This window comes from Shewanella halotolerans (genome assembly GCF_019457535.1).
GTDB lineage: Bacteria > Pseudomonadota > Gammaproteobacteria > Enterobacterales > Shewanellaceae > Shewanella > Shewanella halotolerans.
In genome coordinates, this window is sequence record NZ_CP080417.1 from 1497047 (window position 1) to 1554717 (window position 57671).

Annotated in this window: 45 protein-coding genes and 1 riboswitch (2 of these 46 running past the window's edge); of the genes, 25 read left to right on the forward strand and 20 right to left on the reverse strand. The window is 54.4% G+C overall.

Annotated features, from left to right (window positions below):
* Together dnaE and tilS are read left to right on the forward strand one after the other, a co-directional pair.
* Positions 1 to 1634, forward strand: the 3' portion of a protein-coding gene (dnaE, locus tag K0H81_RS06525) for a DNA polymerase III subunit alpha (protein ID WP_220060304.1). The gene continues 1840 nt to the left of window position 1, outside the view; the window shows 1634 of its 3474 coding nt (coding positions 1841-3474); its start codon lies beyond the left edge, outside the window; the stop codon is at positions 1632 to 1634.
* Positions 1635 to 3023: a tRNA lysidine(34) synthetase TilS gene (tilS, locus tag K0H81_RS06530; protein ID WP_220060305.1), complete on the forward strand. Its 1389-nt coding sequence runs from the start codon at positions 1635 to 1637 to the stop codon at positions 3021 to 3023. It abuts the gene before it with no gap.
* Between the two features lie 199 nt (positions 3024 to 3222).
* On the opposite strand, the gene dgcS is transcribed toward tilS, so the two are convergent.
* Positions 3223 to 4110 (reverse strand): diguanylate cyclase DgcS, encoded by an 888-nt coding sequence (gene dgcS, locus K0H81_RS06535; protein ID WP_011866415.1) that lies wholly within the window; start codon positions 4108 to 4110, stop codon positions 3223 to 3225.
* 258 nt (positions 4111 to 4368) lie between these two features.
* Between dgcS and K0H81_RS06540 the strand changes: the two genes are divergently transcribed.
* Positions 4369 to 6318, forward strand: a complete 1950-nt coding sequence (locus K0H81_RS06540; RefSeq protein WP_220060306.1) for a monovalent cation:proton antiporter family protein — start codon at positions 4369 to 4371, stop codon at positions 6316 to 6318.
* Between the two features lie 25 nt (positions 6319 to 6343).
* Entirely contained in the window at positions 6344 to 7066 is a 723-nt protein-coding gene (locus K0H81_RS06545) for an SGNH/GDSL hydrolase family protein (RefSeq protein ID WP_220060307.1), read from the forward strand.
* 20 nt (positions 7067 to 7086) lie between these two features.
* Here the strand turns inward: K0H81_RS06545 and K0H81_RS06550 are convergent, their stop codons facing one another.
* The gene (locus K0H81_RS06550; RefSeq protein WP_011866412.1) at positions 7087 to 8211 is read right to left on the reverse strand and encodes a patatin-like phospholipase family protein; all 1125 of its coding nucleotides are present in this window, start codon (positions 8209 to 8211) and stop codon (positions 7087 to 7089) included.
* A 527-nt stretch (positions 8212 to 8738) separates the two neighbouring features.
* Here K0H81_RS06550 and K0H81_RS06555 point away from each other — a divergent pair.
* Positions 8739 to 9407 carry a response regulator transcription factor gene (locus K0H81_RS06555; RefSeq protein WP_144200326.1) on the forward strand — a complete coding sequence of 223 codons (669 nt, stop codon included), beginning with the start codon at positions 8739 to 8741 and terminating at the stop codon, positions 9405 to 9407.
* A 72-nt stretch (positions 9408 to 9479) separates the two neighbouring features.
* Here the strand turns inward: K0H81_RS06555 and K0H81_RS06560 are convergent, their stop codons facing one another.
* Positions 9480 to 12974 carry a PAS-domain containing protein gene (locus K0H81_RS06560; RefSeq protein ID WP_220060308.1) on the reverse strand — a complete coding sequence of 1165 codons (3495 nt, stop codon included), beginning with the start codon at positions 12972 to 12974 and terminating at the stop codon, positions 9480 to 9482.
* A gap of 257 nt (positions 12975 to 13231) precedes the next feature.
* On the opposite strand from K0H81_RS06560, the gene K0H81_RS06565 reads away from it, so the two are divergent.
* The 10 genes from K0H81_RS06565 (at position 13232) to K0H81_RS06610 (ending at position 24962) form a co-directional block, all read left to right on the forward strand.
* On the forward strand, positions 13232 to 14272 hold the full coding sequence (locus K0H81_RS06565; protein ID WP_220060309.1) for a DcaP family trimeric outer membrane transporter: 1041 nt from the start codon (positions 13232 to 13234) through the stop codon (positions 14270 to 14272).
* Positions 14273 to 14391: 119 nt separating this feature from the next.
* Positions 14392 to 15189: an ABC transporter ATP-binding protein gene (locus K0H81_RS06570; protein WP_011866408.1), complete on the forward strand. Its 798-nt coding sequence runs from the start codon at positions 14392 to 14394 to the stop codon at positions 15187 to 15189.
* A complete protein-coding gene (locus tag K0H81_RS06575) occupies positions 15189 to 17156 on the forward strand; it encodes a long-chain fatty acid--CoA ligase (RefSeq protein ID WP_220060310.1) in 1968 nt (655 codons plus the stop codon). Before K0H81_RS06570 ends, K0H81_RS06575 begins: the two co-directional genes overlap by 1 nt.
* Positions 17153 to 18046, forward strand: coding sequence for a branched-chain amino acid ABC transporter permease (locus tag K0H81_RS06580; protein ID WP_144200331.1), 894 nt, complete (start codon positions 17153 to 17155; stop codon positions 18044 to 18046). The genes K0H81_RS06575 and K0H81_RS06580 overlap by 4 nt, the downstream gene beginning before the upstream one ends.
* 60 nt (positions 18047 to 18106) lie before the next feature.
* Positions 18107 to 19180: a branched-chain amino acid ABC transporter permease gene (locus K0H81_RS06585; RefSeq protein ID WP_144200333.1), complete on the forward strand. Its 1074-nt coding sequence runs from the start codon at positions 18107 to 18109 to the stop codon at positions 19178 to 19180.
* 123 nt (positions 19181 to 19303) lie between these two features.
* On the forward strand, positions 19304 to 20548 hold the full coding sequence (locus tag K0H81_RS06590) for an ABC transporter substrate-binding protein (protein WP_144200335.1): 1245 nt from the start codon (positions 19304 to 19306) through the stop codon (positions 20546 to 20548).
* A gap of 63 nt (positions 20549 to 20611) precedes the next feature.
* Positions 20612 to 21430 (forward strand): ABC transporter ATP-binding protein, encoded by an 819-nt coding sequence (locus K0H81_RS06595; protein WP_144200337.1) that lies wholly within the window; start codon positions 20612 to 20614, stop codon positions 21428 to 21430.
* Between the two features lie 9 nt (positions 21431 to 21439).
* Entirely contained in the window at positions 21440 to 22666 is a 1227-nt protein-coding gene (locus tag K0H81_RS06600; protein WP_220060311.1) for a phenylacetate--CoA ligase family protein, read from the forward strand.
* 574 nt (positions 22667 to 23240) lie between these two features.
* Positions 23241 to 23678, forward strand: coding sequence for a hypothetical protein (locus K0H81_RS06605; RefSeq protein WP_220060312.1), 438 nt, complete (start codon positions 23241 to 23243; stop codon positions 23676 to 23678).
* Positions 23679 to 23759: 81 nt separating this feature from the next.
* Complete coding sequence (locus tag K0H81_RS06610) at positions 23760 to 24962, forward strand: PDDEXK family nuclease (RefSeq protein WP_220060313.1); 1203 nt, start codon at positions 23760 to 23762, stop codon at positions 24960 to 24962.
* A 460-nt stretch (positions 24963 to 25422) separates the two neighbouring features.
* On the opposite strand, the gene K0H81_RS06615 is transcribed toward K0H81_RS06610, so the two are convergent.
* On the reverse strand, positions 25423 to 25758 hold the full coding sequence (locus K0H81_RS06615; protein ID WP_144200343.1) for a winged helix-turn-helix transcriptional regulator: 336 nt from the start codon (positions 25756 to 25758) through the stop codon (positions 25423 to 25425).
* Between the two features lie 158 nt (positions 25759 to 25916).
* On the opposite strand from K0H81_RS06615, the gene K0H81_RS06620 reads away from it, so the two are divergent.
* Together K0H81_RS06620 and K0H81_RS06625 are read left to right on the forward strand one after the other, a co-directional pair.
* A complete protein-coding gene (locus K0H81_RS06620; RefSeq protein WP_220060314.1) occupies positions 25917 to 26345 on the forward strand; it encodes a YybH family protein in 429 nt (142 codons plus the stop codon).
* A gap of 352 nt (positions 26346 to 26697) precedes the next feature.
* Entirely contained in the window at positions 26698 to 27426 is a 729-nt protein-coding gene (locus tag K0H81_RS06625) for a hypothetical protein (protein ID WP_220060315.1), read from the forward strand.
* A 93-nt stretch (positions 27427 to 27519) separates the two neighbouring features.
* On the opposite strand, the gene K0H81_RS06630 is transcribed toward K0H81_RS06625, so the two are convergent.
* Positions 27520 to 29229: a proline--tRNA ligase gene (locus tag K0H81_RS06630; RefSeq protein ID WP_220060316.1), complete on the reverse strand. Its 1710-nt coding sequence runs from the start codon at positions 29227 to 29229 to the stop codon at positions 27520 to 27522.
* A 528-nt stretch (positions 29230 to 29757) separates the two neighbouring features.
* On the opposite strand from K0H81_RS06630, the gene K0H81_RS06635 reads away from it, so the two are divergent.
* Positions 29758 to 30063, forward strand: coding sequence for a hypothetical protein (locus K0H81_RS06635; RefSeq protein WP_220060317.1), 306 nt, complete (start codon positions 29758 to 29760; stop codon positions 30061 to 30063).
* A gap of 104 nt (positions 30064 to 30167) precedes the next feature.
* A complete protein-coding gene (locus K0H81_RS06640; protein ID WP_220060318.1) occupies positions 30168 to 30440 on the forward strand; it encodes a hypothetical protein in 273 nt (90 codons plus the stop codon).
* 95 nt (positions 30441 to 30535) lie between these two features.
* Here the strand turns inward: K0H81_RS06640 and K0H81_RS06645 are convergent, their stop codons facing one another.
* Positions 30536 to 32260, reverse strand: a complete 1725-nt coding sequence (locus K0H81_RS06645) for an AMP-binding protein (RefSeq protein ID WP_220060319.1) — start codon at positions 32258 to 32260, stop codon at positions 30536 to 30538.
* Positions 32261 to 32474: 214 nt separating this feature from the next.
* Positions 32475 to 34028 carry a M28 family metallopeptidase gene (locus tag K0H81_RS06650; protein ID WP_258406448.1) on the reverse strand — a complete coding sequence of 518 codons (1554 nt, stop codon included), beginning with the start codon at positions 34026 to 34028 and terminating at the stop codon, positions 32475 to 32477.
* Between the two features lie 465 nt (positions 34029 to 34493).
* On the opposite strand from K0H81_RS06650, the gene K0H81_RS06655 reads away from it, so the two are divergent.
* Positions 34494 to 34715, forward strand: a complete 222-nt coding sequence (locus tag K0H81_RS06655; protein ID WP_220060321.1) for a hypothetical protein — start codon at positions 34494 to 34496, stop codon at positions 34713 to 34715.
* Positions 34716 to 34723: 8 nt separating this feature from the next.
* Here K0H81_RS06655 and K0H81_RS06660 read toward each other — a convergent pair whose 3' ends face one another.
* From K0H81_RS06660 to K0H81_RS06685, 6 genes are all read right to left on the reverse strand, one after another.
* Positions 34724 to 35353 carry an acyltransferase gene (locus K0H81_RS06660; protein ID WP_220060322.1) on the reverse strand — a complete coding sequence of 210 codons (630 nt, stop codon included), beginning with the start codon at positions 35351 to 35353 and terminating at the stop codon, positions 34724 to 34726.
* A 2-nt stretch (positions 35354 to 35355) separates the two neighbouring features.
* On the reverse strand, positions 35356 to 36093 hold the full coding sequence (gene tsaA / locus K0H81_RS06665) for a tRNA (N6-threonylcarbamoyladenosine(37)-N6)-methyltransferase TrmO (RefSeq protein WP_220060323.1): 738 nt from the start codon (positions 36091 to 36093) through the stop codon (positions 35356 to 35358).
* Positions 36094 to 36134: 41 nt separating this feature from the next.
* Positions 36135 to 36551 carry an Rcs stress response system protein RcsF gene (gene rcsF, locus K0H81_RS06670; RefSeq protein ID WP_220060324.1) on the reverse strand — a complete coding sequence of 139 codons (417 nt, stop codon included), beginning with the start codon at positions 36549 to 36551 and terminating at the stop codon, positions 36135 to 36137.
* Positions 36552 to 36628: 77 nt separating this feature from the next.
* Positions 36629 to 37897, reverse strand: coding sequence for an amidohydrolase family protein (locus K0H81_RS06675; protein ID WP_220060325.1), 1269 nt, complete (start codon positions 37895 to 37897; stop codon positions 36629 to 36631).
* Positions 37897 to 41064: an amidohydrolase family protein gene (locus K0H81_RS06680; RefSeq protein ID WP_220060326.1), complete on the reverse strand. Its 3168-nt coding sequence runs from the start codon at positions 41062 to 41064 to the stop codon at positions 37897 to 37899. Before K0H81_RS06680 ends, K0H81_RS06675 begins: the two co-directional genes overlap by 1 nt.
* A gap of 353 nt (positions 41065 to 41417) precedes the next feature.
* Entirely contained in the window at positions 41418 to 41810 is a 393-nt protein-coding gene (locus K0H81_RS06685) for an H-NS histone family protein (RefSeq protein ID WP_220060327.1), read from the reverse strand.
* Between the two features lie 312 nt (positions 41811 to 42122).
* Between K0H81_RS06685 and K0H81_RS06690 the strand changes: the two genes are divergently transcribed.
* The 3 genes from K0H81_RS06690 (at position 42123) to K0H81_RS06700 (ending at position 45804) form a co-directional block, all read left to right on the forward strand.
* Positions 42123 to 42872: an electron transfer flavoprotein subunit beta/FixA family protein gene (locus tag K0H81_RS06690; RefSeq protein ID WP_011866381.1), complete on the forward strand. Its 750-nt coding sequence runs from the start codon at positions 42123 to 42125 to the stop codon at positions 42870 to 42872.
* A complete protein-coding gene (locus K0H81_RS06695; protein WP_220060328.1) occupies positions 42873 to 43796 on the forward strand; it encodes an electron transfer flavoprotein subunit alpha/FixB family protein in 924 nt (307 codons plus the stop codon).
* Positions 43797 to 43943: 147 nt separating this feature from the next.
* A riboswitch (Lysine riboswitch) is annotated at positions 43944 to 44160 on the forward strand.
* Positions 44161 to 44238: 78 nt separating this feature from the next.
* On the forward strand, positions 44239 to 45804 hold the full coding sequence (locus K0H81_RS06700; protein WP_220060329.1) for a Na+/H+ antiporter NhaC family protein: 1566 nt from the start codon (positions 44239 to 44241) through the stop codon (positions 45802 to 45804).
* Between the two features lie 121 nt (positions 45805 to 45925).
* On the opposite strand, the gene K0H81_RS06705 is transcribed toward K0H81_RS06700, so the two are convergent.
* The 3 genes from K0H81_RS06705 to K0H81_RS06715 all read right to left on the reverse strand — a co-directional run bounded on the left by K0H81_RS06705 (position 45926) and on the right by K0H81_RS06715 (position 52126).
* On the reverse strand, positions 45926 to 48070 hold the full coding sequence (locus K0H81_RS06705) for a M3 family metallopeptidase (protein WP_220060330.1): 2145 nt from the start codon (positions 48068 to 48070) through the stop codon (positions 45926 to 45928).
* A 184-nt stretch (positions 48071 to 48254) separates the two neighbouring features.
* Complete coding sequence (locus tag K0H81_RS06710; RefSeq protein ID WP_144200769.1) at positions 48255 to 50309, reverse strand: multiheme c-type cytochrome; 2055 nt, start codon at positions 50307 to 50309, stop codon at positions 48255 to 48257.
* A 635-nt stretch (positions 50310 to 50944) separates the two neighbouring features.
* Positions 50945 to 52126: a transglutaminase domain-containing protein gene (locus K0H81_RS06715; protein ID WP_220060331.1), complete on the reverse strand. Its 1182-nt coding sequence runs from the start codon at positions 52124 to 52126 to the stop codon at positions 50945 to 50947.
* A 352-nt stretch (positions 52127 to 52478) separates the two neighbouring features.
* On the opposite strand from K0H81_RS06715, the gene K0H81_RS06720 reads away from it, so the two are divergent.
* Complete coding sequence (locus K0H81_RS06720; RefSeq protein WP_144200381.1) at positions 52479 to 53057, forward strand: thymidine kinase; 579 nt, start codon at positions 52479 to 52481, stop codon at positions 53055 to 53057.
* A gap of 146 nt (positions 53058 to 53203) precedes the next feature.
* Here K0H81_RS06720 and K0H81_RS06725 read toward each other — a convergent pair whose 3' ends face one another.
* A complete protein-coding gene (locus K0H81_RS06725) occupies positions 53204 to 54007 on the reverse strand; it encodes a transporter substrate-binding domain-containing protein (protein ID WP_220060332.1) in 804 nt (267 codons plus the stop codon).
* 386 nt (positions 54008 to 54393) lie between these two features.
* On the opposite strand from K0H81_RS06725, the gene K0H81_RS06730 reads away from it, so the two are divergent.
* A complete protein-coding gene (locus tag K0H81_RS06730; protein WP_220060333.1) occupies positions 54394 to 55968 on the forward strand; it encodes a methyl-accepting chemotaxis protein in 1575 nt (524 codons plus the stop codon).
* A gap of 93 nt (positions 55969 to 56061) precedes the next feature.
* Here K0H81_RS06730 and K0H81_RS06735 read toward each other — a convergent pair whose 3' ends face one another.
* The 3 genes in view from K0H81_RS06735 to K0H81_RS06745 are tightly spaced (at most 46 nt apart) and all read right to left on the reverse strand, a layout consistent with a single transcriptional unit that may run on beyond the window.
* Positions 56062 to 56718, reverse strand: coding sequence for a 3-oxoacid CoA-transferase subunit B (locus K0H81_RS06735; RefSeq protein ID WP_144200387.1), 657 nt, complete (start codon positions 56716 to 56718; stop codon positions 56062 to 56064).
* Positions 56719 to 56730: 12 nt separating this feature from the next.
* Positions 56731 to 57432, reverse strand: a complete 702-nt coding sequence (locus K0H81_RS06740; protein WP_144200389.1) for a CoA transferase subunit A — start codon at positions 57430 to 57432, stop codon at positions 56731 to 56733.
* Between the two features lie 46 nt (positions 57433 to 57478).
* A protein-coding gene (locus K0H81_RS06745) for a hydroxymethylglutaryl-CoA lyase (protein WP_220060334.1) crosses the window boundary here: on the reverse strand, positions 57479 to 57671 show its 3' end. Its footprint extends 713 nt past the window's final position; the window shows 193 of its 906 coding nt (coding positions 714-906); its start codon lies off the right edge, out of view; its stop codon occupies positions 57479 to 57481.

Here is a 57671-nt window from a genome sequence, read left to right on the forward strand (position 1 = left end):
GCGGCATGAAAGATCTGATTAAGCGCCTACAGCCTGACTGCTTCGAAGATATGATCGCACTGGTGGCCCTGTTCCGTCCCGGGCCGCTGCAATCGGGCATGGTAGATAACTTCATCGAGCGTAAGCACGGCCGTGAAGAGGTTTCTTATCCCGACCAGCAATGGCAACACGAGAGCCTCAAGCCGATTCTGGAGCCCACCTACGGCATTATTCTCTACCAGGAACAGGTGATGCAGATCGCCCAGGTGCTGGCGGGCTATACCCTGGGCGGCGCGGACATGCTGCGTCGTGCCATGGGTAAGAAGAAACCCGAGGAGATGGCCAAGCAGCGTAGCGTCTTCAAAGAAGGTGCGGTGAAGAACGGCGTCGACGGCGAGTTGGCGATGAAGATCTTCGACTTAGTGGAAAAGTTCGCCGGTTACGGCTTCAACAAGTCGCACTCGGCCGCCTACGCCCTGGTGTCCTACCAGACCCTCTGGCTCAAGACCCATTTCCCGGCGCAGTTTATGGCGGCGGTGATGTCGGCAGATATGGACAACACGGACAAGATCGTGACCCTGGTGGATGAGTGTGAGCGCATGGGCTTGCCGCTATTGCCGCCGGACGTCAACAAGGGCTTGTTCCGTTTCACCGTGGATGACGACCTCAACATCGTCTATGGCATCGGCGCCATCAAGGGCGTGGGTGAAGGTCCGGTGGAATCGATTCTTAAGGCGCGGGAGGATGGGCCATTCGTGGACCTGTTCGACTTCTGCGCCCGGGTCGATCTCAAGAAGCTTAACCGCAGAGTTATCGAGAAACTGATCTGCGCCGGCGCCCTGGATAACCTGGGGCCGCACCGTGCCGCCATGATGGCGACCCTGCCTGAGGCAATTCGCGCCGCCGATCAGCATGCCAAGGCCGAGGCGATTGGTCAGCACGACATGTTCGGCCTGCTCAATAGCGAGCCTGAAGATAACAAACAGCAGTTTGTGCAATGTACCCCCTGGCCCGATAAGGTGTGGCTCGAGGGCGAGCGAGAGACCTTAGGTCTGTATCTGACCGGTCACCCGATTAACCAATACCTCAAGGAGCTCAAGCACTACACCTCGGGCAGGCTCAAGGATGTGCATCCTACCGAGCGGGGCAAGACCACCAAGGCCGCCGGTCTCGTAGTGGCGACCCGTGTGATGATGACCAAACGCGGCTCCAAGATGGGTCTGGTCACTCTGGATGATAAGAGTGCTCGCCTGGAGGTGATGCTGTTTACCGAGGCCTTTGAGAAATTTGGTGAGCTGCTGGAAAAAGACAGAATCTTGATTGTCGAAGGGGAGGTGAGTTTCGATGACTTCTCCGGCGGCAATCGCATGACGGCCCGCAACATCATCGATATGGGTGAGGCGCGCAGTCACTTCGCCCACGCGGTCGAGGTGGATCTGGACGGCGCCAGTATCACGCCAGAGTGGCTCGGGCAGTTCCAGCAGGCGGTCGAGCCCTGGAAGGCAGGCAGTGTCCCCTTAGTGATCAACTATGCCCAGCCCACCGCCAAGGCCCAGTTCAGGCTGGGGGATGAGTGGCGGGTGAATCCGACCGACGAGCTGATGTTGGCGCTGGAAACGCTGACAGGCTCGGATAAGGTAAGGATCCTCTTCTAGATGGCGCCCGACAGCTTCTGTCCTACTGCCGCACTGACCCAGTTGCTGGCGCGTGTCGCACCTGAGCCTAGCACTAAGTTAGTGCTGGCATACAGTGGCGGTGTCGACTCGGAGGTGCTCGCCTATGGCCTGAGCCGATATGCCAAGCAGCATCCCGAGTTTAATTATCTCTTGGTGCATGTGCATCACGGTCTCAGCGCCAATGCTGATAGCTGGCAGAGCCATTGTGAGCGCCGCGCCCGCGAGTATGGCTTGCCGATCAGCGTAAAGCGGGTGACAGTGGCTAGCGGCGCCCGCATCAGTCTCGAGGCCGCAGCCCGTGAGGCGAGATACGATGCGCTGCGAAGCGAGTTAGCCCCCGGCGATATCCTGCTCACCGCCCACCATCAGGACGATCAGCTCGAGACGCTATTGTTGGCGCTCAAGCGCGGCCTTGGGCCCAAGGGGCTGGCGGCCATGGGAGAGGTGCAGGCCTTTACCTCTGATAACCCACTCCTCAGGCCGCTGCTGACAAGATCCCGCGCCCAGATAGAAGCCTTTGCCAAGGCCGAGGGGCTTAGCCATATCGAGGATGAGAGTAATAAGGACAGTCGTTTCGACCGCAACTTTTTGCGCAACGAGGTGCTGCCGATCCTCACGGCGCGCTGGCCAGCCTTTGCCGCCACCGCCAGTCGCAGCGCTCAATTGTGCGCCGAGCAGCAGGCGCTGATAGACGAGGAGGTGAGTCTTCGTTTACCTGCCATGCTGCTAAGTGTGCCCCATAGCCAGGCGGCCGTGTTGGATCTGAAAGCGTTAGCAGAGCAGCCAGGGCGCTGGCGTCCCCATCTGCTGCGGGGCTTTATCGAGCATCTCGGCTTCCCTTTACCCTCGGCGGCGCAGCTGGGGGATATTTTGGCGCAGCTTGAGGCTAAAGACGACGCTCAGGTGGCGATTCGCATCAAATCTATGGTGCTGAGACGTTTTCAACAGGCCCTCTATCTGGACTCTGCAGAGGTCATTCCTAGACATAACCAAGTGCTGCAAGGCCTGGATGAGGATGTGAGATCCCAAGGCTCGACGTTAAGCTGGCCAATCGACAGCCAAAGCCAGCTTGTGGCGAACTGGAGTCTGACGGGGCTTCGGCTACGTCTAGAAAAGGCAGACGAGATGACGCTTCGTTTTGGCGCCTCTGGTAGCGTGCGCTGTCATCCCCATGGTCGGGACAAGGGGCGGGAGCTTAAGAAGTTGTGGCAAGAGTTTGCCGTGCCGCCTTGGGAGCGAGGGCGTATTCCTCTTATCTTTTCGGGCGAGCAATTAGTTGCGGCTGTGGGACTCTGGGTGGATAAACGCTACCTGGCCGCTGAAGGCGAGGGCGGCTGGCAGTTCAGCCTTGTCGACGTTAATGGCTAACATCTAATACCAATCTTCCAATACCTAACATCTAATACCAATCTTCCAATACCTAACATCTAGGCGGCAGGATGGCGCTATCCTGCCGGGGAATTTTTTATCGCGACTTCTGTAGATCGGCGCATATAAATCGTCGCTAAACCTGTTCTAAATCCCTTTTAATCTCAGCTCAATATGGCTCTCTATTCAGGATGCCACTCTAATCGACGCGGTAGCAGCGACGTCCGGCCGCCTTGGCGCGGTAGAGGGCCTTGTCGGCCCGGAGGTACAGGGTCTCGGCGTCATTGCCAAGCTGCCACTGGGCAAGGCCCATGCTGGTCTGCACCTGAAACTTGGTTAGCAGGCTATCGCCTTCCATCATGGCGAGGATCCGCTCACACAGTACGCTGGCCGCCTGGGTATCGCCTTCGATCAGCAGGGTAAATTCGTCGCCGCCGATACGAAAGGCTTGGTCGCTGTCGCGAATCGCTTGCTCAAGTGTGTGACCGAATTGACTCAGCACCTCATCGCCCACCAGGTGGCCATACTTGTCATTCAGGCTCTTGAAGTTATCGAGATCCAGCACCACTAAGGTGATCGCATCCCCATGGCGCTGGGCGCGGGCCAGTACCTGCTTGAGGCTCTGCTCATAGTAGCGGCGGTTGCCCAGATGGGTGAGTGAGTCATGCATCGCCTGTTTTGCCATCTGCTGGTAGGCGATGGCGTTTACCAAAGGGCTCAGCAGCAGTGACTGCAACTGATACAGCAGCTCTGTCTGTGGCTTGATCAGTGGCGCCGACAGACGATAGGCGATGCTGATGCTCACCCCATCATGGCTAAGGTTTTGTTTTATTAGTAAACCTTGCTCACCGCCCCAGCTTAGCTGATACTCTTTATAGCACAGGGTGATCCCCAGCACTGGCAAGTGTTGTCCCATGAGTTTGCCGTAGCAGGCAAATACCGTCCGTGGATCTAGGCTCTCATGCAGCTGCTGCATGACGGTGACTAGATTAGGCGCACCGTTTGGCGCACCGACTGTATTGTGATGGTGATCTGGCTGATAGCGATATTCGTCAAACGAAAATTCTGTCGCTAAGGCAAAGTCCATAATCTTTACTCCACAATGTAACGGACCCGAGATAGGTTATATAAAGCAAAAAACGTGCCTAATACTAAATGATGGGTTTGTCTATATATGTCATTGAGTTAGTCTGGGGAAGGGGGGGCTTAGTCGGTGACAGTATTTTGACTCGGGCAGCAAACTTGACGCTAGCGATCGCGTCCAGGCACATTTGTGCACACAGTTTTGGGCATACAGTTTTGGGAAGAGCGTATTTGAGGGCAGGCAGAGGAGCGCGCAGCGGTAATGGAACACAGCATACTGATTAAGATCCTGTTGATGTTGATGATGGCCATAGTGGCGATCGCCCTCTTTAGGCGGGCGGGCCTGCCGGCTATCCTGGCCTATCTGATCACCGGGGTGATCAGCGGCCCTTCTGTGTTCAACTGGTTCACTCAGCAGCAGATCCACTCGGTGGCCGAGCTGGGGGTAGTACTGCTGATGTTCTCACTAGGTCTCGAATTCTCGCTGCCTAGACTCTGGGCCATGCGCCGCACCGTATTTGGTCTGGGTAGCGCTCAGGTGTTTGTCACCGCCGTTCTTACCATGTGCATCAGCATGCTGTTGGGGCTTAACCTGAGCGAGTCCATCGTGGTGGGCTCGGCCATCGCTCTCTCTTCTACCGCCATCGTACTCAAGTTGCTCAACGAGCGCGGCTGGCTCAGGCGGCGCCACGGCGAGCTGTCGGTGAGTGTCTTGCTGTTTCAGGATCTGGCCGTGGTGCCTCTGCTGATCCTCATGCCTCTGCTGGCCTCAGATGGTGAGATGCTGAGCTGGCACCAGATCTTGCTCGCCATGGGGGAAGGGGTATTGGCCTTCATCGCCCTGATGGCCGTGGGTAAGTGGGCGCTGCCTAAGGTGTTTGATGAGGTGGCGCGCTCGCGCTCCAACGAGCTGTTTGTCCTCTCCACCCTGGTAGTGGCGCTGGTCACTGGTGCCCTGACCCAGTGGCTGGGACTCTCCATGGCACTGGGCGCCTTTATCGCTGGTATGCTGCTGGGGGAGAGCCAATACAAACGCCAGCTGGAGGCAGATATTCGCCCCTTCAGGGATCTCTTGATGGGGCTCTTCTTCATCTCTATCGGCATGCTGCTCGATTTTAGCCTGGTGATCACCTTCTGGTGGCAGGTACTGCTGCTGGTGGTGGCGGTGATTATCGCCAAAGCCTTGATCGTCTTTGGCCTGCTCAGGGCGGCCAAGGAGTCATTTCGCACCTCTGTGGCTGCCGCCATCAGCCTGGCGCAGGTGGGGGAGTTCAGTTTCGTGGTGCTGGCGTTGGCGGTTAACTATCAGCTGCTGGAGATCACCGTCAGCACTAAGCTGGTGATGGTGGCCGTGCTGTCGATGGCGGTGGCTCCTTGGCTGGTGCGTCACAGCGTGGATATCGCCAGGCGCCTGCACGGGGTCAAGTCGGTTAAGCAGGGGGGTCATGAGACTATTCCCATCCCGGAGCAGAGTAGCGACCTGGTGTTGATTCTGGGTTATGGCCGGGTGGGGCAGACCATAGCCCGTTTCATGAAGACGGAGGCGATCCCCTATCTGGTGCTCGACCGGGATCCCACTAGGGTGAGTGAGGCGCGCCGGGCGGGAGAGCCTGTCTATTTTGGCGATGTGGCCAAGCGGGCGATCCTCAAGCAGGCGCAGATCAAGCAAGCCAAGCTGATCGTGCTCACCTTTACCAGCAGTCATGTGCTCGATGAGGTCTTGCCCCTGTGCCGTCAGCTGGCGCCCGAGGCCAAGATCTTGGTGAGGACCCGCGACGACGAGGGCATGGAGGCGCTGGAGGAGGCGGGGGCCAGTCAGGTGATCCCGGAAACCCTGGAGGGCAGCCTGATGCTGGTGTCTCAGGTGCTCTATCAGTGCGGCGTGCCCCTGACCCGGATCCTCAAGCGCCTCGAGTATGAGCGGCGCAATCATTATCAATATCTGCACGGCTTCTTCTCCGGTGAGGAGACAGACTTTACTTTAGAGCTGCTGCACGCCGTCGCCCTGCCCAAAGGCGCCCAGGTGGTGGGCCAGCCGCTCTCTGCCATTCCCTGGGACAAGCTCAGGGTGGAGCTAAGGGCAGTGCGCCGCAGCGGCGCCGAGGTGGAAAGCCCTGAGCTTGACTGGCTGATCCGTCCCGGGGATATCCTCATCATCCTGGGTAAGCCAAGGCGCATCGAGAAGGCCGAGCATTACCTGCTTCAAGGCTAATCGGATAAGAGAGGGTAAAAGTGCTATGGTAAGACCAGCCCTGTTAATTGTGCTCTCTCCGCTGCTGCTGATGCAGGCGCTGTGGGTCAAGTGGCGCACGCCAAGGCTGCCCGAGCCCGATGGTGAGCGCAGTGGTGAGTTGGGGGAGGGGAAGCCGCTTAGGCTGTTGATTCTAGGGGACTCGGCCGCGGCGGGCGTCGGCGTCTCCCACCAAGATAAGGCCCTGAGCGGTCAGCTCACTCGTCTGCTGGCGCCTCACTACCGACTCAACTGGCATTTACTGGCCAAGTCGGGCATGACTACGGCCCAGACGCTCAAGCTTATCCAGCAGGCACCAAATAGGGTCGATGTCATTCTTATCTCTTTGGGAGTCAACGATCTGCTCTCGCCCATAGACGTGCAGCGCTGGCTCGCCTCGACCGGCGCGTTGATAGGCGGTTTACTTGAGGCTTCACCCGGCGCAAGGGTGCTGCTGACGCCGGTGCCGCCCCTGGGGGACTTTCCGAGATTTACTCAGCCCCTCGCCGGTGTGTTGCGGCGACGGGAGGCGCGCTTCAATCGGGCGCTTGAGCAGTTTTGCCAAGAGGAAGCGGCCTGTCAGCTTCTGCCCCTCATGCTGCCGTTGACGAGCGAAGCCCTGGCCAGCGATGGCTTTCACCCCAGCGCAGCCAGCTATCGTCTGTGGGCGGAATGCGCCAGTCAGGCGATCCTCGCCCGGCACCTTATTGAAGACACCCGTCCAGTCTAGTTAACGCCTTTTGAGAGTCTTTAGCGAATATTGAAGAAGGCCTTGATCTCATCTATTTGACACATGGCATCCTGATAACCCAGGTTGATCAGCGCGCTGCAGTAAGACTGCTCGAACAGCAGATAGGAGACGATACTCGAGTCAGATTGCTGGTTGATGCCGATTAGCCGTAGCAGGGCCTTCACCGCCATCGGCATATCCTGATAGTGCTGGGCGGCGATTAGGCTGAGATCCTCGCTGGGTTTTATCACAAGTGTGTCTATGGTCTTGAGCGACGCCTCATGTCTGCGCTCCTTGGGGATCAGGTTGAGTGTGCTGTTGATCCGCTGCAGACGCTCGAGATCGCTATTTAACGTATCGGAGAAGATGGTATCGAGCAGGTGACCGGCTATGGTCGCCGTCTTGGGGTGATGTTCAAACTCCTTGTGCACCTGCTTATGGGGGCTCTCCAGGTTGATCACCATGATCTTCTCCGCCCCCAGATGAATCGGGCTGCTCAGGGGCGCCAGCTGATGCACTGAGCCATCGCCATAATAGCCGCGATTGAGCTTCACCGAGGGAAACACCAGGGGGATAGCGGCGCTGGCCAGCAGGTGTTCGGTATGCAGATGAGTGCGCTGGCCGCCACGACGGGCGCGGTTCCACTCATCAATCTCCTTGGCGGCCTGGAAGAAGCTCACCGAGCGCGACGAGTTGTAGCAGGAGGTGTCTACGCTCAGGGCATGCAGGGCGCCGTTGGCGATATTGCGGTCGATCCGCTCGAAGTTAATCAGGTTGTTCAGCAGGTTTCTCAGGGGCTGGTTGTCGAACAGGCTACCGGCTTCGGTGTTGATCTTCACATCCTGTAGCCCCATCAGCGCCATCTGCGCCAGGTGGGAGAAGATGCCGCCAAATGAGGAGCGGTAGACCTTGTGGGTGCTAAAGTGGCGCCAGACCCACTCGAGCTTACGTACCCCGAGATGAAAACAAGAGGCATGGGTCGCGATAGAGGTGCCGTTGATGGCGCCGGCAGAGGTGCCGCAAATGATCTTAAAGGGCACGCCGTGGTTACGGGGATAGAACTGCACTATCGCCTTGAGTACCCCGACCTGGTAAGCGGCGCGCGCACCGCCGCCCCCTAACACCAATGCTGTCTTATCTGGCAACTGAGTTCCCTCTGAATGAATTCTATTGTGCCGCGCCTGGCGGCAAGTCTTGTGATTGCGCTGGCCTGGACCAGCCTGTCATTTTTATAGGCTTTACTGCTGCAATACCCCTGCTAGCTTTGCCAAGTTCGTTATGTCCGGCAATTGGAAACGTCCCTTAGTGCCGTCTCGCTTGCAATGGCCAAGGCCGATATTGATTAGAATATGTGAGCCGTGGGCCATGTTCAAGCCGGCGTCCCTGGATGATTTTCTCGCCCCTTCGACGTAGCTTCTAGGGCATTTGGGGATTAACAGGCTGCGATTAGGCCTCAATACGCCATCTCTAGCACAAATAATAGGGTGATGACCTAGATAATAAGTCTATATTGACTCAAGTCTCTGTGGCCGCTTTTGGCGTCTCAATGCCGCTATCTACTTGTAATGTAAATGTTAACTGACAAGTTGTCCCTCGACCATGGGTTTTGGGGCTGTTTGATAATCTCTAAGGTTCGCGTAGACTGGAAATGAGTACATATGAGGGATCAAACATGTTACAGCCACTAAAAATAATAATAGCTGATGATCATCCACTGTTTCGGCAAGCACTCGTAAACACCCTAACCACTCAGTTCGATCAGCCTATGCTGTTTGAGGCGGAAACGGTGACGGCACTGGATGAGATCTTAACCCAGCATCAGGATGCAGACCTGCTCTTATTGGATCTGAATATTCCCAATGCGCATGGATTCAATACCTTAGTCAATATTCGTAACAGCTATCCCCACATAGGGATAGTGGTGATCTCCGGCCAGGAAGATAAAGTCACTGTGGGTAAGGCGATGTCCTTCGGCGCGGCGGGCTTTATTCCCAAGTCCTCGCCGGTCGAGCAGATGGTCAAGGCGATCAATGCCGTGATGGCCGGCCGCCAGTGGATGCCGCCGGGCTGTGAGGACCTTAGTGCGGTGACCCTGGACAGCATGAGTAGCAAGATAGCCAGCCTGTCACCGCGTCAGCACAAGATCTTGATGATGTTTGCCGACGGCCTGCTCAACAAGCAGATCGCCTATGAGTTAGGCTTGTCAGAGGCCACTATCAAGGCCCACGCCAGCGCTATTTTCCTCAAGCTTGGAGTACATACCCGCACCCAGGCGGTGATCGCCATGAGTCAGCTCTATCTGGACAAGACGCCGCTGACCGCCGAGGTGGAAGAGGTCTAGTCGTTTAGGGCTGACAGGTTTCCCATATTTAATAAAGAACGCCCCGCAGCTTAAGTTGCGGGGCGTTTGCTTTTAATCGGTTAGCGGGTCCATAAAGTGGGGGCTCGGCTGGGCCGAATAGTTGTTGTGTAGGCTGTTGGCCAGGGTAGCGCTCATCACGGCGCGCAGGGCGATGGGCTTGATGATCTTACGCAGATAGCCATAACCCAGCTCCTTGGTGCGCTGCACCACCTCCTCGTCTATGGTGGCGGTGATCAGAATCGCCGGAATGGGGCGGCTGGAAAGGGCCTGTAGCTCGGCCATGAGATCCAGGCCGTTTTGATTGTTGTCCAGCTGATAGTCCATCAGCACTATGTCCAGCTTACCGGCAAACTGGCTGACACAGGCCTTAGCCTGCTGCGCGGAGGAGGCGGTATGCACCTGACACTTCCAGCCCTTCAATAGCTCCTCCATGCCCGCCAACACGTTGGGGTCGTCATCGACGCACAGCACCTTGACGCCGTTGAGGGTGAGGATATCCGGCTGGCTGGTCTGCTCCTCCACAAGTTTAGGTTGGGCGACATTCAGGCTCAGGCTGAAGATACTGCCCTGATTGACTTTCGATGACAGGGTAAGCCGATGCTGCATCAGCTCCGCCAGGCCCTGGGCGATATTCAGCCCCAATCCCAGGCCGTTAACGCCCTCATGGCCCGAGTGCTGCAAACGGGTAAACTGCTCGAAGATCACCGCCTGCTTATCGGCGGGGATCCCTGGGCCATCGTCTACCACCTGAATGGCGATGGTGTCGCCGTGGCGGCGACAACCCAGCAATATGCGCCCGCCACCGGCGTAACGAAACGCGTTGCTGATCAGGTTCTGCAGTATGCGTCTGAGCAGCACCTTGTCGCTGCGCACCCAGAGTTTGGTCTTGATACACTTAAACTCAGCCTGTGTGGTGCTGGCCATGGCGCTGAACTCCTCCACCAGGGAGTCGAGCACCTCCTGCAGGGCAAATTCGGTGATCTCGGGTACCACAGTGCCGCCCTCGATGCGCGACACCTCGTTGAGATCCAGCAGCAGCTCGTTGGCCACCTGCAGGGCATTGTCGATATAGCCTATCTGCTGTTTCTGTTTATTGGACAGCTGACCGCCCTGGACGAAGGCAGAGGAGAAGAGGCGCGCCGCCGACAGCGGCTGCAGCAGATCATGGCTACAGGCCTTCAGATACTGACTCTTCTTCTGGTGCGCCTGTTCTACCTTCTGTAGCGCCTCGGCCAGCTCTTCGTTGGACTTGGCCAGCTGCAGGTTGGCCTGTTCGAGCCGCTTGGTGCGCTCAAACACCCTGGCTTCCAAGTCTAAGTTTTTCTCTTTCAGTAGTTTCTCGGCCTCGCGGTACATGCTGATGTCGGAGAAGATCATCACGAAGCCGCCGCCGGGTATGGGGTTGCCCTGGATGCGAATCGTCTTGCCGTCGGGTTGGATGCGCTCGGTGGCGTGGCGGCTCCCCTGGCGCAGGAAGTTGAGGCGCCGCTCCACCTGTTCATCCAGGTTGGGAATATAGCCCTTGCCGAACTTGAGGTTGTACTCGATCAGCTGGCGCACCGGGCAGCCGATGTAGACAAGGTCGTCCGGGTAGTTAAACAGGCTGAGGTATTGCTGATTCCAGGCTACCAGGTTGAGATCTTTGTCGATAACCGATATCCCTTCGCTGGCGTTCTCGATGGCGCTGTGTAGCACGCTGCGGCTGAACTCCTTGCGATGGCTGGAGGCCTCCTCTACCAGCTGAGCCACATCCTCTATGGCGATGTCGCGGCCATGGAGGGCGCAAGAGAGCACCAGGCGCGCCGAGGCCGAGCCCATGACGCTGGCGAGCATGTTTTCGGTAAAGAAGATCAGCGCCTGATTGTGGGCATTCTTGTCTTGAATCGGCTGGGGCTGACAGGAGAAGAAGGAGTAGAAGCCTTGGGCGGCCTTGTCCTTACCCACGAAGCGGGCCACCAGTAGCTCAAGCTCGGTCGGGTTCACATGCTTGGGCACCTCGGGCAGCGCCTTGTCCAGCTCGGGCCGCTCGATGAAGTGACCTATCTGCATCTGCTCGTGCACGCTCTGGCGGGTAAAGGAGGAGACCAGCCAGATGGCCATCACGTTGACAAACAGGCCAACCAGGGTCGACATCGTCGTCATCGAATAACCGCTGCCGGCGAAGGGGTGACCGTAGAGACCCAGCTGCGGCAACAGGTTAAGCACCAGCCAGAGGGCGAAGCCGCTGGAGATCCCAACCAATACGCCGATCAGCGTGACCCGGCGCCAGAGGAAGGCGGCAAACAGCGCCGGGCCTATCTGGGCGATGGCGCCGAAGGCCACCTCACCTAAAGATGCTAGGGTATCGGGCGGGGCGATCAGGAACATGCCATAGCTCATGAAGATCACCAGCAGCACCAGCGCCTTGCGGATGTTAAGCAGGTGCGAGCGGAACTTGTGGAAGTCATTGCTCTGTATGTTGTTGATCTTAAATAGGGTCGGGAAGACGATCTCGTTACTTAGCATGGTACTCAGGGCTATGGTGGAGATGATCACCATGGAGCTGGCCGCCGAGATGGCGCCGAGAAAACTAAACAGCCCCAGCCAGATATCGCCGCTGAAGACGGGCAGAAACAGCACATAGGCGTCACTCTGGAGCGAGTCGCCATAGAGGATATTGCCCGCCTGACCCAGTGGCGTGGCAAAGAAGGCAAACACCAGCACATAGAGGGGGAAGGTCCAGCGGCTCCAGAGCACATGCTTTTGTGATTTGAGCTCGACGATCAGTACCTGGAACTGCCTCGGCAGACAGAGAAATGCCGACATCACGATAATCAACAGGCCAAACAGCGAGATGAAGTTGGGGTAGTTAAACTCCGCCTCTAGGGGCTTGATCTCCGTCGCCTGGCGCCAGATATCCATGGGCGAGTCGAACAGGAAGAAGGAGACGAAGATGCCTATGGTGAGGTAGGCGATAAGCTTTACTAAGGACTCGAAGGCGATGGCCAGCATCATGCCTGGATGGCGCTCGGTCACGTCGATGGCGCGCACCCCGAAGACTATGGTGAAACCGGCGAGGATCAGGCTCACCACCAGGCCCAGCTGCCAGGAGGTGAGCAGGTGATCTTGGCGCAAGATCTCATAGGAGTTAACGATAGCCTTCTGCTGCAGCGCGATATAGGGCAGGGTGCCGAAAAGGGCGACGAAGGTGACTACCACCGCCAGCAAGGGCGACTTACCAAAACGGGCCGCCAGCAGGTCGGCAATCGAGGTGATGTTGAGCTTGAGACAGACGCGGATCACCCTTTGGATAAAGGGCCAGGCGAAGATAAACAGCAAGATAGGCGCGATATAAACCGGCAGATAGGCGAAGGAGTTATTGGCGGCCTGTCCGGCGGTGCCGAGAAAGCCCCAGGAGGTACAGTAGACCCCCAGCGACAGGGAGTAGATGATGGTGTGCTGCCCGGCAAACCACTTGCCGCGGTACTTGTCACCCAGAAATGCCATTAAAAACAGCAGGCCGATATAGCTGATGCTGATGGCAACCAATAGCCAGTTTGGGAACATCTGTCACTTATCCTATCTTTTCAGGAGCTTATCTCGCCATCCCGGCTCACTCCTTTTATTTTGTTATTCAAGCCAACATATCACAGTTAAGGTGAAAGTCGGCATTTACGGCCATCGACTTAAGTATTAGTGCTTACTGCCTAATCCTTGGGTATTGCGCCCTATGGCCTACGACCGCTGCATTACTACCTATTCCCAATTGAGCCAAAGGAGGCATTTCTCCATCTTGGAGGCAACCACAAAAGGGGATAATCAAGATGCTCACATCAACAATAAAAAAACTCACACTCGCAACTTCACTCGGTCTGATGGCCAGTTCTGCCATGGCAGGTTATGACTTTAACGTCGGCGACGACGGCAAGCTGTCTTTCGGCGGCTACCTCAAGGTCGATGCCCGCTATGTTAATGGCGATGTCGCCTATCGCGACTTCTGGATTGGCACCGGCACGCCGCTCGAAGAGAGCGCGTCACAGTTCCGTATCTTCGCCAACGAGTCTCGTTTCAACACCAAGTATGTTCACGGCGACGTGATGGGTTTCATCGAGATGGATTTCCTCGGCGGTGGCGGCAACCAGGTGGTGTCTAACTCGGCCCATCCGCGTCTGCGTCACGCCTTCATCAAGTACAAAGACTTAACCGTGGGCCAGACCTGGACCACCTTCATGAACACCAGCGCCATCCCGGAAACCGCCGACTTCGCCGGTGCCACGGTCGGTCTGGCCTTCGTGCGTCAGGGCCAGATCCGTTACGACATGGGCGGCTTCCAGGTCTCTATCGAGAACCCTGAGAGTGACGGCGGCGATACCGTCAACGACGATCTGCCGGATGTGGTAGCCCGTTATAACTTCAAGGGCGACTGGGGTAACGTCTCCATCTCGGCGCTGGGTCGCAGGCTCAACACCCTGGGCGGCAACAGCGAAACCGCCTTCGGTGGTTCGATTGCCGGTCGCATCAACACCTTCGGCAAAGATGACCTGCGCTTCCAGTTCCACCAAGGGGAAGTGGGCCGCTACGTGGGGCTGGGGGTGACTAAAGATCTTATCGGTGAAGAGGTGGAAACCAGCACCTCTTATCTCGCCGCCTACCGCCACTACTGGACAGATACCCTGCGCAGCACCTTCCTTTATGGCCGCATCGAGACCGACAAGTCCGATGCCGATCGCAGCCAGTGGAGCGTCAACCTGTTCCAGAACCTGACACCGGCACTGGCCGTGGGCATCGAAGTGGGTAACTTCGCCCTGGACGACCAGAAGGTCGACTCTAACTACGCACAGTTCTCAATGCGTTACGCCTTGTAAGTGCTCTTGGGGGAGGGCTTCCTCCCCGCTTTTTTTACCCGTTTAACCCTCGTCCTGGCATCCGTCGGGGCGACTCATCGCCGAAACACCCAGGCAGAGCCGTTTAAAGGAGTAGGGTTGTGAAAGATACCATTTTAACTGTCGATCAGATCTCGCTCGCATTTGGTGGGGTAAAGGCCCTGACCGATGTGAGCTTCGAGGTCGAGCGCGGCGCCGTGTTTTCAATTATCGGTCCCAACGGGGCGGGTAAGACCTCGATGCTCAACAGCATCTCGGGTCGCTACCGTCCGCAGAAGGGGACAATTCATTTCGATAATCAGGATGTCACTCATCTCAGACCCAATGCCCGTGCCGATCTCGGCATAGGCCGTACCTTTCAAAACCTGGCCCTGTTTGGCCACATGTCGGTGCTGGACAACATCATGGTGGGTCGTCACCACCTGATGAAAAACAACTGGCTCACCGGCCCCCTGTACTGGGCCTCACCGGCGCAGAAAGAGGAGCTGGCCCATCGGCGTCAGGTGGAGGAGATCATCGACTTTCTCGACATCTCCCATGTGCGCAAATCCATCGCCGGCACCCTCTCTTACGGCCTGCGCAAGCGGGTCGAGCTGGCCCGTGCCATGGCGCTCAACCCTAAGCTTATTCTGCTCGACGAGCCGATGGCGGGGATGAACCTCGAAGAGAAGGAGGATATGGCCCGCTATATCCTGGATCTCAACGAAGAGTTCGGCATTACCGTGGTGATGATTGAACACGACATGGGGGTGGTGATGGATATCTCTCATGAGGTGATGGTGCTCGATTTCGGTAAGAAACTGATCTCTGGCCTGCCCGAAGCGGTGATGGCCGACGAGCACGTGAGACAGGCCTATCTTGGCCTTGAAGATGACGAGCAATTACAAGAGGTTGGCTAATGACTCAGGTAAATAATGCGTCGACGGCGCGGGCCTTCGACATGGGTTCACTCGATACCTTTCCCAAGATCCTGCGCCACAATGCGGCCAACTGGGGTAAAGAGATTGCCATGCGCGAGAAGGAGTTTGGCATCTGGACCGAATTCAGCTGGCAAGATTATCACAACCGGGTGAAGTGGATGGCGCTGGCCTTCGATCATCTGGGCATTAAATCACACAGCACCATAGCCCTGCTGGGCGAGAACCGTCCCGAGTGGGTCTGGGGCGAAGTGGCGGCCCATGCGCTGGCCTGCTTCTCACTGGGGATTTATCAAGACTCGCTGCACGAAGAGGTGGCCTACCTGCTTAACCGCAGCGAGGCCCAGGTGATCGTCGCCGAAGATGAGGAGCAGTGCGACAAGCTGCTGGAGCTGGGCGACAGCATCCCTTCGGTGAAATATATCGTCTACTGTGACCCTCGCGGCATGCGCAAGTATGACGACCCACGCCTCATCAGCGTCGAGGAGATCTATCGTCTCGGCCAGGAGGTGGATAACACCCAGCCTCGGCACTACGATAACCTTGTGGATGCGGGCAAGGCCGAGAACATCGCCATCTACTGCACCACCTCGGGCACCACCTCTAAGCCCAAGATTGTCTTGTTGCAGGGTAGTAAGTTTATCGATCACTGCTGCTCTTATCTGCGGGCCGATCCCCGCGCGCCGGGGGACAACTATGTCTCTGTACTGCCGCTGCCCTGGATCATGGAGCAGGTCTACGCCGTGGGTCAGGCGCTTATCGCCCGTCAGATCGTCAACTTCGTCGAAGAGCAGGAAACCATGATGGCGGATCTGCGCGAGATAGGCCCTAGCTTCGTCTTGCTGGCCCCAAGGGTGTGGGAAGGGATCCTCGCCGATGTGAAGGCGCGCATGATGGACTCGACCCCGCTCAAGCAGAAGTTATTCGACTTTGCCATGAAGCGCGCCGAGCAGCGACTAGCCGAGGGCAGACGCTCTAAGCTGGCCGACATCATCTTGATGAAGGCGCTGCGCGATCGCCTAGGGTTTTCCTTCTTAAAATCGGCGGCCACAGGCGGCGCGGCCATGGGGCCGGATACCTTCAAGTTCTTCCAGGCGATCGGCGTGCCTCTGCGTCAGCTCTACGGCCAGACAGAGATGTGCGGCGCCTACACCATACACGACGAACATGACGTAGATTACGACACTGTCGGTGTGGCCTTCGATACCGCCGAACTTAAGGTGATCAACACCGACAGCGAAGGGGTGGGCGAGGTGATCGCCAGAACCGTAGGCATGTTCAATGGCTATCTGGGCGATCAGGCGGCCTATGATGAAGATGTCAAAGATGGCTGGATGCACACAGGTGACGCAGGTTATTTCAAGCCCTCGGGCCACCTGGTGGTGATCGACCGCATCAAAGACCTGGCCAAAACCAGCCAGGGCATTCAGTACTCGCCCCAGTATATCGAGAACAAGCTTAAGTTCTCCTCCTTCATCGGTGAGGCGGTGATCTTAGGCAAGGACAAGCCCTATCTGTCGGCCATTCTCTGTATCCGTTTCAGTATCGTCTCCAAGTGGGCCGAGCAGCAGGGACTGGCCTTCACCAACTACACCAACCTGTCGAGCCTGCCCGAGGTGTATCAGCAGCTACAGGCCGAGGTGGAGCGGGTGAACGAGACCCTGCCCGATGCGCAGAAGATCAACAAGTTTATCTTGCTTTACAAGGAGCTGGACGCCGATGACGGCGAGCTGACCCGTACCCGTAAGGTGAGACGTGGGGTGATAGCCGACAAGTATGGCGAGATCATCGAGGCCATCTATGGCGACCAGTCCCATGTGGATATCGACACAGTGATCACCTTCCAGGATGGCACCAAGTCGCGCGTCCAAACTCAAGTCAAGGTGGCGACCGTGATCGCCCCGCGTCAGTCCATCGAGGGCGAGGCGAGTCAAAGGAGAGCATCATGAATTTTGAACTCTTAATTCAATTAATTATCAACGGCCTGATCGTCGGCCTGCTGTATGGCGTGGTGGGCATGTGTTTCGTGCTGGTGTACAAGTCGACCCAGATCGTTAACTTCGCCCAGGGGGAGTTTTTGCTGGTGGGGGCCTGGGTCTGCTGGGCGTTTTTGACCTATTTCCAGCTGCCCTTTTTCGTCGGCTTCCTCTTCACCCTCTGTTTCATGGCGCTGTTTGGTGTGCTGCTGCAGATGATAGTGCTGCGCCCCATGATAGGCGAGCCGATCATCTCGGTGATCATGGTGACCATAGGCCTGTCTATCTTCTTCCAGTCGCTGACCAAGTGGATATTCGGCGTGTCACCCCAGAGCTACCCTCAGGTGTTCGACACTCAGTCCATCGCCATCTTCGGCCTGAACATAGAGCTGGCTTATTTGATGAGTACGGTAATCGCGATATTGATCATGGCGGGCTTCTTCCTCTTCTTTAAGTATTCCAAGCACGGCCTGGCGATGCGCGCTACGGCGTTCGATCAGCAGGTGGCCCAGAGTCTGGGGATCTCGGTCAAGCAGGTGTTTGCCATGAGCTGGGGCATCGCCGCCACCGTCTCGGCCACCGCCGGCGTGGTGATCGGCATGGTTAACGGCGTATCTGATTCGCTCTCCACCATAGGCATCAAGGTGTTCCCCGCGGTGATCCTGGGGGGGCTGGACTCCATCGTCGGGGCCATCATCGGCGGCGTGGTGATAGGTGTGCTGGAAAACGTCGCCGAGTTCTTCGACAGCCAGTGGCTGCATATCGGCAACATGTACAACATCGCCCCCTTCTATGTCTTGCTGGTGATCCTCTGGTTCAAGCCTTACGGCCTGTTCGGCACCCGTGATATCGAGCGAATTTAAGGAGCGCTGCCATGACACAGCTAATTGCGTTTGACCCTATTGCAGTTCAAGGAGTTTTCTATGTCTAGTTTAGCGATGCGCCCGTGCGGGGATTTTCGCACCAGCTATAAAGCTGACAATACGATTTTTGAAACCAAGACCATACGCCTGGTGACCTTTCTGGTGATCGCGCTTGCCTGCGCAGCGCCCCTGGTATTGGACGGCTACTTTCTGACTCTGTTTATTCAGATCTCATACTTAGGTATCGCCGCCCTGGGGCTGAATATCCTGGTGGGCTTTACCGGGCAGATATCCTTAGGCCACGGCGCCTTTTTCGGCTTCGGCGCCTTCGCCTCGGCTTGGCTCAACACCAGCTTTAACATCCCTGTGGTGTTTTGTATTCCGCTGGCGGGCTTTCTCACCATGGGCGTGGGCATGATGTTCGGTATGCCGGCTGCAAGGATCAAGGGGCTCTATTTGGCGATTGCTACTCTGGCGGCTCAGTTCATCATTCAGGACTTCTTCGGCCGCGCCGAATGGTTTACCGGTGGTGCGTCCGGCGCCATGGCGGCGCCCGTCAGCCTGTTCGGTTTCGATTTTGACACAGACATGAGCTTCTATTTTATCGCCCTGTTTGCCCTGGTGTTCATGTATATCTGGGGCTGCAACCTGATGCGTAGCCGCGACGGCCGCGCCTTCGTTGCGGTGCGCGACCACTATCTATCGGCCGAGATCATGGGGGTTAAGCTCAACAAGTATCGCCTCTTGTCCTTCGGCATCTCCTCTTTCTATGCCGGCATAGGTGGCGCCCTGTACGCCCACTACCTGGGGTATGTCTCCTCCGAGGGCTTTACCATCTTAATGTCGATTCAGTTCCTGGCCATGGTGATCATCGGCGGTCTGGGCTCTATCAAGGGCACCCTGATGGGCGTGGTCTTCATGGTGCTGCTGCCCGAGGTGTTAGAGGGCATGGTGGGACTGATGAAGTATACCGACTACGGCAACCTGCCTATGGTCACCGACGGCCTGGCCTACATCAAGGAGATGGCTATCGGCCTGGTGATTATCCTGTTCCTCATCTTCGAACCCGAGGGACTGGCCCATCGCTGGGGACAAATTAAGAACTATTGGAAGTGTTACCCCTTCGCCTATTAAGTCGAGGGCTAATGAAATTGATGTAAAACCGACACAGTTTGAATAGCAATGAGCGTTGATCCTGGCTGTAGCGCTGCGTTAACCGCATTCAATCTATCTGGATCATGTTGAAGGAAGATAACGATGACTAAAAAAATATTACTTAGCACCACGCTTGCTTGTTTCGCCTTCGCCTCGGGCGCTGCCCAGGCCGAAGACACGGTTTTTGTTGGCCACCTGGCCGACATGTCTGGCCCCACGGCCTTCGTGGGTAAGCCATACGCCGACGGTGTGCGTGACGCGCTGGCTTATATCAATGCCCATGGTGGCATCGACGGCACTAAGCTGGAATATGAGACCATAGACTATGCCTACAAAGTGCCTCAGGCGATCGCCTCATACAAGAAGTGGCTGTCGCGCAAGAACATGGTGGCCATGCAGGGTTGGGGCACAGCCGATACCGAGGCGCTGATCTCTTTTGCCGCCAAGGATAAGACGCCTATCTTCTCGGCCTCTTACTCTGGTCATCTGACCGACCCTCAGGGCAAGAACCCGAATACCACTAAGCCGGCGCCATATAACTTCTTCTACGGCGCGTCTTACTCTGACGCCTGTCGCGGCCTGGTGCAGTGGGCCGCCGATGACTGGAAGGCTAAGGGCGGTAAGGGCAAGCCTAAGTTTACCCATATCGGCGCCAACCATCCTTTCCCTAACGCGCCGAAAGAGGCCTGTGCCGAATACGCCACTGAGCTGGGCTTCGATGTGCAGCCATCCGTGGTGATCTCCATGAAGCCGGGTGACTTTAAGGCCCAGTGTTTGAGTCTTAAGAGCTCAGGCACCAACTATGGCTATATCGGCAACCTTGGGGGCTCGGTGCAGTCACTGATCAAGTCTTGCGACACTGTCGGTACCGATATCCAGTTCATGTCTAACATCTGGGGTGGCGATAAGTTGGTATTCAAGGCCGCCGGTGAAGGGGTGAAGAACTATATCTTCCCGACCATGACGCCCTTCTGGACCGACGATGTGCCGGGCATGAAGCTGGTACGCGAGATCTCTAAGATGTCTGACAGCACGGGTAAAGAGGAGCGTCTGCACCACTATATCCGTGGCGTCTGCTCGACCTATTTCATGAAGGAGTCTATGGAGTGGGCCAAGGCACACGGTGGCATTACAGGTGAGAACGTGAAGAAGGGTATGTATGTGCACAAAGACTGGGTGCCTAAGGGCCTAGAGGGGGTCTGCCTGGCCGCTACCTGGACGCCGGAAGATCACCGTGGTATCAACCAGGTCAACATCTACAAGGGTAACTATAACCATGGCGACATTAAGGTCGAGAAGGTTAATCAGGTGACCCTTGAGCGTCGCGTCGACTGGTTAGGCTATTAATCTCTTTTCCATCTGCCGGGTAAGCCCGTCTTGCCCGGCCCGCTTCTTGACCTTGGAGTTGTTATGACACAAGCAGTGCAGTTAAAGCCCGAGACGCCACTTCTCGCAATCAACAATATCGAAGTGGTCTATGACGATGTGATCCAGGTGCTACGCGGCGTGAGCATAGAGGTGCCACAGGGCGAGATAGTGACCCTGCTGGGCCCCAACGGTGCCGGTAAGTCCACCACCCTCAAGGCGATCTCTGGCTTGCTAAAGACAGAAAATGGCGAGGTGTCCCGCGGTGACATCCACTTCATGGGCGAGCGTATCGATGTGAAGAACGCCGATGAGGTGGTGCGCTCTGGCCTGTTTCAGGTAATGGAGGGGCGCCGCATCGTCGAGGATATGACGGTGATCGAAAACCTGAAATTAGGGGCCTATACCCGCCGCGACGGTCAGGTGAATCAGGATATCGAGATGGTATTCAACTACTTCCCGCGCCTCAAGGAGCGCACCGGGCTGGCGGGTTACCTGTCGGGCGGTGAGCAGCAGATGCTGGCCATCGGCCGCGCCCTGATGGCAAGACCTAAGATGATCTGCCTGGATGAGCCCTCCATGGGGCTGTCGCCTCTGCTGGTAAAAGAGGTGTTTGGCATCATAGAGAAGATCAACCGCGAGCAGGGTATTACCATGCTGCTGGTGGAGCAGAATGCCAACTACGCCCTTAAGGCGGCCAACTATGGCTACATCATGGAGTCGGGCAAAATCGTACTCGACGGCACCAAGGCGCAGCTGCTCAACAACGAAGATGTGAAGGAGTTCTATCTGGGGGGCGGCAACGAAACCCGTAAGAGCTTCAAAAACTTAAAGTCGTACAAACGCCGTAAGCGTTGGCTGTAGGGAGGCAATATGGCCGAGTATTTTATACCCGAAGAGAGGCTTGTGCCCGAGCAGCGCGAGCAGCAGCTGATGGCGGCGCTGCCTGAGCAGCTCAGCTACGCCAAGGCAAATTGCCGCTATTACGCCGAGCGACTGGCAGATATTGAGGTGAGCAGCGTCGATAGTCGAGAGGCACTCGCGACTCTGCCCATTACCCGTAAGGCGGATCTTATCGCCCTGCAGGCCAAGCAGCCGCCCTTTGCCGGCATGACGCCCAATCGCCCCAGTGGGCGTATCTTTCAGTCACCCGGGCCCATCTATGATCCCGAGTGTGATGGCCATGACTGGTGGCGCATGGGTCAGGCCTTCTTCGCCGCAGGGTTCCGCCCCGGCGACTTGGTGCAGAACTGCCTGGCTTATCATCTGACGCCTGGGGGCTTTATCATGGATTCGGGCGCGAAGGCCTGCGGCTGCACTGTGATCCCGGCAGGGCCTGGGCAGAGCGAGATGCAGCTGGACCTTATCGCCTCGCTTAGGCCAAATGGCTACTGCGGCACCCCATCGTTTCTTAATATCTTGCTGGAGAAGGGCAAGGCCCTGGGTAAGGATACCAGCTCCATCACCAAGGCGCTGGTGTCGGGCGAGGCGTTAACCCCCTCTCTCAAGGCCAGCTTCGAGGCGGCGGATATCGACGTCAAGCAGGCCTATGTCACCGCCGATATTGGCCTCATCGCCTTCGAGAGCGTTTCGGGTGAGGGCCTGGTGGTCGCCGAAGACATCATCGTCGAGATAGTGCGGCCCGGCACCTTAACCCCTGTGCCCGAGGGTGAGGTAGGCGAGGTGGTGGTCACCAGCTTTAACCGCGACTATCCCCTGGTGCGTTTTGCCACCGGAGATCTATCGGCCATTATGCCGGGCACGAGCGCCTGCGGTCGCACCAATGTGCGTATCAAGGGCTGGCTGGGACGCGCGGATCAGACTACTAAGGTGAAGGGGCTGTTTGTCCATCCCGAGCAGGTGGAGCGGATTCGTCGCCGTCATCCCGGTATCGCTAAGGTGCGCTTGGTGGTCACCCGCCAACAGGAAAACGATCTGATGCATCTGCTGTGCGAGGTGGATGAGGCTATGCGGCCACAACTGGATATTGCCGCCGTGCAGGACTCTATTCGCGCCGAGACCCAGCTATCGGGCGAGGTGGCGCTGGTGGCGCCAGGCGCCCTGGCGGATGATGGGGTGGTGATAGAGGATCAGAGGTAGCGCCCTGATGCAGCTTTTAGAGTAAGCGCTAATTCTGAATAATGTTAATGCCCGGCCTTGGATGGGGTTGGGCATTGTTGTTTTTTGGCTTCCTGCTTGTGTGGGGGAGCATCTGTCTAGTTGGGTATTTGGAAAATTTCTGAAGGTCTATCCTTCATCGCAACCTAGTGCCTGCCCGGCGAGTGCTGTACATGGAAGTACGAATGTCGTGATTCAAGGTGATCGCGTTTGGTGGTATTAGAATTGATTAGGTGTTTGAAAATCGTACCTTCATGGCTAGCTAACGCCTGCCCGGCGAGGGCTGTGCAAGCACGCTTTTGGCACGCTGTAAATATGTCCCTATACGCTCCACGGCGGCGTCCATGCCGCCGAGGGCCAAAAGCGTGCTTACACTGTGTATCTAACGTTTCTTCGATTTGGCGGTGTTGGTGTGTTTAGGGCGTGAAAGCTAACTGATTTTTGCCCCATTCCGTGCTAGCACCGATCGTTTATATCAAAACATTACGTGTTATTTGACTTAGTTTTCATAATGAAACTATAGTGCTGACTGTCGAATAATAGTTGGGAGATAATCTTGAAAAATATCGATATGTTCAATCTAACGGTCTCCGAGATATTAGGTCAGTGCTACAAAAATTTTCCTAATGAAACGGACTTTGACTATAGACAGATTGCTCATCAAGTATCCCAATACTATGACAAATCGGACTATCAAGAAAATTGCGTCATGCTTGAGAGTATCTGCCGAGATACTATGAGTTGGCTGTATCAGGCTGACTATCTCTGGACTAGGTTTCCTGTTCACTCTACACGTTCCACCATGAATGCTACTGGGATCAGGCTGTCCCCTAAAGGTCTTGAAGCATTAAGTTCGATGCCTGATTCTTTGACACAGAAGAAGCCTGTTGGAGATATCTTGCAAGGTGGAGTAAAAGAGACGGGGAAGATGGCTGCATTAGAGGCGGTTAAATTCATTCTTAGTGAAGGTGTAAAAATATACAGCCAACCTTGACTTCTACTGAGTTCGGTTAGCTTTTTGAAAGCAATTTATATCCAGAAATGTACCAGTACGATCTTAGCTATGGAGCGGTTCGTGATAAACATAACGTTAAGCCAGCAAAGCCTAGAAAATGAAATTGCTAAAAGTTTAGAGAAAAAAACATATACTTCATTTGCCGACTGCTTATTGTACTCGTTTAAGAAGTGCCTTTCTAATCAAGCGAGTGGTGATGATAGGATTATCAATAATTTGTTGGTTGATGCTGAATGCTCCATTGAAAATAAAACGTCACTTCTATATGGGCACTCTCTGGCTTCCATTGAAGACTTTGAACTTTCTTTGAATCTATCTATAACTATAAAAGTAAAAAGAAATTTTGAAGATGGCGTGTTCGAATATGTACCAGTTTTTAATTGCTTCGATAATCAAATTTTTGAACCAACTTTTGCAAAAAAGCTAAAAAAGCAAATTAACTACACCTATTCAGATCTCCGTGTTCACTTGCCTCGACTAGACGTCAAAAGTAAGCTTTCAATCAACTGCCTTTCTTTGCTTGAGGAAACATTGTCACCTGAAGGTTTGTACCTGTGTGACTACGACTTGTTTGGTTGTGCTCACAATGAAATGACGTTTGTAAACCAAAGTGACGGTAAAAGGTATTTGTGTTCATGCACGAAAGGGTTTCATGAAGAGTTACTTTCTAACCCTAAAAAAGCTTCTAACTATGATAGTTACCACAGTGAACGATTCATGCTTTCAGAGTTAGTAAGCTTGCCTAGATTAAAAGACATTTGTCATTTGTGCGTAATTAAAGAACACGGTGTTGAAGAAAGCATAATTCGATATGGAGAACCTTCTCCATCGTTGCATTACTCCTATGAAGCGTTTGCTGAACGAAAGAAGTACGAATCTGGTTGGAGTTGGATTTGTGATAATCTTGAACAAGCACTTGGCAGACAAAAGTGGGTAAATGAGAACAAAGTTTTCCTATTCACCAAGGATTTAATGACCGAGCAACGTATTCTTCGAGAAACCTCACCAACTTGGCTTGGCAAGCAAAGGCTTGATGTATACCTACCAGAACTACGATTAGCGATAGAGTATCAAGGAAAACAGCACACTGATTCAGTTGAATTTTTTGGTGGCCAAGATGCTTACGAAAAGAACTTGGAACGTGATGCCCGTAAAGCTCGATTGTGTAAAGAAAATGGAGTTAGTTTAATATATGTCTACCACCATGAAAAAGTCACACCAAACCTTATGAAGCGTAAGCTTCAGAAATACCTGAAGAAATAGCCTTGTTTAAAATAGGCTTAAAATTCGAGGTTAAAGATACTTTTTCTAATCTCAAACTAACGTTTTAGTTTATTGGCACTAAAACGTTTTTGTCCAAAAATGATTTGGTGTTTGATCGTCGCGAATACGCGGATACAGAAGTCGCTTAATCGAAGAGACGGATAATCAGGTGTAAACACATTTGTGACCTTCCGAGGCATGGCCAAAAATGTTCTCGACATTGGTGCATCCATGCACTGCACCTGCGGCAGACAATTGATACATCATAAAGCCATGGTTAAGGCTTTATTGCCAATTGGCAATGTGGCTAGATGTTAGAGCGTATTATCCGTCTACGATTCTAATCTCTTAACTCCGATGCAACTAAATCGCTTTGCTCTCGGACTATGGGGGGAGGGGAATCGGGCGATATCAGCGTTGTCGCCAACGCAAGTGTCTCATAAATTGGTTATCTAGAATCTCACTTGTGGCCATCCAGGCTCCATGATTCTGTTTTTTCGACAATCTTGAGGACGATATCGGCCAGCTCTTGCCCTTTTGGTGTCAGTCCATAGTTAACTGTTACCGGGATGGTCGCTTGCTGCTCCCGCCAGATAAACTTTTCAGCCTCCAGTAGCTTTAAACGCGAACTCAGTACCTTGCTGGAGACGAGGGCAAGTTGCTTCTGGATCTGACCAAATCTCATCACTGGGTGTTGACTGAGGAGATAGATAATATGGGCTGTCCATTTGGTTGATATTAAGGACAGATATTTATCGACATTACAGTAATTTTCGGGGGCGGTGGCGTGAACCATTGAGGCTTCCTTAGCTTCTTGGGGTTGGCAGTTTTCTATTTTTAACTATGGCTTCTACTTACCATAAGGTAACTAGTTACTTTTTGGAAGCTAATGGTTAAAGGTAACTGTGTTGGGTATCTTTGCTGCACTGTTAAACTGTATTTCAGGAGATGTAGATGAGAGTCGCCAAGATAATAACGATTGCTTTGGTCTTTTTAGTTTTTAGTGTTGCCGCGGAGTCACCAGTTGAGTACCCCAAGCCACAGTCGCCCAGTGAACTTCATGGGTTGTTTGCACAGTACTTTAAGCACAAGGATCTGCAAGGCTTATCGACGCTTTTCGCTACCGACGCAAAATTCATTCTCGATGATAAGGGGCGGGCCGCCATTGGCAGAAAAGCCATTGTCAGCGAGTTGGAAAAATATCTAGGGGTCAAGGGAGAGATGCAGACCTTGTCAAAGTCGGTTCATATTAATGGCGATATCGCGCTAGTAAGATCTCAATGGAAAATCTCGGGTACAGATTTAAAGGGGACAGCGCTTGAAGTCATGCAATACCAAAATTACGGCTGGGTGTACGTTATAGATAATCCAAATGGATATTAAACCTTTTCAGTCTGTTCACTCTTAATCGTTAAGGTAACCTCTGATACATTGATGATGTTCAATTGGGGCTTAGCTTGGGGTAAGCCTCAATTAGATCAAAATATTGATTAATAATTAGTTTCATGTCATGTAGTCTAGGTTCTGGGAGATGATTAGTTGCTAATTGCAAGGGGATTACTTGTCTGATCTTCATGAGTTCGTCACTTCATGGTGAGTCGGGGAGTTCGGCCTTTACGAGTGAATCAGTTTATTGAGCTTGGTGATAAAAGCTCGATAAAGACTGCTGAAAAAGCCAAAAGAACATGGAATTAGGAAAGGGAAATAGAAAAGGGAATTGGTAAAGGGAGATAGTGTGTCAGTCGATTATTCTAAGTGTACCTTGGATGAGCTGCTTGATGTTAACGACAACATAGATAAAGAACAGTACCCAGATAGGTATCAACAACTCACAGAAGAGATAAAACGTAGGAGAGCCGCTGGCGAGGTTGCCTCCAGCAGGCAGGGGCCACCAGATTGGCTTTATGATGATGAGGACGATGTTTTTATTGAGTTCTCATCCGATGGCCCCAAGGGCTCCAGATACTTGTTTATCTTTTTATTTTTCATGGTTAACCTCGTCGTTTTCGCCTATGTGTTGCCTAAATATCATGTGGCCGATTTGGCAGACGTGCATGAATACTCGACCACTATCGATGCTATCCAGTGCCGTAGTAGCGAGGTTATCGATGAGGAGACGGGGGGGACTTTTTACGACCTGGAAATTACCTCTTTTCAAGATAACTTCTATGCCGTCAATATCGGCGCGAGCAAGTGCCATCGCCTAGCGCAAAGCCTTAAAGTGGGAGAGAAGATCGCAATCTGGCATGAAGCTGGACTGATACTTCAGCTGAAAGCCGCTAATAAGACTCTGCTTTCCTATAAGTATATGAAGCCTAAGGTAGGTCAGTTTCAAACCAGTTATCTAAGATACTTTTGGATTGGCTTGCTTCTCTTTTGGGGCGCACTGTTTAAATCTCTGGTCAATGCCATGGCGCCGGGCACCTTTAAGGCTCGAGACGACGTGCCCGAGGTCAGTCGTTAATATCTAGATTATTTTTGTAGTAGATAATAAAAACGCCCGGCAGTAGCCGGGCGTTTTCTTGTAAGCAGCTTATTTTGAAAGCGGCTAAGTGTCTTACTTGGCAGACTTGATGAAGTCGACGATCTCCTCGAATGGGATCTCTTGCTTCTCGCCGGTACGACGGTTCTTGTATTCGAATACGCCGTTGTCTATGTTGCGCTCGCCAATCACGATGACGTGCGGCAGACCAATCAGCTCCATGTCGGCAAACATCACGCCTGGACGCTCTTTACGGTCGTCGAACAGCACTTCGATGCCGGCATCGCAAAGATCGCTGTAGAGCTTCTCGGCCATATCTTTGATGCGATGTGACTTGTGCATGTTCATCGGCAGGATACCTACCTTGAACGGTGCGATGGCGGCTGGCCAGATGATGCCACGATCGTCGTGGTTCTGCTCGATAGCTGCGGCCACGATACGGCTCACGCCAACACCGTAACAACCCATCAGCAGTGTCTGTGCCTTGCCGTTCTCGTCCAGTACGCTGGCGCCCATGGCTTTTGAGTAGTTGGTGCCCAGCTGGAAGATGTGACCCACTTCGATGCCGCGTAGCAGGCCGATGGTGCCCTTGCCACATGGGCTAGGCTCACCTTCGATAACGTTACGCAGGTCGGCAACCTCTGCCTGTGGCAGATCGCGTTCCCAGTTGATGCCCACATAGTGCTTACCGTCTTGGTTGGCACCGGCGGCAAAGTCGCTCATGACGTTAACGCTGTGATCCACATACACAGGGATGGTCATGCCAACTGGGCCGAGTGAGCCAGGGCCTGCACCCAGTGCATCGCGGATCTCTGCTTCACCGGCCATCTCAAATGGTGCCAGTACGGCATCGAGCTTCTCGACTTTGACTTCGTTCAGCTCATGGTCGCCACGCACGATCACGGCTACCAAAGGTGCCTCTTCGCTGGCGCCCTTAACGATAATGGTCTTGATGGTCTTCTCGATGGCGATACCGTGCTGCTCAACCAACTCTTCGATGGTCTTGGCGTTTGGTGTGTCGATAACGCTCATTTCCATGGTGGCTGCGCCACGAGGCTCGGTAGGCATTGGCGCCTCGGCCTTTTCGATGTTGGCGGCGTAGTCGCTCTCGGTCGAGTAGGCGATCAGGTCTTCACCGCTGTTGGCCAGCACGTGGAATTCGTGTGACATGCTGCCACCGATAGAACCTGTGTCGGCCAATACCGGACGGAAGGCCAGACCCATACGGCCTAAGATGTTGCTGTAGGCGGTGTACATGGCCTGATAGGTATCATCCATGGTCTCCTGATCAAGATGGAAAGAGTAGGCATCTTTCATCAGGAACTCGCGTGAACGCATCACGCCGAAACGGGGACGCACCTCGTCGCGGAACTTGGTCTGGATCTGATACAGGTTCAGCGGAAGCTGCTTGTAAGAGCTAACCTCTTTACGAATGATGTCGGTGATCACCTCTTCGTGGGTTGGGCCCAGTACGAAGTCGCGGTTGTGTCTGTCTTGGAAACGTAGCAGCTCTGGGCCAAATTTGTCCCAGCGGCCGGTTTCAACCCAAAGGTCTGCCGGTTGCACCATGGGCATCAAGATCTCAACAGCACCTGCATTGTTCATCTCTTCGCGAACGATCGCTTCGACTTTGCGCAGCACACGTAAGCCTGACGGCAACCAGCTGTATAGGCCAGAAGCGTTACGACGTATCATGCCGGCGCGCAGCATTAATTGATGACTGACCACCTCAGCGTTTGCTGGGGTCTCTTTTTGTGTTGAAAGCAGGTACTTGCTAACTCGCATTCCCAATATCCAGTTGTGTGATGAAATAGGTCGACATTTTAGCACCCTGACGTTTGATGTCACCTAGTTTGTTGGCCAGTAGCCGCGGGAGATCTGTGTCGGTAAGCAGGCGGCTTCAGACTTCTACTGTTTGCCTTTGTAGCAATGTGTTGACGATTCATACAGGGTCGGGCTAGCGCGGTGCAGTTCTTCTGCCCAAACGAGTGATAAGTCTATAGAAAGGACCGATAATAGCGGTCTCAAGGGGCATGTAACGCGATCAGGTTTATTGTGCGTTATCGCGTGCAGTTCGTGTGCAATTGACCTCACTCATTGCATCCTGTTGGCTATCGCACTATTCACAACATTAGCCAGCTCACCGCTTGCTTCACTGGCCACTTCATTGCTCGGCTCATGAGCAAATTGCCCTGAGATTAAACAGAATTTAACCTGAAGCATAAACAACCCCTAGTGATCAATAGGGATAAATCGCGTAAAGTATTGGGTTTTTCGTAATAAGCTACTGTCAGCTCAAAGGTAAACAGTTACATGGAAGTGATCGCACAGATCTATCCCGACCGTATCGTGGTAAGTCATGGCGAGCAGCAAACGGCCCTGTCGCCGAGTACGCCTTTTACTACCCGACGTTTGCTGGTGGGCAATTTTTCCCCTGCCGAGCAGTGTCTCAAGCAAGGCCTGAATGAGCTGGGTTGCATTGGGCTGTTTAAGCGGCCAAAACTCGTCATCCAACCTATGGCCATGTGTGAGGGCGGCCTGTCTGAGATCGAGGAGCGCTGCCTGATGGAGCTTGGCCTGAGCGCCGGTGCCCGTGATGTCAGGATACAGGTAGCGTGAGCCTCGTCCGGCCAATAGGCGCCGGAAAGAGCTGGCGCTAGTTATCTGTCATTAAGGCCAGTTATTTAGGCCGTTGGTTTAAGCGCAGTTATTTAAGGATAGCCATGAAAGCAAAATTTATTATTGTCATCGGACTGACCTTGGGGGCCTTGTTTGTGGTGCCTAAGCTCGAGACCACCTATCAGAAGGCGACCCTGAGTAACGACAAGGGGGAGACGGTGCAGTGCGAGGTGAATTGGACCGGGCTTGGCTTTGGCGACACCCTGTCGGACAGCAAGTATCAAACCTGTATCGATGACTATATCGACCAGGGCTATGTGATCAGCCGTAACGAGAAGCGGGTAGAGAAGGTGGGTGCCCAGCTGCTGAGCCTCTAAAATCAGCCTTTCAAATTGATGCTAGGCACCAGATACCGGGCAAAAAAATGCCAGCCTATTTAGGGAACAGGCTGGCGAAGGGCTAGCTGGGATCGCTAGTTGCAGTTGATCGCCTCATACAGCTCCTGATACATCATCTCGCGCATCTTGAACTTCTGGATCTTACCGGTCACCGTCATGGGATACTGTTCGACGAACTTGATGTATCTCGGGACCTTAAAGTAGGCAAATTTCTCGGTGAGGAAGTGACGTATCTCCTCCTCGGTGACGCTGGCGCCCGGTTGCACCTTGATCCAGGCGCACACCTCTTCACCATATTTCTCGCTCTTCACGCCGAAGATGGCCGCGTCCTGCACGTCCGGGTGGGTGTAGAGTTTCTCTTCGATCTCTCTTGGGTAGATGTTTTCGCCGCCGCGGATGATCATATCCTTGATGCGGCCGACGATTTTCACATAGCCTTCGCTGTCCATCTCACCCAGGTCGCCCGAGTGGAGCCAGCCGTCGCTGTCTATGGTGGCGGCGGTCTTCTCGGCATCGTTCCAGTAGAACTGCATCACGCAGTAACCGCGGCTGCAGACCTCACCGGGTTGCCCGACGGGGAGCACCTCGCCAAATTCATCGACTATCTTCACCTGAGTGTGGGCCAGGGCGCGGCCGACCGTGGTGACGCGTTTCTCCAGCGACGAGCCTATCTCCGTCATATTGTTGATGGGGCTGCATTCCGTCTGGCCGTAGCCGATCAGCACCTCTTTCATATACATGAGATCTTGCACCCTGCGCATCACTTCTTCGGGGCAGGTGGCGCCTGCCATCACACCGGTGCGCAGCGAGCTGAGATCGAAGCGTTTAAATTCCGGATGCTCCAGCTGGGCGATAAACATGGTAGGTACCCCATGCAGCGCGGTGCAGCGTTCGGCCTCGACGACTTCTAGGGTGGTCAGGGGATCGAAGGAGTCGCTTGGGTAGATGGCCGAGGCGCCCACAGAGATGCAGGAGAGGTTACCCAGCACCATGCCGAAGCAGTGATACAGGGGCACAGGAATACAGAGTCTATCTTCAAGCCCTAAGCGCATCGCCTTGGCGACCAATAGGCCGTTGTTCAAGATGTTGTGATGGCTCAGGGTCGCGCCCTTGGGGCTGCCGGTAGTACCCGAGGTAAACTGGATATTGATGGCATCGAAGGGGGAGAGCTGGGCGGCTGTATCTTTGAGCGCCTTGCGATCGCTCTCGGTGAGCGGACGCTTGAGATGGTTGAAGTTGAGCATGCCGGGCGAGGCTTCGTCGCCCATGCGGATCACAAACTCCAGGCTCGGCAGGTTGGCCGACTCAAGCTGTCCCGGCAGGCATTGCTTCAGCTCCGGGGCCAGCTCGTAGAGCATAGAGAGGTAGTGGCTGGACTTAAATTTCTCGGCGCAGATGATGGCGCGGCATCCCACGTTGTTGAGGGCATATTGTAGCTCCTCGGGGCGATAGGCCGGGTTGATGCACACCATGATGGCGCCAATCTTGGCGGTGGCAAACTGGGTCAGACACCATTCTATGTTGTTGGGTGACCAGATACCGACGCGATCGCCGGGCTTGATGCCGATGGCCAGCAGGCCGGCGGCCAGTTCGTCGATATGGGACTGGTATTCCTGGTAGCTCCAGCGGATCCCTTGATGATGCATGACGATGGCGAGTTGGTCGGGGTGGCTGGCGGCCATCTGATCCAGGTAGTCGCCTATGGTTTGTTCGATCAGTGGCGTGCTGGTGTCGCCGTCAAATTGACTCAGTTGTAGGGGAAGTTGGTTCGCAGTTGCAAATGTCGTTACAGCAGACATAGAGCCTCCGTGCATAGGGTGTGTCGATAGCGGTCTGAAGACACACTACTCAAAGTGTGAGGTTTCTCACAAGCAAAGAATGGCGTTTATAGACTAAAGAACTAAGTTGGTAGCGGGGGATAGATAGAAAGGTGAAAACAGAGTTTTATTCAATAAAAACAATATTAAAAAGGAGGCTGCTGCCTCCTTTTGTCGGTAAGTATCACGGCTATGGCTAGCGGCCGTCTTGGGCGCGGCGGGTCTTAAAATCTGACGCCTCGAGCCACTTTGGCCAGTCGTTATTGTTGGCCAGCTTCTCCAGAATATCGCTGATGAGCGCCAAATCTTGCTCGACACCGCCGAGCGTCCAACTTGGGTCATAATCATCGGCGCCCTGGTGATACTTGTGGGCGATATAGTCAGGGTCTGTGTCTCCCAGGCTCATGAACATCAGGCCGGGGACTCCTTGCTTGGCCAGGGCGAAGTGATCCGAGCGGAACATCAGGCCATTTTGCGGCCGCGGATCGGCCTTGACCCAGCGCCCTTGAGCTTTGGCAGCATTGTCCAGGTAGTTTTCCAGCTCAGAGACTCCTTCACCATAGCGCAGTATGTAATCCACTCCTTTGCCGACATTCATGCCGTCTATGTTGAGGAAGGCGACCAGCTGCTTGGTGGGGACTGGCGGGTTCTCGGCAAAATATTGCGCGCCGATGAGGCCGGTTTCCTCGGCGGTGAAGGCGCTGAACAGCATGGAGCGCGCAGGTGGCTGGGTAGCGCTAAGCTCCTTGAAGTGACGCGCCAGCTGCAGTACCCCGGCCACGCCCGAGGCGTTGTCTACCGCGCCGTTGTAGATGCGGGTCTGATCTTCGTGGACCGTCTTACCCAGGTGATCCCAGTGGGCGTGCATCACCAGCCACTCGTCCGGACGCGTCTTGCCCGGCAGCAGACCTGCAACGTTATAGGAGGTGGCCAGCTCGATATCGTTGTTCACCTCAAGGTTGGCCTTGAGTTTTAGCGATCGCGACTTAAAGCCTGGCTTGGCGGCGGTGAGTTTGAGCTTGTCGTAATCCAGGCCTGCGGCGGCAAAGATCTTTTGCGCTACCTCATGTTGGACCCAGCCCATGACGCCTATGTGTGAGCGGTTCTTCTCCTTGTCTACCAGGGTGTATTTGGTATTGGTGTTGCTGTTTTGCACCACGTTCCAGCCATAGGCGGCGGGAGCGGTTTCATGGATGATAAATACCGCCTTGGCCCCTTGTCTGGCGGCCTCTTCATACTTATAGGTCCAGCGGCCATAGTAGGTCATGGCGTTGCCCTTGAACACCTCTGGGTCTTGGGTGGCAAAGCCTGGGTCATTAACCATGAGGATCACCGTCTTGCCTTTCACATCGATACCGGCGTAGTCGTTCCAGCCGTATTCGGGGGCGTTGATGCCATAGCCGACGAAGACGATTTCGCTGTTATCCAGCTTGATGCTTGGCTGGATCTGCTCGGTGCGGGCGGTAAAGTCGCTGCCATTGTTAAACACCAGCTCGCCTACTTTTAGCTGCATATTCTGATCGGCGGTGATCTTGGCCATGGGCACGCTCTGGCGATAGCTGTCGCCAAAACCTGGTGCTAACCCCATCTTCTTGAAGGCATTCTCAAGATATTCCACCGTGAGGGTCTCGCCCTGTGAGAGGGGGCCGCGGCCCTCAAACTCATCGCTGGCGAGGGTTTTAACATCCTGACGGTAGCTTTGTTGGTCAAAGACGAAGGGGGCGGCACTGGCGGCCGGTAGGAGCAACAGGCCGAGTAAGCCCAAGAGGCGTGGGGTATTCACAGACGACTTCCTTTTGTGATGTTTGTTTTATTATCTGGTGCTCGCTGCCATGGGTAATGGCAAACGATCAATACCAATCAGGGTAAGTAAGTGATCAGAAGTAGCGTAGGAAAAACGGTCGAGAACAAGGCATGATTTTCGATAAGTAGTTATTCTACAATCAAAAATAGTAACGCCGTTATCGGACGTTTTAACAAGTTAGCATGATCAGTTATTTACTACGATTGGTATTATCATCATATGTGCATCAGAAAGGTTGATGCAAGAGGGGAGCTATGGCGGGGCAAAGATCTGTTAAGTTTGTTTGCTTGTTAAAAAAATCTGCTTTAGCTTTAAGCTATTGGTGAATGTAAGTGTGCCATTGTTTGGCGCTATTAATGTTAGTGGATTCAGGGAATGACGATGAAAGTTACTTGGGTTAAGGAAAAGACGATGAAGGTTACAATAATCGTGCTGATGGCAAGTGTCAGCTTAGGAATTATGAGCGGCTGCGCCAGTAATAAATCTCTCGATCAGGCCTTCTACGATGGGGTTAAGAAAAGCGCCGAGTCGCGGCCCAATAACCCGGATAATCGCGTAGAAGATAAGGACTTAGGCGGCGGAGTCGTCAACGTGATTTTCCATGGTACCGGTAAGCTGATCCATGGCAATTAGCTAAGCCGTTATTTCTTATCGCGCCTGTCGCCTATAACGCGGGCCGGATTACCGGCGACGATGGCATAGTCGGGCACATCCTTGGTGACGATACAACCCATGCCGATCACGGCGCAGTCACCTATGGTCACCCCATCGACTATCCCCGCCTGGGCGCCGATCCACACATCTCTGCCTATGACGATTCCCTTAGACTGACTGCTCTGCTGATAGATAGGCGTGTCCGGGTGCATGCCGTGGTTGAAGGCGTAGATGGTGACATTGTTGGCGATGCGGGTCTGATCGCCAATCACTATCTTGCCGCGCCCGCCGTCCAGGGAGCAGCCATGATTGATAGCAACCTCGTTACCCATGACGATTGGGCCGTGCAGAAAGCTGTCGGCGGCGATCATGCAGCGATCACCGATTAGGATATCCCGGCCCGGCTCGGCAAACAGTTTCGCCTGGGGAGCGATAAAGCACTCCTTGCCTATGCTCACAGTTTCGACCGCCATCAGCGCTTGCTGCACCTCATCCTGCCAGGGCTTGGCCCAGACCAGATGTTTGGGCTTTAAGGAGAAGTAGAGCCAGGGCATGTAGGCCAGGCGCTGCTTATGTTGCTCTCGGTAATCCACCTGGTTATCTAATGGGGTTTGCATGATTACTCTGCTTCCCTAAGGGCGTCTGGCTGCACCGGGCGCACGGCATCGACCAAGATGCCTGTCTTGTCCACATGCCAGAGGATGTCGAGATCATACAGGGCGACCTGGTAATGCTTTGGATCTTCCTTGGCCTTCTTGTAGGCTGGGCGTGGATCCTGTGCCAGTACCTCTTCGATGATGGCCGTGAGGTTGGGATACTTCTCATCGGGAAGCTTGTCTAGCTGTCGCTGCACCCCATCGCTAAAGCGCACATCTATCGGCACCGGCGCCTCGTGGGCGATACCACCGATGGCACCCTCGATGGCGTCGGAGAAGGGGATGTAAGGCTTGATATCCAGAATTGGCGTGCCGTCCAGCAGATCCATGGCGGAGATCTCGAGCTCAACCTTGCCCTTACGTTGGTGGATGGCGTGCAGCCTAACCACAGACTGACCTATGCCGTTGGGGCGGAAGGTAGAGCGGGTGGCAAATACCCCCAGTTTCTCGTTGCCGCCCAGGCGCGGTGGTCTGACCGTGGTCTTCCAGCCTTGGCTTAGATTTTCATGGAAGGTAAACAGCAGCCAGATGTGCGAGTACTGAGACAGGCCGCGCACGGTATCGATATGATTATAGGGAGGCTGCAGCTCGACGAAGCCGCGGGCGGCGGTGACCAGCCCCGGCTGTCTGGGAATACCAAATTTCTGCTTATAGGGGGTACGGCAGATAGCCACCGCCTCAATTTCACGCTTGAGTGTCATGGTAAAGACTTATGTTCACGCTATTGCGCAGGGCGCTAAAACTAGTTTTCTGTGGTGGGTAACAATATGGCCTGACCGACGCACAGGGCTTGGCTAACACAGGCCTTGCTCGGCTCCTCGATGAGGGCGCAGCGCTTGATGATCAGCCCGTTGGCGCCTTTATCTGCGGCGGCGCGGCGGGCCATGGTGCGGGCCTCGCTGATCGATGCTGGCACATCCTGGGCGCGCTCCTGACAAGATTCACCCTCGACCATCCCCTTGAGCTCATAAGGACCCTTGGGCTGAGTCTCTTGAAACAGCTGGACCTCACCGGCCTTGAAGTAGTCGTCGATGGCCTGACCATCTAAATTGCTGTTGAAGGTGTATTCGCCGGCGCAGCCACCGAGTAGCAGGGCAGAGAGCAGCAGGACAGACTTAGGAGCCATTTTCAGAGCAGTGGTCAGGTCGGAATTAGTCATGATTTGGGCCTGTATTAGGAAGAGAGCTCAAAACTGGCCAATAACCGGCCAGTTTTGAGTCGTTTAGAAGCAAAAGTCTAACGCTTTAGGTACTTTTGATAAAGTTGTTGTTGGCGATTATTGAGATCTATTTGGCGACCGTCGATAAACACAGCATCTATCTTGCTCGTGGCGGGATCGAGAATGTCGCCCTTGGAGAGCACCAGGTTGGCGCGGTAGCCCACGGCGATGGCGCCCATGTCTTCCACGCCTAAGATCTTGGCCGCATCCAGGGTGATGCTCTTAAGTGCCTCTTCCTTACTCAGGCCATAGGCCGCCGCCTGACCGGCCGCAAAGGGCAGGTTACGGGCGTTCCAGTCACCGCTAAAGCCGATGGCGAAGGGCACGCCCGCCTGTTTCAGCAGGGCTGGGATTTTAAAGCTCATCTCCACCGGCTCATCCTTGCGCATTGGCAGGCTGAGGGTACGGTTGTAGATCACCGAGGCGCCGATCTCGCCCAGTTGATCTGCCAGGCGCCAGGCGTCATAGCCGCCGACAAACACCAGCTTGAAGCCGTAGGGGCGGGTCATGGCGATTGCGCGCTCTATCTCTTCGCTGCGATTGGCGTGGATAAACAGGCTCGCCTTGCCCTGATACAGGGGCAGCGCCGCCTGCCAGCGGTTATCCAGCTTCTGCACAGTTCCAGCCTTGTCCGCCAGATAGTAGCGGTAGCCATCTTCGAGCTGCTCGGCTAATCGGGTCATCTGTTCATCCAGCGCCTTGAGCTGCTTGGCGGCAACCTCTTTATCTTTGGAGAGATAACGAATGGCGGGCCAGTAGAGATGGAACTGGGGCGCGGTACTTACCAGGGCATCTTCTATCGTCCAGCTGTCGAGGGAGACCAGAGAGGACTGGCCGGCCAGGGCATCGCCCTGGGGCACCACCTGGGCATGGGTGATACCGTTGACCCTGATGGTTGGGATCAGCTCTGAGTCGGGATTGAAGGCGCTGACGGCCAGTAGCTGCGGGTTGCTGTCACCCACCTCGAAGGCGTCGTTGCTGGCGCGCATCATCTCCACCTCGACGATGCCGATAGAGGTGTCTAGCGCGATAAGCCCAGGGTAGAGATCTTGCCCGCTGGCATCGATCACCTTGGCACCCTCTTGTGAGAGCTGTTGACCTATGGCGACTATCTTGCCCTTGTCGAACAAAACGTCGGTGGCATCGAGCACGCCGTTAAGGGCGGTGTGCACGCGGGCGTTGTGGATCAATATCGGTTGACTCTGGGCGCTGGCGGGCACCATGTCGTGGGCAAGCGCGGCACAGGAGAAGAGGCCTAGGCTAAGGGCAAAGAGTGTCTGCTTCATTAGAATGCCTCCATGAATGCGTGGTTGTGGGCGCTAGATTGCTGGGCGCTGTTTTGGTTCATGGCTTTATGCTCGCTAAGGGCTTTATGCTCGCTCATGGCTGTGCCCCAGGCGTTGTAATGGGTGTCGCAGTGCCACTGGGGCTCGCTCTTCTCTTCTGGTGTCTCGCCGGGGACCTCGGGTTTATCCCGGGTCAACACCGCCTGGATCAGTGCGGCGCGCTCCTGCTCCACCTCATGTTGCGCCTGTTTATCCTGCTGGCGGTCGAAGTAGCGACGACCGCCCACCCAGGTGTTCTCCACCTTGGCATAGACGGAGAGGGGAGAGTCGCTCCAGAGCACCAGGTCGGCCTGCTTGCCTTCTTCCAATGAGCCAGTCAGCTGGTCGATCCCCAGCTGTTTGGCCGGGTTGATGGTGACCATGTTCCAGGCGTCAGTTGGCGACATATCGCAATACATCATGGATTTTGCCGCCTCCTGGTTGAGGCGTCTCTGCATCTCATAGTCGTCCGAGTTGATGCTGGTGAGCACCCCCTTGTTGTGCATCAGGCAAGTGTTCTGCGGTATGGCGTCATAGACCTCGAACTTGTAGGCCCACCAGTCGGAGAAGGTGGAGGCGTAGGTGCCATGCTTGGCCATCTCCTCGGCCACCTTGTAGCCCTCCAGGATATGGGTGAAGGTGCCAACCTTAAATTTGTAGGCCTCGGCGAGGCGCAGGAACATCAAGATCTCAGATTGCACATATGAGTGAATGTGTACCTGACGATCGCCACGTAGCACCTCGGCCACCGCCTCGAGGCGATAGTTTGGCTTAGGCGCTACCTGCTTGCGTTGCTGACTGCTGCGTAGGCGATCATAGTCGGCCAGGGCCTTCTCGTAGGCGAGCGCCTCGTTGAAGGCTTCCTCAAACAGCGACTTCACCCCGATGCGGCTCTGGGGGAAGCGACGATTGTAGTTGTCGCCCCAGTTGGCCTGCTTGACGTTTTCACCCAGGGCAAACTTGATGCTGGCGGGGGCCTGCTTGAGTTTCATCGCCTCGGCGCTCTCGCCCCAGCGCATCTGGATCACCTGGGCCTGTCCGCCTATGGGGTTGGCGCTGCCGTGGAGGAGCTGCGCCGTGGTCACCCCGCCCGCCAGCGCGCGGTAGATGGCGATATCGTCTGGATTGATCACATCGCCGATACGCACCTCGGCGGTGACTGCGTCGGTATCTTCATTGGTACCGCCGTTAAGGGCGATGTGGGAGTGCTCGTCGATAATACCTGCGCTCAGGTGTTTACCCGTGGCATCCAGGGTTTGGTAGCCAGATGGCGTCTTGAGGGATTGGCCTATCTTCTCGATACGACCATCGCGGATAAGCAGATCATAGCCTTCCAGCACCCCTTGCTCGTTCGAGGTCCACAGGGTGGCGTTTTTGATATGCAGGCGCTCAGCCTTGGGCTGCGCCGTTAGGCCGTAGGCGGTGTTGGGCTTGGTCAGCTTAGAGACGAGTTCGGGCGCAGGTGACTCGGTTGCTTTCTGTTCACCACTCTCACCTCTCTCATCACTTTCACCACTGCCATCAATGGCGTCTTTAGCCATCACCACACCAGCTATGGGATGTTGGCGATTGCCCTTGTCGAGCATACGACCATGAATACCCTGGGCGTCGAACCAGAGGGTGAAACGGCTGATGCCAGGATATCCCGCCTCGCCGAGATCGGCGTTGAAGGTGAGACGTTCTTTGGCATATTTAAGATCGCTGAGTTTGATCTCCTGCTCGCCGCTGGCCAGGGTGCCGCTCAGTTTGTCGTCATCGACCAAGTCCAGATCTAGGGTGAGTTCGCCCAGGGTCAGCTGATAGCCCTGGCTTAGCCAGTGTCTGTCGCGGGGTACCTTTTGGGTCTCGCTGCCCTGCAGCCAGACGCTGACTATCTTGCCTTGGGTAAAGATGTCGCCATCTGTGACCACAAGATCCGCCATGAAGCCGGGTTTCAGCTTGCCGCTGAAGGCCGAGATGCCGGCGATTTCTGCCGCCTCTGTGGTGAGCGCTGCCAATGCGGTTTCTTGGCTCAGCCCCTGCTTGACTGCCTGTCTGAGTCTAGGCCAGAAGGCGTCGGTTTTGATACCATGTTGGGTAAAGGCAAAGGGAATACCGGCGCTTTCCAGTGCATGAGGGTTACTCGGCGCGCGTTCCCAGTGGCGCAGATGAGCCAGGCTTATCTCTCTCTCTTTATCGCCATCTTTAATATTGGGCGCCGCGGGAAAATTGAGCGGCGCAATTATGCTAAAGCCGCTGGCTTTCACCTCATCGAGTCGCGCATATTCTCGGCCACTGCCGACTAGAGTCGCCGGCAATTTAAACTCGTTTAATAAGTGAGCGGCGCGCAGCAAGTTATTTAAATTCTTGGTTTCAAATACCGTAGGGCTCTTGCTTATATCGCCCAGGCGTTCGAGCGCGATATTAAACTCTATGTTCTTCTCTTGGGTAGCCGAGTCCGCTTTATCGATATTGGCCTGATACCAGTTGGCATCGGCCAGAGTTTGTCGAATAAGGGCGATGCTACCCATCAAGGAGTTGGGATAATCCTGAATCGAACTGCCTTTATCGAAGGCGAGCAGGTGGCTGGATTTTGCGCGATAAATAATGTCATTGGCTTTTAACGGCGCCAGCGAGACTGTCGCCGCCCGGCCTCTGAATATCCCATCCAACATGCCGGTTTGTACGCTGGTAAATCCATTATCTATCCATTGCTTCGCCGCTTCCTGGTCGGGATAAATATAGTTAAACCACTCTTTCTCTGCATGCACGGCACCATTATCGGCGTTGCCACCGATACGCTTAATTTCATATACCGGGCGAGCCACTTTCTGCTGGTCATATTTAAAGTCGATACCGTAATTGGTGTAGGGATCGATAAAGCCGGGGTATATCAACTTACCCGTCATGTCGATAACATAGGCATCCTCGGGTATTTTGTCGTTGGGAATAATGGCTTTAATTTTATTATCTTCAATTAACAGTGTGGCATCCTGCTTGGTTTCGCCGGGGGCGATTATCAGGGTGGCGTGGGACAGCGCCGTTAGTTTTGGCGTGTTATCAGTTAATTGAGAATTCGCTATCGCGGACGGACTCGCCAAGAGACAGGCCGCCAGACTCGCGCTCACAGAGAGAAAATGGATTCGCATAGAGTTTAATTATTATTGGCTGGGATCAAAAGTAGCCCAAGATTATCCCATATCATGAACAGTTTCCAAGGGCGGAACTGTATCGGTTTATGTCAAACCATAGGGCAGGTGTTATCCGAAAGGATAGGCTATTGATTGGCTAACTTTGACGGGAATAGTAGCAAGGAATAATGGCCGGAAGAATGACCTAAATGAATGACCTAAATAAGGATAGATAAAATACTCTAGACATGGCCAAGGTAAATGAGCGACATAAAGGGCAAAATGCGCTTAATCACAAATAGAGAGTAGAAATAAAAAAGCCAACCTGAGGTTGGCTTTTGCTTGCGACGCCCTAAGTGGGGCGCTTAGGCTTAGATAAGGAAGTCTTCGAGTGAACGACCCTTATCTAATTCATTCTTAAATACGGTTGGTGTGCGACCCTGACCCGTCCAAGTGATCGTTTCGCCATTCACTTCAATTTTATATTTTGGTGGGCGTGGAGCACGTTTTTTAGGAGCTGGCTTAGCAGCCACTGTACCTAAATCGTCAATTGATAAACCAACAGCTTCCATTTGTTGGCGAATCTCTTCTATCTTTGCATTGCGCTCGGCCATAACCGCGCTTTCTTCTTCTGCTTGCTTCTCTTTCTCAGTGATGATTTTTTCAAGCTTAACCGCTACATCTTTTAAATCTTCTACCGACAATTCTTTAACAGCAGCTTTAAAGCGACGACCATGCGTCAATATATCTAGAAATTCGCTCATATTTATTATGTCCTGCTTAAAAATAAAATAGTAAATAGGATTACAGGGCTAATAATAGAAACTAAAAAAGGTTTTATCAAACGAATTAAATGAATATTTGACGCTTTAATGTAAATTTTATTTCAGCTTTTCTATTTTCGCCCCTTTTTGCCCCTTTACTTCCCCCTAAACACCCTGTTTTTGATCTGATACAAAGTTGCTGATGACTTCCTGTTGACGTTAACGTCAACAGCACGTAAAGTGGCATAAGTTGGTGATAGTTTCGCTATGCACTATTTGTTATCCAGAATAAAGACGTAAGAAGGAAGCCTTATGAAAGTATTGGTGCCAGTTAAACGCGTCGTCGATGCTAATGTGAAGGTCAGGGTTAACGCTGACAATACAAATGTCGATACCGCAAATCTGAAGATGGCCATTAACCCATTTTGTGAGATTGCTGTAGAAGAAGCGGTACGTTTGAAAGAAGCAGGTATTGCGACCGAGATTGTGGTAGCAACCATAGGGCCTAAGGCGTCGCAAGAGCAGCTACGCACGGCGATGGCGCTGGGCGCCGACCGCGGTATCCATGTGGAAACCGACGAAGAGCTTGCGCCGCTTTCTATTGCAAAGATCCTTAATGCGATTCAAGCCAATGAACAGGCTCAGCTGATCATGCTGGGTAAGCAATCAATCGATGGCGACAACAACCAGACAGGTCAGATGCTGGCGGCGTTGGCTGGACTGCCTCAGGCTACCTTTGCTTCTGAGGTGAAGGTTGAAGGCGAACAGCTAGTCGTGACCCGTGAAATCGACGGCGGCCTGCAGACCCTTAAGATGCCACTGCCTGCGATTGTCACCACAGACCTACGTCTGAACGAACCTCGCTATGCCAAATTACCTAACATCATGAAGGCGAAACGTAAGCCGCTCGATACCGTGACGGTAGACAGCCTGGGCGTGACCCTGAAGCAGCACCAGAAGGTGCTCAAGGTGACACCGCCTGCCGAGCGTCAAGCGGGTATTATGGTGGCTTCTGTCGAGGAGCTGGTGGAAAAGCTAAAGAATGAAGCGAAGGTGATCTAAATGGCGATTCTAGTAATAGCAGAACATGATAATGCGACTTTAAAACTCGATACCGCCAAGGTAGTGGCTTGTGCTCAGGCGATCGGTAGCGAAGTCGATGTGATGGTGGCCGGTCACAACTGTGGCGCCGCAGTCGAGAGCGCCAAGCAGCTTGCCGGTGTGCGTCAGGTATTGGTGGCCGATAGCGGCGTTTATGCCAATGCCATCGCCGAAAACCTGTCACAGCTGATCGTCTCAGTGGCCAGCGAGTATCAACACATCCTGGCTGCGGCTTCAAGCGTCGGTAAAGATGTGCTGCCTCGTGTGGCGGCGCTTCTGGATGTGGCGCAGATCTCTGAAGTGGTCGAAGTGGTGAGCGAAGATACTTTCGTGCGTCCTATCTATGCCGGTAGCGCCATGGCGACGGTGCAGAGCCTGGATGCCATCAAGGTGATGACGGTTCGTGCCAGTGCCTTCGATGCGGTAGGTCAGGATGGTAGCGCCTCGGTGCAGACTCTGGACAGCGAATACAGCGGCGAAGTTGAGTTTGTGACTCAGACCCTGTCTGTGTCAGAGCGTCCCGATCTTGGTGCCGCCTCTGTGGTGGTTTCAGGCGGCCGGGCCATGGGCAGCGCCGAGAACTTCGCGATTCTCGAGCAGTTGGCCGATAAGCTGGGCGGGGCACTGGGTGCATCGCGCGCCGCGGTCGACGCAGGTTACGTGCCAAACGATCTACAGGTGGGTCAGACGGGTAAGATTGTCGCGCCGGATCTCTATATCGCCGTGGGTATTTCGGGTGCCATCCAGCACCTTGCGGGGATGAAAGATTCTAAGGTGATCGTGGCGATCAACAAAGATCCTGAGGCGCCTATCTTCCAGGTGGCCGACTATGGTCTGGAAGCGGATCTGTTCGAGGCAGTGCCTAAGCTACTCGAACTTCTTTAATAAAATGTAAATACTTGGTGAGCACTTTGGTGTTCATCTAAAATTAGTGTGATATAGATCACATGGAGCGGCTTTGAGGTAGCGTCCTTAAAGCCGCTTGTGTTTTTATGTGCCTCACGTTTGCCGATAGTGACATTGGCAGGCGTCCTGAGACGTAGAGGTGCATTAAATATCAGTAGTATTCGTTAGGGTGATGCCGTTAAGCGAATATGAAAGGATTTGGTGCCGAAGTGGTGGAGTTGATCAAGGCTTGCCGCTGGGGCTGTCATCGAATAGAGGCAGCACTGCCATAGTGCTTCTTATCTGGATTGATAAGTGGAAGGTATACCGAGAATGGGTATCACTATGGAGCGCTACTGATAGGACAGGTGTAATATCTCATGCTATATCCCACCAGTTCAGTTGCCCTCCATTCGTATTTTAACGAAGACAAAATTTTACAATGACAACTTTGAGTTATGCCGATTCGGCACTTTCTTTGCTGCCGCCCGTGGTAGCGATTCTGCTGGCGATCTTTACCCGCCGCGTCCTGCTCTCACTCGGTGTGGGGATCCTCCTGGGGGCACTGTTAATTGCCGATTTTTCACCGCTGGATATGGGGCAATACCTGGGACAGCAGGTGGTGGGCCTGTTTTGGGATGATGGCGCCCTAAACAGCTGGAACGTTTATCTGCTGGGTTTCTTGATTCTGCTTGGGATGATCACCGCACTCATTACCGTCAGCGGCGCCGCCAAGGCCTTTGCCGATTGGGCGCGCCAGCATATTCGCAACAAGCGTGATGCCAAGCTGCTCACCATGTTCCTGGGCTGTGTGGTCTTTATCGATGATTACTTCAACAGCCTGGTGGTGGGCAGCGTCGCCAGACCCCTCACAGACAGATACTATATCTCGCGTAGCAAGCTGGCTTATCTGCTGGACTCAACCGCCGCGCCTATCTGTGTGATCTCACCCGTCTCTAGCTGGGGCGCCTACATCATCGCGCTGATCGGCGGCATCCTCACCGCCCACGGCTTTACCGACAGCGGTCATCTGAGCGTGTTCATCCAGATGATCCCGATGAACTTCTACGCCATCTTCGCCTTGGTGTTGCTGCTATGCGTCGCCTTCATGGGGCTGGATGTGGGCCCGATGCGTCAGCATGAACTCAATGCGCAAAAAGGCAATCTGTATGATGAGTCTAAGGGCTTACCGCCCGGGGCTAACAGCGACCTGCCCGAGGCCGATTCTGGCAAGATCTTAGGCCTGTTCCTGCCTATTACTGTGCTGGTGTTTGCCACCATCTACTTCATGATAGGTAGCGGTGCCGATGCCCTGGCGGCGGAGAATCTGCCCTTTAGCGTCATTGGTGCCTTCGAGAAGACAGACGTTGCCTCATCGCTCTTCTTCGGCGCCGTGGTTGGTCTAGCTGCGACCTTGGTATTAGTGGTCAGTCAGGGACTGGATAAGGCGCTTATCCTTAAAGGCGTGATTGCCGGTGCCCGCTCTATGCTGCCCGCCATCTATATTCTGCTGTTCGCCTGGACCATCGCCGGTGTGATAGGCCAGATGGAGACGGGTAAATATATGGCCAGCCTGGCGACCGGTAATATTCCCTTCGCGCTGCTGCCAGCCGTACTGTTCGTGCTGGCGGGTCTGACCGCCTTCTCCACAGGTACCAGCTGGGGCACCTTCGGCATCATGCTGCCTATCGCCGCCGATATGGCCATGGGCACCCATACCAACATGATGTTGCCTATGCTGGCCTCTGTGCTGGCGGGCGCCGTGTTTGGCGATCACTGCTCGCCTATCTCGGACACCACCATCTTGTCTTCTACCGGCGCCAACTGTCACCACATAGACCATGTGCTGACTCAGCTGCCCTATGCCCTTATCGTGGCGGGGATCAGCCTGGTGGGTTATACCGTGCTGGGCTTTACCGAGTCAGTCGGCGCGGGACTGGCCGCCTGTAGTGGAGTGTTTGTGGTAAGCATTCTGGTGCTGCGCCATAAGGCTAATCGCCCGGCTTAAGCAAGCTTGAGCAGGCGTAAGCACGCGCATTGCGTAAAACCTGAGATATAAAAATGCCGCTCATGGAGCGGCATTTTTTATGGGTGACTCCCCATTACTGGGGAGTGAGTTGAGGCAGGAATTAGTTGAGGCCACGGCGCTGAAGCAGGGCATCAGTGGTCGGTGCCTGACCACGGAAGGCCTTGTAGGCTTCCATCGGCGGCACGCTGTTACCCACCTCGCGGATGGTCTTGCGATACTTCATGCCTATTTCGCGGTTGAGGCCACCCTGGGTCTGCACATAGGCAAAGGCGTCTGCCGCCAGGATCTCACTCCACATGTAGGCGTAGTAGCTGGCCGAATAGCCACCCGGGAAGGCATGGGCAAAGTAAGTCGACTTGTAGCGTGGCGGCACGGCGGCGATATTGATGCCGTGTTTCTTAAGTGCCTTGGCTTCGAATTCGGCCACATCTTGCAGTGGGGCATCGCTGCTAAGTGAGTGCCACTCGAGATCCACCAGGGCCGCCGCCATATATTCCAGGGTGTCGAAGCCCTGGTTGAAGCTGCGTGATTTCAGCAGTTTCTGCAGCAGCTCATCGGGGATCACCTCGCCTGTCTCATAGTGCTTGGCGTAGTTGGCTAGCACCTCGGGGTGAGCCGCCCAATCTTCCTCGAAGGTCGACGGGAACTCCACAAAGTCGCGGGACACGGCCGTGCCCGACAGGCTAGGGTAGGTCACCTTAGAAAACATGCCGTGGGTGCCGTGGCCCATCTCATGGAACATGGTGGTGACTTCGTCGTAGCTGACGAAGGTCGGCTCACCCTCTGGGGCCTTCTTGATGTTCATCACGTTGACCACCACAGGCTTCTGGTTTAGCAGCTTAGACTGGGTCACGAAGGAGCTCATCCAAGCGCCGCCGCGCTTGCCTTCGCGGGCAAAGTAGTCGGCGTAGAAGATCGCCATAGAGCTGCCGTCGGCGTCAAACATCTCGTAAGCCTTCACATCTTCATGGTAGACAGGCAAGTCCGGGCGCGGCTTGAGGGTCACACCATAGAGACGCTCCAGGGTGAAGAAGACGCCATCTTCCAGTACACGGTTGAATTCGAAATAGGGCTTGATGGCGGCGCCGTCCAGGTCGAACTTATCTTTGCGCACCTTCTCGGCATAAAACGCCCAGTCCCATGGCGCCAGGGTGAAGTCGCCACCTGTCTTGTCGATCATCGCCTGGATATCATCGGCTTCTTTCTGGGTGTTGGCCACCACGGCGGGCACCATAGAGCCGAACATCTGGTAGACGGCATCCGGGGTCTTGGCCATCTGCGGCGTCAGGCGGTAGTCGGCCCAGCTCTTGTAACCCAGTAATTGGGCGCGCTCGGCGCGAAGCTGTGCCAGGCGGGCAACCAGCGATGCTGTCTCGTTGTCACCGCTCATGCCGCGAGTCGACGAGGCTTGCCACACCTTCTGGCGCAGCTCACGGTTTTCAAGCTTGGCCAGGATAGGTTGGCGGGTGGTATTGGTGATATTGATGAGATACTTGCCTTCATGGCCAGCGGCACTGGCATCGGCCTTGGCGGCGCGGATCTCGCTGTCTGACAGTCCCTTAAGCTCATCGACGCTGTCGACCACGACGGCGATCTCCTTGGTAAGTCTCAGCAGACGCTGACCAAACTCATTGGTAAGCTTAGATTGCTCTTCGTTAAGCAGGCGTATTTGCGCTTTTTGCGCCTCGGTCAGCTTGGCACCGGCCATGACGAAGCGTTGGTGGTAGATCTCGATGAGGCGCACCTCTTCGGCGGTCAGCCCTAAGGTGTTGCGGCTCTGATACAGGCTGTCGATGCGGGCAAATAGCTTGCCGTTGAGGTGGATGTTGTCCGAGTGGGCGGCCATCTTAGGCGCCATCTCGCCCTGAAGCTTACGCAGCGCCGGGTTGCTGTTTGACCCTGTTAGGTTATAGAACACCTTGGAGGCGCGGGTCAGCAGCTCGCCGCTGGTCTCCAGTGCCACGATAGTGTTGGCAAAGGTGGCGGGTTCGCTGTTGTCGGCAATGGTCAGCACCTGGGCATAATGCTCATTGATGCCTTGCTCTAGGGCGCTCTTAAAATGCTCATCCTTGATCTGGCTAAAATCTGGGGCCTGATATTGCAGGGGGCTTGGTTGCATCAGCGGGTTTTGCTCCTCGATGCTGGCGGTGGCCTGTGTGGTAGAGCTGCTTGATTGACAACCACTGAGGAGGACTGTGGTCGATAAGGCGCCGACGACGGCAAAGGCGATAAGATTCAATTTCATCTAGTACAACTTCCTTAGATTTGCGATTGTTATTTTTATGTGGGCGAGTTTGGCGTTAATGTAGCTTTTGTAAATTAACTCAGGCTGAAAATGGCACCAGGGCCAAGAAAAAAGGAGCCTGGCGAAGGGCTCCTTTGGTTGGAACTAGGGATAATGTTTAATTACCTTGCTGTCACCTCAGGCGTTAGCGGGTAAAATTATGGTAATTTTCGATACCAAAACTGCTGCCCTCGGCGTGACAGGTCGCACATGACTCGGTAGTGCTGAGCTTGTACCACTCGGTAGCCGGTACATCTTCTGTGGTAGTACCGCCGTTTTGCATCATGTGGTTCAGCGCGCTTTCATCGTTATGGCAGGCGTAACAGTTGGCCGTGATTGGGCTGGCCATCTTGCCGCTTACGCCATAGGCACGTGCCTTGATGAACTGATTTGGTACGGCTTTCAGGTCAACCACACCGCTGTCGTGACAGGCCACACAGCCGGTCTGCGGCGCGATAACGCTGGCAGAGTTAGACACTTCCTTGCCGTCCTCATCCAGGCTCTTGCTGCCCACACCCCAGTGCATGCTGTGCACCATAGGACCGAAGCCAGGTGATGAGTAGCCGGCGCGGCGATCCTGACCATTGTTGTGACAGGCTACACAGCCCAGACCACCTTCGGCAAAGTTACCATTCTTGTGGAAGTTGGCTTCGCTGTTGTGACAGGTGGTGCAAGACTCGCTGCCAACGTTGTGACGACGCTCGTAGGCTGTGACAGCGCCATCGAATTGTGATGCCACATCTGTGTAGCCATGGATAGTCACCACGTCAGATTCTTCGCCCATGTAGTCTTTGGCGGTGAAGCTGACACGTAGCGATGCCATCAAGCCGGCATCAGTCCAAGCCGATAGATCCGGCGTTGAGCCGACCACATGGGGTACACCGTGACCTGCAGATTGCGCATAACACATGGTCTTGCGACCCTCTGCGTCATAGCTGTAATCATAGGCTTCGGTAATACGGCCAATCACGCTGTCGTTATACACACCGTGCAGGTATGAACCCACATAGTTAATTGGCTTGTCAGGGTTATGAATTGTCTGGGTATCATCAAACAGTTCATGTAGGTCGACTAAGGTTTCCTTGCCTTCGGCATCGACCTTAAACAGCGACAGTGTGGTACACCATTGACCCGCAGCACCTGAGTCTGGGAACCAGGCTGGCGCCGTGCCCGTCACCTTGTAGCTATCTTTGAGCGCTTGGTTAGAGGTGATGGCGCTCTTGGCTTCGTGTAGTTTTCGCAGATCTGAGCCATTGCCGAGAACGATATCGCCTGGGATGCCGCCAGTGTCATGACAGTCGATACAGCCTGGGCCGGCGACGTTGACGTTGACGGTTGGCTCGCTGTGACAAGAACTACAGTTCAAGGCGCTAAAGCCGGTCTCAAATTCCTGGTGATTGATGTGACCTATCTTAGAGAGGGTATTGCTGGCGTAGCCGCCTATTGAGAAGCCTTGTTCGTTAACCGCAGTGCGGCTGACCGAGCCGTGACAGACCATACAACCTTCGACGAAGGTGACTTCACCGTCCATGCCTTGGGCCACATAACTTGAGTGGCGATTCGGGCTGGTTGAGTAGTCGACGTGGCAAGAGAAACAGGCTTCTGTAGTGGTTGAGAAGGCACCTTCTGGCTTGTTCACCACATATTTACCTGAGCTAGCAATGCCCGATTCGCTATGGCCGCCGATACGTAGCCAAACAATCCCTTCGGTTCCCGCATTAACGCCTTTCAAAGGGAGAACGAATTCGTAGTGACCATCGCCTATTTGAGTAAGCGTTGCCCCTTCGGTGTCGGGAGTTCTGGAAGACTCCATGTTTACCCCGCCGTAACCTCCGATATGAACATTGTCTTCTACTTCGTTGATTGGACTTTCGGTGCGGTTATTTATAAAGCCTTTGTCTGTCAGTGCAGCGACTTTACCCTCAGCTTTTTTCAAGCCGTTAACGAGCTCACCATTTTCGTTAGTGACCTCAAATTCGTAACTAATAGTACCTTCACCAAATGTATAGTTAATTACTTTAACATTAGTTTCCAAGGCTGTTGTGGCTACCGGTGGTTTCCAAGATTCGCCCGGTGTGCCGGGTTGACCATCAACTCCGTCTTTACCATCTTTACCGTCATCTCCACTGCATCCTACTAGCGCACCTGTCAGCACGGCGGCGACCAGGTAGGCGAGTTTTTTCGATGTGAATAATTTCATCATTCATCTCCGTTCGATCCAAAGTGCCAGATGTGATGCCTTAGGGCGACTGCTTGCAGGGGAGGGCATTCGTCTCAACACATACCCTGAGCCTTTTGGATACTGGTTATATTTATTATTTAAACCGACGCCTACGCATCTATTGATAAAGAAAATGGATGCTAAAGCTATCGATTCGAAAATGAGTGTATTGTTAAATCTCTGTTGGTTATTTGACCCAATTCACAGGAAGGTGTATCTCTTTGGGGGTAGATCTCATTTTTGTTAAATTTATTAAAAATCAATTACTTATTTAAGGTTAATTAAGTTTGAATTAAGTTTAAATTAAGCTTTGGTTTTCATTTTTGTAACATGTTGAATTGGGGCATAGCTAAAGGCCCATTGGGGACATCTGAAGGGACTTTAGTTGGGACATTAGAAGGAACATTTGAGGGAACAACTGAGTGGGCAAGGGCATTGTCGAGTAAACCATAGGAAAGGGCGAAGCGACAAACGCCAAAAGCTGAGAGTTAAGAGTGGCGCCTGCAAGCGAGTCTATTGCCGAGCCTGCGAGGGAATAGGCCTCTAGCTCGCCTATTCCTCCGTCTCGTTATCCTTTTACCCCATAATCACTTTACCCTTTTCGACTTTTAGGCTTAGTGGCTGGATAGCAGGGCGAGCTTGGCCTGGTAGCGGCGCTCGAGATCCACTTGATGTGTCTTGTCAATGGCAAGGGTGATCGCCTCTTTGGCTTCAGCTTGTTTGCCTAAGAGGTAGAGCGTCTTGGCCCGGCCTGCATAGCCTTGGGGCATGTAAGGGGCGAGCTCCACCGCCTTGGTGTAATAACGTAGGGCGGTGTGATAGTCTGCGCCTTGGTAATAGTCGTTGGCCAGCATGAGCCAGCGAAAGGGGCTGGGGTCTTGGGCCTGATCTATGCGCCGCTGCAAGCTGGCGGCTTCATCCTGGCGTCCTTGATTTGCCAATAACAACTTATAGTTTGTCAAAAGATTAAGATCGTCGGCCGCTAACGAGAGGCCGTGTAAATAGAGCGCCTCCGCCTGCTTTGGGGAGCCCAGATGACGATAGATGACGGCGAGCAGGTTGACCAGCTCCACCCGCTCGGGCGCCAGTGTTAATCCTTCGATGGCAAGCCAGGCGGCGCGCCTATAATGGGTCAGCTCCAGGGCGTCGGCGGCCAGGTTCTGATAATACATGGCCAGAAACTCGGCTTCGTCGATGTTGCCCTTGGACAGACTGTTACGGCTAGGGAAGTAGTCCACCACCAGACCCGGCTCATAGAAATAGAAGCTGCCGGGCTTGGGCTCAAAGCTGGGATCCATCAGTTTGGTTTTGACATGGTTGGAGATCACCCCGAGCTGAGCGGATTGGAAGAAGAGGGGCGAGGAGGTCTCTTCGATATAATCTATCTCTATACCGACCAGTCTGGCGTAGGCCTTGGTCAATATCGCCAGCGACATGCAGTTGCCGGCATTGTGTGTGAGCGTCTCGTTGGCGCTGTAGGTCTTGCCATAATAGCTAAATGTGCTCAGGCGTCCCTCGAGATAGTCATAGATCCTGTGGTGCCGCTTCACCTCCTGATGGGCTTCAAAATAGGCGAGAAAGCGCGCCTTCTCCTGGTCGTTAATAGTGAGGAGTTCCTCGACCGAGGCTATGTCGGGTCGCTCGCCCAAGTCGCTCAGATCCAATGTGTCGAGTAGCGGCAAAGGCGCTTGAGAGTCAGGTGCCGGCACAGAGGTGCAGGCGGCAAGGCTTAATGCGGCAAGAAGAATTGCTGAGATCTTGGTGAACAGACGTGTGGGCTTAAGCGTAAAAGGCATAACTTTCCTTGTGGTACTATTTTATCTTGCTGAGCTATCCGTAGGCGCGTAAGGGGCCGGTTTAAAAAGGCTGACTCTGAATAATAAGTAATCGCTCGGCGTGTGTCTATCGGCGACTGGCTACGGGTGACTGGTTATTGGCGAGTGCCTGTCTACTAAGCTTTCATCGCCCCCTCACACCGCCGGTCTTGTGGTTGTGGTTCTTCCTTTGAGCTTATTAACGGTCCAGACTAAAGCAAGGGGAAAGCATGATAATGTGCGGCATCGCCCAATGCTAAGGCCTTTGGCGCTGCTAATTGGCGCAAGATGGTGATAGAATCGCTTGATAACAATAATCAGGGGACTACTCGCTTTGGCACAGCTCTATTTTTACTATTCGGCAATGAATGCCGGCAAATCTACCTCACTGCTTCAATCTTCCTATAACTATCGTGAGCGCGGCATGAATACCTTGGTCATGACGGCGTCGATCGATGATCGCTACGGTGTGGGTAAGGTGGCGTCTCGTATCGGTATCGAGACAGATGCTCAGGTGTTTGCCAGCGACGATAACCTGATCGAGATGGTTAAAACCGCCTGTCAGGCGCAGACCCTGCACTGCATCTTGATCGATGAGTCGCAGTTTCTCAGCAAGGAGCAGGTGAGACAGCTGACCTATGTGGTCGATGTGATGGATATTCCCGTGCTCTGTTATGGCCTGAAGACAGATTTCCAGGGTGAGCTGTTTAGTGGCAGTCAGTACCTGTTGGCCTGGGCAGATAAGCTGGTGGAACTCAAGACCATATGTCATTGTGGTCGCAAGGCCAACATGGTGGTGCGACTCGATGGCGAAGGCCGCCCAATGAAAGAGGGTGAGCAGGTAGCCATCGGCGGTAACGAGAGTTACGAGTCTGTCTGCCGTAAGCATTTCCGCGAATTCCTCTGGGATTAATGCCCGCCCTGGTGATCGCTCCAGTAAAGAAGCCACCCTTGGGGTGGCTTTTTTAATGGCCTAGTGTTTTAAACATGCTCTGGTCGTCAGCGACGCTAACCGCTGCATGGGATTATGGGCTGTGTCAGAGTATGAGATGAATAGGTTTAGGAGGTGAGGTGCGAGCCCCGCACCTCGTCGGCTTTCTCGTCATGGCGCTGGGGATGTTCGGGAAACCACTTCTCATAGAGGCGCTGGATCTCACCTTCGCTGATCAGCGCTTCTAGCGCCTCGTCGATCTGTGCCAGCAGTTGATGATTGCCGCGCTTGACGGCAAAGGCCACCGGCGAGCCGGGATCTGGATTGTCCAGTATCTTAACTCCTATCTCCATCTGCTGCGCCAGATAGAGGCCGACCGCCTTAGGCATGATGGCCGCCTGGATCTTGCCCTCCTTTAACAGCTGCATCGACCTCTCCTTGCTCGGGGTGGCTATGATGCGAAAATCGTACAGTGTGCCCAGCTCCTTCCAGTGGGTCTCTATGTAAGAGTGGCGATCGCCGCTGACAAACTGGTTATGAAGATCTTCCAGCTTAGTGATCTTCTGGTTGTCTTCGAGGATGAAGATCACGTCATATCGGTAGTAGTAAGGCTGGGTGAAGTCGAAAAACTTAGTCCTGAGGGCGTTGATCTCCATGCCAGCGATCAGCTCGATATCACCGAATCTGAGTTCATTGAATACCAGATCCCAGGCCTGCTGCCGAAACTGAAACGGCATACCAAGACGCTTGAATATCAGCCTGGCTACGTCGGCATCAAACCCTGTGGTCTCACCGCCTGCGGAAAACTGATAGGGGGGGAATCCAGTGGCTACACCGCAGCGCGTCGCTGGGGTATGCTGCGCCAGCGCCGGCAGGCTTAAAAAGAGGAGGAGGGCAGCAAGGAGCTGCGTCTTGTAGGCAAAATAGTGCATCAGTCGAGGTGGCCTGCTAATTTCATCATTTCACTCTTACGGCTTTAGTCTAGTCGGTTTTGTCATCTTGATGGCGAACGCGCTATGGGCCACCCTGGCAGGCGCGTCGTCGCTAAAGGCCATGATGATAGTGTGGATTAGACGTAAATAGCAAACAAAAGCTGTTACAAGGTATTTTGTGATCATAAATTCAACGAATTAGGTGAAAATAATCTTTATTATTAACACCTTGATTAGCACCTGTTGAAAGACGCCTCCTATGAGATCTGGCTCAAAAAATCAACAGTTGTAACCCTAATTGATACAGAAACATTGCTTTAGATCAATTGCCAATGAATTGTCACGCGTCAAAATTCAGTCACCGCTTGGATAACTAATTAAAATGCATGCGAAACAATCAACCCGTGATAGACAACGAGGTCGTGCTGACCGACGATGATATTCTGCTGTCCACGACGGATCTCAAGGGCAATATCGGCTATGCCAACGAGGATTTTTGCCGTATCTGTGGGTTTTCCGAGGAGGAGCTGGTCAGGCAGCCCCACAACATAGTGCGCCATCCCGACATGCCCAAGGCCGCCTTTGCCATCTTGTGGCAGCGCCTGGCGCAGAAGCAATCCTGGCTGGGGGTGGTGAAGAATCGCTGTAAAGATGGCTCCTACTACTGGGTCAATGCCTATGTGGCGCCCGTGATGGAGAATGGTCAGGTCAAGGAGTATCAATCGGTGCGCCGCCGGGCGAGTCAGGCCCAGGTGGAGCGTGCCAGCGATATCTATCAGAGCCTGAATAAGTCGGAGCAGCGCAGCGAGATCAAGGATGCCAAGCTCAGTTATGGCGGCAAGTTGACCCTGTTTGCTTTTCTCTGCCTTATGTTAGCCATCGGCCTGAGTAATATCTCGCCCTGGTTGGCGCTCGTCTGCGCGCCGCTGTTGGCGTTTGGCATGAGGCTCCTCTTGGCGCCGCTAAGGGCCCTGAATGACCATGCACTCACTATCGTGTCAGACCCTGTGGCCAGACACATCTACGCCGGAAGGCGGGACGAGCTGGGCAATATTCAATTTGCCATGGAGTTCACCACGGCGGAGATCGCCGGGGTGGTAGGGCGGATGACAGATGCTTCAAGCGTTATCGCCAGAGACAGCGACGCCCTGCTCGGCTCTATCACGGCCACGGCCGAGCGTGCCGACGGTCAGAATCAACAGACGGCCCAGGCCGCGGCGGCGGTGGAAGAGTTGACCGCCAGCTTTAATGAGCTGGGTCAGCAGCTTAAGCAGGTCTCGGCAGATGTCGAAGCCAGCCAGGCGGCTGTGCTGCAGGGCTATGAACAGCTCGATGCCGTGGTGGCCAGCATAGATGAGCTACACGGTGAGGTGGGCAACTTTGCCCAGGTGGTTAGCGAGATAGAGCATGACAGTGTGGCGATTAATCAGGTGCTGGAGGTGATCACTAAGATTGCCGAGCAGACTAACCTGCTGGCGCTTAACGCCGCCATCGAGGCGGCGAGGGCCGGTGAGTCGGGTCGGGGTTTCGCCGTGGTGGCGGACGAGGTGCGTCAGCTGTCGGCGCGCACCGCAGATTCCACCAGTCAGATCGATGCCATTATCGCCAAGTTCCAGCAGAGCACGGCCAATGCGGCGAACACACTGACCGCGGGTCAGCGCCAGGCGACCCAGGCGGTGCAGCTGGTGAAACAAGCTGAGGCCGTGTTTGCCGAGCTGGTGACCCGTATCGATAAGATCAATCAGATGACGGAGCTGAGCGCCGATGCCATGCAGGAGCAGGGATTGGCAGCGGTAGATATCAGTGATTCGCTGCAGGCGATCAGCGAGCTGGCCAGCGAAGGCTTTGCCCAGTCCCAGGCCGATAGGCAGCTTGGCGAGCGCAGCTCACTCAAGTCGATGGAGTCACGCCAGCTGGCTCGTCAGTTCTGGCGCCAGGCGGTGCACCGCGCCAATGCCTAACCAATGCCTGGCGAATGTCTAAAGCGTTAGATTTCGGTAATAAAAAAGCCCAGCGATAACGCAGGGCTTTTTTTGAGGATTCGCGCTTAGCGATTAGAGCTGCATCTCAGGTACATGCTCAGGCACGATAAGCTTGCCAGCCGTTTTCTCGATAATCTCCTCGACGCTTACGCCTGGAGCGCGTTCCAGCAGGTGGAAGGCGCCATCTTTGATCTCCAGGAAGGCCAGGTCAGTTAGCACGCGCTTGATACAGCCATAGCCGGTCAGCGGCAGCTCACACTTAGGCAGTAGCTTAGAGTTGCCGTGCTTATCGGCGTGCATCATGGTGACGATAATATTGTCGGCACCGGCCACCAGATCCATGGCGCCGCCCATGCCTTTAATCAGCTTGCCGGGGATCATCCAGGAGGCGATTGAGCCCTCTACATCCACCTCGAAGGCGCCCAGCACGGTGAGATCCACATGACCACCACGGATCATGGCGAAGCTCTCGGCCGAGGAGAAGAAGGAGGCGCCGGGTACGGCGGTGACCGTCTGCTTACCCGCGTTGATCAAATCTGCGTCTATGGTCTCTTCGGTAGGGAACTCACCCATGCCGAGCAGGCCGTTTTCCGATTGCAGCATTACCTGCATGCCTTCGGGAATATAGTTAGCGACCAGCGTCGGGATGCCAATGCCCAGGTTGACATAAAAACCATCCTGTAGCTCCTGGGAAACACGCTGTGCCAGTTGTTCTCTCGATAAAGCCATGGTGTCGCCTCCCTATTTGCTCTTCACTGTGCGCTGCTCGATACGCTTCTCGAACGTACCTTGGATCAGGCGATCCACATAGATGCCTGGTGTATGGATATGGTCGGGATCCAGCTCGCCCGGCTCGACGATATGCTCGGCTTCGACCACAGTGATCTTACCGGCTGTGGCCATCATAGGGTTGAAATTAGCCGCCGTCTTGCGAAATACCAGGTTACCCATGGTATCGGCCTTCCAGGCGCGAACCAGGGCGAAATCGGCGGTCAGCGCAGGCTCGAGCACATAGTGACGACCGTCGATCTCACGGGTCTCCTTGCCTTCGGCCACTGGGGTACCGTAACCGGTCGCGGTGAAGAAGGCGGGGATACCGGCGCCGCCGGCGCGGATCTTCTCGGCCAGGGTGCCTTGCGGGGTGAGGATCACGTTGAGTTCACCCGAGAGCATCTGCTGCTCGAAGGTGGCGTTCTCGCCCACATAGGAGGCGATCATAGTGCTGATCTGACGGCTCTTGAGCAGCAGCCCCAGGCCGAAATCGTCTACCCCGGCGTTGTTCGAGATGGCGGTGAGCCCCTTGGCACCACTCTTGACCATCTGGGCGATCAAGCCTTCGGGAATACCGCAGAGGCCGAAGCCACCGACCATGACGGTCATGTTGTCTGTCAGACCTTCCAATGCTTCTTCATAGCTGGCGACCAGCTTATTGAGTCCTGCCATTATCATTATCTCCTTTGAGCGTGAGTCGGGCCTGAGCCCAACCCTGTTATTCTGTTAGCGCGCGTGCGACCTTGGCACCGCTGACTCTACCCAGTGCCTGGCTGATGTTGTTACCCGCGGTGATCAGGGCGTTAAGATCCACACCTGTCTCTATGCCCATGCCGTGGAGCATATAGACCAGATCTTCCGTGGCCAGGTTGCCCGATGCGCCTTTGGCATAAGGGCAGCCACCCAGGCCG

What these genes read in the sequence shown, in the direction of transcription:
- K0H81_RS06620 (WP_220060314.1), top strand. Translation starts at nt 25,917, where the DNA reads ATGAGAGTCGCCAAGATAATAACGATTGCTTTGGTCTTTTTAGTTTTT.
- K0H81_RS06700 (WP_220060329.1), top strand. Translation starts at nt 44,239, where the DNA reads ATGACAACTTTGAGTTATGCCGATTCGGCACTTTCTTTGCTGCCGCCC.
- K0H81_RS06680 (WP_220060326.1), bottom strand. Translation starts at nt 41,064, where the DNA reads ATGCGAATCCATTTTCTCTCTGTGAGCGCGAGTCTGGCGGCCTGTCTC.
- K0H81_RS06580 (WP_144200331.1), top strand. Translation starts at nt 17,153, where the DNA reads ATGAATTTTGAACTCTTAATTCAATTAATTATCAACGGCCTGATCGTC.
- K0H81_RS06560 (WP_220060308.1), bottom strand. Translation starts at nt 12,974, where the DNA reads ATGTTCCCAAACTGGCTATTGGTTGCCATCAGCATCAGCTATATCGGC.
- K0H81_RS06685 (WP_220060327.1), bottom strand. Translation starts at nt 41,810, where the DNA reads ATGAGCGAATTTCTAGATATATTGACGCATGGTCGTCGCTTTAAAGCT.
- tsaA (WP_220060323.1), bottom strand. Translation starts at nt 36,093, where the DNA reads ATGACACTCAAGCGTGAAATTGAGGCGGTGGCTATCTGCCGTACCCCC.
- K0H81_RS06590 (WP_144200335.1), top strand. Translation starts at nt 19,304, where the DNA reads ATGACTAAAAAAATATTACTTAGCACCACGCTTGCTTGTTTCGCCTTC.
- K0H81_RS06730 (WP_220060333.1), top strand. Translation starts at nt 54,394, where the DNA reads ATGCGAAACAATCAACCCGTGATAGACAACGAGGTCGTGCTGACCGAC.
- K0H81_RS06585 (WP_144200333.1), top strand. Translation starts at nt 18,107, where the DNA reads ATGTCTAGTTTAGCGATGCGCCCGTGCGGGGATTTTCGCACCAGCTAT.
- K0H81_RS06660 (WP_220060322.1), bottom strand. Translation starts at nt 35,353, where the DNA reads ATGCAAACCCCATTAGATAACCAGGTGGATTACCGAGAGCAACATAAG.
- K0H81_RS06740 (WP_144200389.1), bottom strand. Translation starts at nt 57,432, where the DNA reads ATGGCAGGACTCAATAAGCTGGTCGCCAGCTATGAAGAAGCATTGGAA.
- K0H81_RS06565 (WP_220060309.1), top strand. Translation starts at nt 13,232, where the DNA reads ATGCTCACATCAACAATAAAAAAACTCACACTCGCAACTTCACTCGGT.
- K0H81_RS06635 (WP_220060317.1), top strand. Translation starts at nt 29,758, where the DNA reads ATGGAAGTGATCGCACAGATCTATCCCGACCGTATCGTGGTAAGTCAT.
- tilS (WP_220060305.1), top strand. Translation starts at nt 1,635, where the DNA reads ATGGCGCCCGACAGCTTCTGTCCTACTGCCGCACTGACCCAGTTGCTG.
- K0H81_RS06690 (WP_011866381.1), top strand. Translation starts at nt 42,123, where the DNA reads ATGAAAGTATTGGTGCCAGTTAAACGCGTCGTCGATGCTAATGTGAAG.
- K0H81_RS06705 (WP_220060330.1), bottom strand. Translation starts at nt 48,070, where the DNA reads ATGAAATTGAATCTTATCGCCTTTGCCGTCGTCGGCGCCTTATCGACC.
- dgcS (WP_011866415.1), bottom strand. Translation starts at nt 4,110, where the DNA reads ATGGACTTTGCCTTAGCGACAGAATTTTCGTTTGACGAATATCGCTAT.
- K0H81_RS06615 (WP_144200343.1), bottom strand. Translation starts at nt 25,758, where the DNA reads ATGGTTCACGCCACCGCCCCCGAAAATTACTGTAATGTCGATAAATAT.
- K0H81_RS06595 (WP_144200337.1), top strand. Translation starts at nt 20,612, where the DNA reads ATGACACAAGCAGTGCAGTTAAAGCCCGAGACGCCACTTCTCGCAATC.
- K0H81_RS06655 (WP_220060321.1), top strand. Translation starts at nt 34,494, where the DNA reads ATGAAGGTTACAATAATCGTGCTGATGGCAAGTGTCAGCTTAGGAATT.
- K0H81_RS06735 (WP_144200387.1), bottom strand. Translation starts at nt 56,718, where the DNA reads ATGGCTTTATCGAGAGAACAACTGGCACAGCGTGTTTCCCAGGAGCTA.
- rcsF (WP_220060324.1), bottom strand. Translation starts at nt 36,551, where the DNA reads ATGACTAATTCCGACCTGACCACTGCTCTGAAAATGGCTCCTAAGTCT.
- K0H81_RS06695 (WP_220060328.1), top strand. Translation starts at nt 42,873, where the DNA reads ATGGCGATTCTAGTAATAGCAGAACATGATAATGCGACTTTAAAACTC.
- K0H81_RS06630 (WP_220060316.1), bottom strand. Translation starts at nt 29,229, where the DNA reads ATGCGAGTTAGCAAGTACCTGCTTTCAACACAAAAAGAGACCCCAGCA.
- K0H81_RS06645 (WP_220060319.1), bottom strand. Translation starts at nt 32,260, where the DNA reads ATGTCTGCTGTAACGACATTTGCAACTGCGAACCAACTTCCCCTACAA.
- K0H81_RS06725 (WP_220060332.1), bottom strand. Translation starts at nt 54,007, where the DNA reads ATGCACTATTTTGCCTACAAGACGCAGCTCCTTGCTGCCCTCCTCCTC.
- K0H81_RS06545 (WP_220060307.1), top strand. Translation starts at nt 6,344, where the DNA reads ATGGTAAGACCAGCCCTGTTAATTGTGCTCTCTCCGCTGCTGCTGATG.
- K0H81_RS06575 (WP_220060310.1), top strand. Translation starts at nt 15,189, where the DNA reads ATGACTCAGGTAAATAATGCGTCGACGGCGCGGGCCTTCGACATGGGT.
- K0H81_RS06540 (WP_220060306.1), top strand. Translation starts at nt 4,369, where the DNA reads ATGGAACACAGCATACTGATTAAGATCCTGTTGATGTTGATGATGGCC.
- K0H81_RS06715 (WP_220060331.1), bottom strand. Translation starts at nt 52,126, where the DNA reads ATGCCTTTTACGCTTAAGCCCACACGTCTGTTCACCAAGATCTCAGCA.
- K0H81_RS06675 (WP_220060325.1), bottom strand. Translation starts at nt 37,897, where the DNA reads ATGAAGCAGACACTCTTTGCCCTTAGCCTAGGCCTCTTCTCCTGTGCC.
- K0H81_RS06555 (WP_144200326.1), top strand. Translation starts at nt 8,739, where the DNA reads ATGTTACAGCCACTAAAAATAATAATAGCTGATGATCATCCACTGTTT.
- K0H81_RS06710 (WP_144200769.1), bottom strand. Translation starts at nt 50,309, where the DNA reads ATGAAATTATTCACATCGAAAAAACTCGCCTACCTGGTCGCCGCCGTG.
- K0H81_RS06640 (WP_220060318.1), top strand. Translation starts at nt 30,168, where the DNA reads ATGAAAGCAAAATTTATTATTGTCATCGGACTGACCTTGGGGGCCTTG.
- K0H81_RS06600 (WP_220060311.1), top strand. Translation starts at nt 21,440, where the DNA reads ATGGCCGAGTATTTTATACCCGAAGAGAGGCTTGTGCCCGAGCAGCGC.